This is a genomic window from Amycolatopsis sp. NPDC047767 (genome assembly GCF_040704195.1).
Taxonomy (GTDB): domain Bacteria; phylum Actinomycetota; class Actinomycetes; order Mycobacteriales; family Pseudonocardiaceae; genus Amycolatopsis.
Window position 1 is genome coordinate 277,525 of sequence record NZ_JBEYSJ010000008.1, and the last position, 50,278, is coordinate 327,802.

The 50,278-nt window shown below is 70.7% G+C and carries 42 protein-coding genes, 1 tRNA gene and 1 pseudogene (1 of these 44 cut by a window edge); 21 read left to right on the plus strand and 23 right to left on the minus strand.

The features are described from left to right. Positions 1 to 298 carry the 3' portion of an ABC transporter permease gene (locus AB0878_RS17750; RefSeq protein ID WP_366581037.1) on the plus strand. It extends 710 nt beyond the left edge of the window, so only the last 298 of its 1,008 coding nucleotides appear in the window; the start codon falls outside the window, past its left edge; the stop codon is at positions 296 to 298. Positions 299 to 304: 6 nt separating this feature from the next. On the opposite strand, the gene AB0878_RS17755 is transcribed toward AB0878_RS17750, so the two are convergent. The 6 genes and pseudogenes from AB0878_RS17755 to AB0878_RS17780 all read right to left on the minus strand — a co-directional run bounded on the left by AB0878_RS17755 (position 305) and on the right by AB0878_RS17780 (position 5,262). Then, positions 305 to 715 (minus strand): secondary thiamine-phosphate synthase enzyme YjbQ, encoded by a 411-nt coding sequence (locus tag AB0878_RS17755; RefSeq protein WP_366581039.1) that lies wholly within the window; start codon positions 713 to 715, stop codon positions 305 to 307. A gap of 18 nt (positions 716 to 733) precedes the next feature. Then, on the minus strand, positions 734 to 1,378 hold the full coding sequence (locus tag AB0878_RS17760; RefSeq protein WP_366581041.1) for a response regulator transcription factor: 645 nt from the start codon (positions 1,376 to 1,378) through the stop codon (positions 734 to 736). 21 nt (positions 1,379 to 1,399) lie between these two features. Next, a complete protein-coding gene (locus AB0878_RS17765; RefSeq protein ID WP_366581042.1) occupies positions 1,400 to 2,671 on the minus strand; it encodes a sensor domain-containing protein in 1,272 nt (423 codons plus the stop codon). A gap of 186 nt (positions 2,672 to 2,857) precedes the next feature. Further along, positions 2,858 to 3,040 (minus strand): annotated as a pseudogene (locus AB0878_RS17770) (hypothetical protein); the annotation flags it as partial. 10 nt (positions 3,041 to 3,050) lie between these two features. Beyond that, complete coding sequence (locus AB0878_RS17775; RefSeq protein WP_366581043.1) at positions 3,051 to 4,166, minus strand: acyl-CoA desaturase; 1,116 nt, start codon at positions 4,164 to 4,166, stop codon at positions 3,051 to 3,053. Between the two features lie 10 nt (positions 4,167 to 4,176). Then, positions 4,177 to 5,262, minus strand: coding sequence for a ferredoxin reductase (locus AB0878_RS17780; RefSeq protein WP_366581044.1), 1,086 nt, complete (start codon positions 5,260 to 5,262; stop codon positions 4,177 to 4,179). A gap of 143 nt (positions 5,263 to 5,405) precedes the next feature. Between AB0878_RS17780 and AB0878_RS17785 the strand changes: the two genes are divergently transcribed. Continuing rightward, positions 5,406 to 6,035 (plus strand): TetR family transcriptional regulator, encoded by a 630-nt coding sequence (locus AB0878_RS17785; protein WP_366581122.1) that lies wholly within the window; start codon positions 5,406 to 5,408, stop codon positions 6,033 to 6,035. Between the two features lie 26 nt (positions 6,036 to 6,061). Here AB0878_RS17785 and AB0878_RS17790 read toward each other — a convergent pair whose 3' ends face one another. After that, positions 6,062 to 7,201 (minus strand): oxygenase MpaB family protein, encoded by a 1,140-nt coding sequence (locus tag AB0878_RS17790; protein ID WP_366581046.1) that lies wholly within the window; start codon positions 7,199 to 7,201, stop codon positions 6,062 to 6,064. Between the two features lie 82 nt (positions 7,202 to 7,283). Between AB0878_RS17790 and AB0878_RS17795 the strand changes: the two genes are divergently transcribed. Next, a complete protein-coding gene (locus AB0878_RS17795) occupies positions 7,284 to 7,919 on the plus strand; it encodes a TetR/AcrR family transcriptional regulator (RefSeq protein ID WP_366581048.1) in 636 nt (211 codons plus the stop codon). Positions 7,920 to 7,982: 63 nt separating this feature from the next. Further along, the gene (locus AB0878_RS17800; RefSeq protein ID WP_366581049.1) at positions 7,983 to 8,711 is read left to right on the plus strand and encodes a lipoate--protein ligase family protein; all 729 of its coding nucleotides are present in this window, start codon (positions 7,983 to 7,985) and stop codon (positions 8,709 to 8,711) included. A 494-nt stretch (positions 8,712 to 9,205) separates the two neighbouring features. On the opposite strand, the gene AB0878_RS17805 is transcribed toward AB0878_RS17800, so the two are convergent. Continuing rightward, the gene (locus tag AB0878_RS17805) at positions 9,206 to 9,667 is read right to left on the minus strand and encodes a histone-like nucleoid-structuring protein Lsr2 (RefSeq protein WP_366581051.1); all 462 of its coding nucleotides are present in this window, start codon (positions 9,665 to 9,667) and stop codon (positions 9,206 to 9,208) included. 146 nt (positions 9,668 to 9,813) lie between these two features. On the opposite strand from AB0878_RS17805, the gene AB0878_RS17810 reads away from it, so the two are divergent. After that, positions 9,814 to 11,223 carry an NAD(P)/FAD-dependent oxidoreductase gene (locus tag AB0878_RS17810; protein WP_366581053.1) on the plus strand — a complete coding sequence of 470 codons (1,410 nt, stop codon included), beginning with the start codon at positions 9,814 to 9,816 and terminating at the stop codon, positions 11,221 to 11,223. 61 nt (positions 11,224 to 11,284) lie between these two features. Here AB0878_RS17810 and AB0878_RS17815 read toward each other — a convergent pair whose 3' ends face one another. Next, positions 11,285 to 13,846: a hypothetical protein gene (locus AB0878_RS17815; protein WP_366581055.1), complete on the minus strand. Its 2,562-nt coding sequence runs from the start codon at positions 13,844 to 13,846 to the stop codon at positions 11,285 to 11,287. 277 nt (positions 13,847 to 14,123) lie between these two features. Between AB0878_RS17815 and AB0878_RS17820 the strand changes: the two genes are divergently transcribed. Further along, the gene (locus AB0878_RS17820) at positions 14,124 to 14,627 is read left to right on the plus strand and encodes a DUF3145 domain-containing protein (protein ID WP_366581057.1); all 504 of its coding nucleotides are present in this window, start codon (positions 14,124 to 14,126) and stop codon (positions 14,625 to 14,627) included. Between the two features lie 31 nt (positions 14,628 to 14,658). After that, on the plus strand, positions 14,659 to 15,252 hold the full coding sequence (locus AB0878_RS17825) for a hypothetical protein (RefSeq protein WP_366581059.1): 594 nt from the start codon (positions 14,659 to 14,661) through the stop codon (positions 15,250 to 15,252). Between the two features lie 75 nt (positions 15,253 to 15,327). Here the strand turns inward: AB0878_RS17825 and AB0878_RS17830 are convergent, their stop codons facing one another. The 5 genes from AB0878_RS17830 to AB0878_RS17850 form a co-directional block, all read right to left on the minus strand. Next, a complete protein-coding gene (locus tag AB0878_RS17830) occupies positions 15,328 to 16,578 on the minus strand; it encodes a beta-ketoacyl-[acyl-carrier-protein] synthase family protein (protein WP_366581060.1) in 1,251 nt (416 codons plus the stop codon). 64 nt (positions 16,579 to 16,642) lie between these two features. Beyond that, positions 16,643 to 16,888: an acyl carrier protein gene (locus AB0878_RS17835; protein WP_004559006.1), complete on the minus strand. Its 246-nt coding sequence runs from the start codon at positions 16,886 to 16,888 to the stop codon at positions 16,643 to 16,645. A 71-nt stretch (positions 16,889 to 16,959) separates the two neighbouring features. Then, positions 16,960 to 17,943 (minus strand): beta-ketoacyl-ACP synthase III, encoded by a 984-nt coding sequence (locus AB0878_RS17840; protein ID WP_366581061.1) that lies wholly within the window; start codon positions 17,941 to 17,943, stop codon positions 16,960 to 16,962. After that, positions 17,940 to 18,863 (minus strand): ACP S-malonyltransferase, encoded by a 924-nt coding sequence (locus AB0878_RS17845; RefSeq protein WP_354884121.1) that lies wholly within the window; start codon positions 18,861 to 18,863, stop codon positions 17,940 to 17,942. The genes AB0878_RS17840 and AB0878_RS17845 overlap by 4 nt, the downstream gene beginning before the upstream one ends. Positions 18,864 to 19,073: 210 nt before the next feature. Next, the gene (locus tag AB0878_RS17850; protein ID WP_366581063.1) at positions 19,074 to 20,285 is read right to left on the minus strand and encodes a helix-turn-helix domain-containing protein; all 1,212 of its coding nucleotides are present in this window, start codon (positions 20,283 to 20,285) and stop codon (positions 19,074 to 19,076) included. 160 nt (positions 20,286 to 20,445) lie between these two features. Between AB0878_RS17850 and AB0878_RS17855 the strand changes: the two genes are divergently transcribed. The 4 genes from AB0878_RS17855 (at position 20,446) to AB0878_RS17870 (ending at position 24,613) form a co-directional block, all read left to right on the plus strand. Continuing rightward, positions 20,446 to 21,369, plus strand: coding sequence for an ATP-binding cassette domain-containing protein (locus tag AB0878_RS17855; protein WP_366581065.1), 924 nt, complete (start codon positions 20,446 to 20,448; stop codon positions 21,367 to 21,369). After that, entirely contained in the window at positions 21,366 to 22,580 is a 1,215-nt protein-coding gene (locus tag AB0878_RS17860; RefSeq protein ID WP_366581067.1) for an ABC transporter permease, read from the plus strand. Before AB0878_RS17855 ends, AB0878_RS17860 begins: the two co-directional genes overlap by 4 nt. A 374-nt stretch (positions 22,581 to 22,954) precedes the next feature. Continuing rightward, positions 22,955 to 23,821: a hypothetical protein gene (locus AB0878_RS17865; RefSeq protein ID WP_366581069.1), complete on the plus strand. Its 867-nt coding sequence runs from the start codon at positions 22,955 to 22,957 to the stop codon at positions 23,819 to 23,821. A gap of 153 nt (positions 23,822 to 23,974) precedes the next feature. Then, positions 23,975 to 24,613 (plus strand): nicotinamide mononucleotide transporter family protein, encoded by a 639-nt coding sequence (locus tag AB0878_RS17870; protein ID WP_366581071.1) that lies wholly within the window; start codon positions 23,975 to 23,977, stop codon positions 24,611 to 24,613. Here the strand turns inward: AB0878_RS17870 and AB0878_RS17875 are convergent. The 3 genes from AB0878_RS17875 to aceE form a co-directional block, all read right to left on the minus strand. Continuing rightward, positions 24,594 to 26,207 (minus strand): L-lactate permease, encoded by a 1,614-nt coding sequence (locus AB0878_RS17875; protein ID WP_366581073.1) that lies wholly within the window; start codon positions 26,205 to 26,207, stop codon positions 24,594 to 24,596. The two genes, AB0878_RS17870 and AB0878_RS17875, sit on opposite strands and share 20 nt — an antisense overlap. 209 nt (positions 26,208 to 26,416) lie before the next feature. Continuing rightward, a complete protein-coding gene (locus tag AB0878_RS17880; protein WP_366581075.1) occupies positions 26,417 to 27,628 on the minus strand; it encodes an alpha-hydroxy acid oxidase in 1,212 nt (403 codons plus the stop codon). Positions 27,629 to 27,766: 138 nt separating this feature from the next. Continuing rightward, positions 27,767 to 30,562 (minus strand): pyruvate dehydrogenase (acetyl-transferring), homodimeric type, encoded by a 2,796-nt coding sequence (aceE, locus tag AB0878_RS17885; protein ID WP_366581077.1) that lies wholly within the window; start codon positions 30,560 to 30,562, stop codon positions 27,767 to 27,769. A gap of 431 nt (positions 30,563 to 30,993) precedes the next feature. On the opposite strand from aceE, the gene AB0878_RS17890 reads away from it, so the two are divergent. The 4 genes from AB0878_RS17890 to AB0878_RS17905 all read left to right on the plus strand — a co-directional run bounded on the left by AB0878_RS17890 (position 30,994) and on the right by AB0878_RS17905 (position 34,134). After that, the gene (locus AB0878_RS17890; RefSeq protein WP_285969388.1) at positions 30,994 to 31,428 is read left to right on the plus strand and encodes a DUF3052 domain-containing protein; all 435 of its coding nucleotides are present in this window, start codon (positions 30,994 to 30,996) and stop codon (positions 31,426 to 31,428) included. A gap of 75 nt (positions 31,429 to 31,503) precedes the next feature. Next, a complete protein-coding gene (locus AB0878_RS17895) occupies positions 31,504 to 31,965 on the plus strand; it encodes a peroxiredoxin (protein ID WP_366581079.1) in 462 nt (153 codons plus the stop codon). Between the two features lie 49 nt (positions 31,966 to 32,014). Next, a tRNA-Val gene (locus AB0878_RS17900) sits at positions 32,015 to 32,086 on the plus strand. A gap of 956 nt (positions 32,087 to 33,042) precedes the next feature. Beyond that, positions 33,043 to 34,134: a hypothetical protein gene (locus tag AB0878_RS17905; protein ID WP_366581081.1), complete on the plus strand. Its 1,092-nt coding sequence runs from the start codon at positions 33,043 to 33,045 to the stop codon at positions 34,132 to 34,134. Positions 34,135 to 34,266: 132 nt separating this feature from the next. On the opposite strand, the gene AB0878_RS17910 is transcribed toward AB0878_RS17905, so the two are convergent. Then, positions 34,267 to 34,818 (minus strand): carboxymuconolactone decarboxylase family protein, encoded by a 552-nt coding sequence (locus AB0878_RS17910; protein ID WP_366581083.1) that lies wholly within the window; start codon positions 34,816 to 34,818, stop codon positions 34,267 to 34,269. A gap of 80 nt (positions 34,819 to 34,898) precedes the next feature. On the opposite strand from AB0878_RS17910, the gene AB0878_RS17915 reads away from it, so the two are divergent. Continuing rightward, positions 34,899 to 35,360 carry a MarR family transcriptional regulator gene (locus AB0878_RS17915; protein WP_366581085.1) on the plus strand — a complete coding sequence of 154 codons (462 nt, stop codon included), beginning with the start codon at positions 34,899 to 34,901 and terminating at the stop codon, positions 35,358 to 35,360. Here the strand turns inward: AB0878_RS17915 and AB0878_RS17920 are convergent. Continuing rightward, on the minus strand, positions 35,357 to 36,553 hold the full coding sequence (locus AB0878_RS17920; protein WP_366581087.1) for an aminotransferase class V-fold PLP-dependent enzyme: 1,197 nt from the start codon (positions 36,551 to 36,553) through the stop codon (positions 35,357 to 35,359). The genes AB0878_RS17915 and AB0878_RS17920 overlap by 4 nt on opposite strands. 45 nt (positions 36,554 to 36,598) lie before the next feature. Here AB0878_RS17920 and AB0878_RS17925 point away from each other — a divergent pair, with 45 nt between their 5' ends. Beyond that, positions 36,599 to 37,216, plus strand: coding sequence for a GntR family transcriptional regulator (locus AB0878_RS17925; RefSeq protein ID WP_366581089.1), 618 nt, complete (start codon positions 36,599 to 36,601; stop codon positions 37,214 to 37,216). 4 nt (positions 37,217 to 37,220) lie between these two features. Next, positions 37,221 to 37,982: a metallophosphoesterase gene (locus AB0878_RS17930; protein ID WP_366581091.1), complete on the plus strand. Its 762-nt coding sequence runs from the start codon at positions 37,221 to 37,223 to the stop codon at positions 37,980 to 37,982. On the opposite strand, the gene AB0878_RS17935 is transcribed toward AB0878_RS17930, so the two are convergent. The 4 genes from AB0878_RS17935 to AB0878_RS17950 are packed head-to-tail and all read right to left on the minus strand — an operon-like array spanning position 37,972 to position 42,729. Then, a complete protein-coding gene (locus AB0878_RS17935; protein WP_366581093.1) occupies positions 37,972 to 39,597 on the minus strand; it encodes a CocE/NonD family hydrolase in 1,626 nt (541 codons plus the stop codon). The genes AB0878_RS17930 and AB0878_RS17935 overlap by 11 nt on opposite strands. Before the next feature lie 60 nt (positions 39,598 to 39,657). Continuing rightward, positions 39,658 to 40,620 (minus strand): asparaginase, encoded by a 963-nt coding sequence (locus tag AB0878_RS17940; protein ID WP_366581095.1) that lies wholly within the window; start codon positions 40,618 to 40,620, stop codon positions 39,658 to 39,660. Continuing rightward, positions 40,617 to 42,053 carry an amino acid permease gene (locus AB0878_RS17945; RefSeq protein ID WP_366581097.1) on the minus strand — a complete coding sequence of 479 codons (1,437 nt, stop codon included), beginning with the start codon at positions 42,051 to 42,053 and terminating at the stop codon, positions 40,617 to 40,619. The genes AB0878_RS17940 and AB0878_RS17945 overlap by 4 nt, the downstream gene beginning before the upstream one ends. A 4-nt stretch (positions 42,054 to 42,057) precedes the next feature. Further along, on the minus strand, positions 42,058 to 42,729 hold the full coding sequence (locus AB0878_RS17950) for a FadR/GntR family transcriptional regulator (RefSeq protein ID WP_366581124.1): 672 nt from the start codon (positions 42,727 to 42,729) through the stop codon (positions 42,058 to 42,060). Positions 42,730 to 43,102: 373 nt separating this feature from the next. Here AB0878_RS17950 and dnaE point away from each other — a divergent pair, with 373 nt between their 5' ends. The 3 genes from dnaE to AB0878_RS17965 all read left to right on the plus strand — a co-directional run bounded on the left by dnaE (position 43,103) and on the right by AB0878_RS17965 (position 49,845). Further along, positions 43,103 to 46,690 (plus strand): DNA polymerase III subunit alpha, encoded by a 3,588-nt coding sequence (gene dnaE / locus AB0878_RS17955; protein WP_366581099.1) that lies wholly within the window; start codon positions 43,103 to 43,105, stop codon positions 46,688 to 46,690. Next, positions 46,690 to 48,165, plus strand: a complete 1,476-nt coding sequence (locus AB0878_RS17960; RefSeq protein ID WP_366581101.1) for an MFS transporter — start codon at positions 46,690 to 46,692, stop codon at positions 48,163 to 48,165. Before dnaE ends, AB0878_RS17960 begins: the two co-directional genes overlap by 1 nt. Before the next feature lie 483 nt (positions 48,166 to 48,648). Beyond that, complete coding sequence (locus tag AB0878_RS17965; protein WP_366581103.1) at positions 48,649 to 49,845, plus strand: low temperature requirement protein A; 1,197 nt, start codon at positions 48,649 to 48,651, stop codon at positions 49,843 to 49,845. Positions 49,846 to 50,278 lie beyond the last annotated feature (433 nt).

Consider the following 50,278-nt stretch of genomic DNA (forward strand, 5'->3'; position numbering starts at 1 on the left):
GGCCATCCTGGCGCCGCTGTACCTCGTGGCGCCCGCGGTGGCCGGGCAGGTGCCCGAACTGCTCAACCCGGCTTACCGCACGCTCCTGTGGTCGTGGACGCCGTTCCGCTTCTCGACCGAAGGCCTGCGCAGCCTTCTCCAGGGCGTACCGGGCGCCCCGGACGTGACCACGGGCGTCTGGGTGCTGACCGGCCTGCTCGCGGTGGGCCTGGTGTTGACCCTGTGGCCGGGCCGGCCACGGCGCGAGCTGCCCGAAGCGCGGCCTGCGGAACGGCCGGTCGAGGTCGCGGCCGGTTGAGGCAGCTCAGCTGCAGAGAAAACTGAAGCGGATTTTGCGCACGGGGTTGTCGACGTTGGTGTCGACCAGGCAGATCGACTGCCAGGTGCCCAGCGCGAGCACGCCGCCCAGCACAGGGATCGTCGCGTACGGCGGCACCAGCGCGGGCAGCACGTGGTCACGGCCGTGGCCCGGGCTGCCGTGGCGGTGCCGCCAGCGCCCGTCGCGGGGGAGGAGGTCCTCCAACGCGGCGAGGAGGTCGTCGTCGCTGCCGGCGCCGGTTTCGAGGATCGCGAGGCCGGCCGTGGCGTGCGGGACCCAGACGTGCAGCAGGCCGTCGGTGGCGTCGGCGTCGCGCAGGAACTTCTCGGCCTCGTGGGTGAGGTCGTGGACCACGGCGGTGCTGCCGGTGTGCACCTCTAGCTCGGTGGAGTACATGTTCGCCAGCGTAGGTGCTCAAACACCCAGGTAGCGCAGCACCGCGAGCACCCGCCGGTTGTGGCCTTCCGACGGCGGCAGGCCGAGCTTGGCGAAGATGCTCGTCACGTACTTCTCGACGGATCCGGCCGACAGGAACAGATCGCCGGCGATCGCGGAGTTGGACCGGCCCTGCGCCATCAGGTCGAGCACCTCGCGTTCGCGGGTCGTCAGCTCCGCGAGCGGCCCCGTCCCGCCCGTGGCCGCGAAGAGCTGACGCACGACCTCGGGGTCCAGCACCGTCTCGCCGGCCGCGACCCGGCGCAGTGCGTCGAGGAAGTCGGAGACCTCGGCGACGCGGTCCTTGAGCAGGTAACCGACCGCGCCGGCCTGGTCGGCGAGCAGTTGCTTGGCGTACTTCGTCTCCACGTACTGCGAGAACAGCAGGATCGCGCAGCCTGCCAGCTCCTCGCGCAGCTCGATCGCCGCGCGCAGGCCCTCGTCGGTGTGCGAAGGCGGCATGCGGATGTCGACCACGGACACGTCGGGCCGGTGCGCGCGCACGGCCGACCGCAGCTCCTCCGCGTCCTTCACCGCCGCGACGACGTCGTGGCCCCGCAGCCCCAGCAGCTCGACCAGGCCCTGGCGCAGGATGGTCGAGTCCTCGGCGATCACGATCCGCATGCGTCCCCCCTTGCGGCCAGCCTAGCGAGGCAGCGGAACCTCGGCCGTGACCACGGTCGGGCCGCCGGGCGGGCTCACCACCGTCAGCTCGCCGTCCACCGGCCGCAGCCGCTCCGCGATCCCGGCCAGCCCGCCGCCGGGCACGACCGCCGCGCCGCCCGGCCCGGGGTCGGCCACGGTCAGGCGCAGGACGCCGTCGTGCTCGTCGATCGTGACGGTGCAAGGTTTTCCGGAGTGTTTCGCCACGTTCGTCATCAGCTCCGCGGCGGCGAAGTACACCACCGCTTCCAGCGACGGCGGCGGCCGACGGTCCAGCCGCACGGACACCGTCGCGGCCATCCCGGCTGAAGTGGCCACAGTGGACAGTGCCACGTCGAGTCCCTTGTCCAAGGCCGCCGGGTGGATGCCGCGGGCGAGGTCGCGCAGCTCGACCAGCGCCTGCTTGGCGTTGCCGTGCGCGGCCTCGACGAGCGTGCGCACCTGGTCGAGGTCGACGGTGTCCGTGGCCAGCTCTTCCTTGGCCAGCCCCAGTTTCATCGCCATCGCGACGAGCTGCGCCTGGGCCCCGTCGTGCAGGTCGCGTTCGATGCGCCGCAGCCGCTGCGCCGCGTCTTCGAGCGCCGTCGCCCGCGTCTCCTCCAGGAACCGCAGGCGCTGCAACAGCCCGGGCCCCGACAGCAGCAGCCGCCCGAGCCACCGGTCGAGGACCGCCAGTGCGTGCACGACCCACGGCACCGCGGCCAGCGCGAGCACGCCGCCGACCGCCCAGAGCACCGTGCCCGGCCACGTGCGGCTCACGATGTTGTAGACCGGCAGCACGTCGCGCGTGAAGAACCACAGCACCGGGTAGCTCGCCCCCGCGACACCGAACACCAGCAGCGACCCGGCCACGGCGAACCCCGCGAACGAGATCGGGACCCGGAGCACGAGGTACGCGCCCGCGCGCCACGCGTGCCGGTCGCCGAGCCGCGCGACCAGCCAGTGCCACAGCCCGGGCCGCAGCGCCACCGGCGCCGGCGCGCGCAGCGGAGCGTCGAGCAGGACTCCCGCCAGCCGCCGGTGCAGGCCGCCGGACAGCCGCATCCCGCGGACGACCGCCGCGAGCACCAGCAGCCCCAGCCCCAGTGGGCTCAACGCGACGCCGATCGCGAGCCCGGCGAGCACGACGACGAGCGCGCTCGGCGACAGCACGCCGGCCACCACCAGCCACGCCGCTTCCGCCCGGGTCTGCCGCAGCGGCCCGGGCCACCACCCGCGCCGCGGTGCGCGTGCGTCCGCGGCCCGAGAAGTCATGCCCCGGAGTCTGCCCGCCGCACGGCCGGCCGACCACCGGGTTCGCCCTGGACCGGGTGGGGGATTTCCCCCGCCCGGCCCGGAGCGTCAGTATTCTTCGGGGCGCTGCCCGGGCTCAGGAGCGCGGTACTCGCGGGCGCTGGTCTCGTGGGCCGTGGTCTCTCGGGCACCGGTCTCCCGGGCACTGTCCTCCCGAGCGCGCTGCGACGCTTCCCGCATCTCGATCACGTCGGTGAGCCAGCTGCCGGTTTCGCGCGCGATGTCGCGCACGGCGCCGGTGATGATCGTCGCGATCGCCCCGATGTGGGTGGCCGCGGATTCCGTGAGCTCCTGCACCGTGTCCTTGCCGCTTTCGAACTGACCCACCATGTGAGGTTCCTCAGGCTGCTCGGAGTTGCCGGTCGGGATCCACCGTAACCTCCGGACCGCCCGAAGGCGTTCCGGGAAGCGCCAGCTTCACGATCTTCTTGGCCACCGACCACAGCTGTTTGCGCAGCGGCCCGGTGTTGTAGGGCAGGCCGTAGCGCTCGCAGATCTCGCGCACCTCGGCGGCGATCTGGGGGTAGCGCCGCGCCGGGAGGTCCGGGAACAGGTGGTGCTCGATCTGGTGCGAGAGGTTGCCCGAAAGGATGTGGAACAGCGGGCCGCCGGTGATGTTGGCCGAGCCGAGGATCTGGCGCAGGTACCACTGGCCGCGGGACTCGAAGTCGGTCTCTTCCTGGGTGAAGCTCTCCACGTCAGCGGGGAAGTGGCCGCAGAAGATGATCGCGAACGCCCACAGGTTGCGCACGAGGTTCGCGCTCGCGTTGCCTGCCAGCGTCAGCGGCGCGAGCGGACCGGTCAGCAGCGGGAAGAGCACGTAGTCCTTGCCGATCTGGCGCGCGGCCTTGCGCACGATCTTGCGCAGCACCGGCACGTTTTCCGCCCACGTGCGCTCGCCCTTGAAAACTCGCTCGATTTCGAGGTCGTGCAGCATCACACCCCACTGGAACATCAGGGCCAGCAGCGTCGCGTACACGGGGTTGCCGAGGTAGTACGGGTGCCACTTCTGGGCCGCGTCCATCCGCAGGATCCCGTAACCGATGTCACGGTCCTTGTCGAGGATGTTCGTGAACGTGTGGTGCAGGTAGTTGTGGGAGTGCCGCCAGTTCTCGGCGGGCGCGACGTTGTCCCACTCGAACCGCTGCGAGCTCAGCTCGGGGATGCGCGTCCAGTCGTACTGGCCGTGCATCACGTTGTGGCCGATCTCCATGTTGTCCAGGATCTTGGCCAGCGACAGCGCCGCGACGCCGGCGACCCACGCCGGCGGCAGGAAACCCGCGAACAGCAGCCCGCGCCCCGCGACCTCCAGCCCGCGCTGGGTCTTGATGATCGTGCGGATGTACTCGACGTCGGCCTCGCCGAGGTCGTCGACGACGCGCTGGCGCAGTGCGTCGAGCTCGCGGCCGAACTCCTCGATCTGTTCGGGCGTGAGGCGGTCCTGAAGTCCTGTCATGGCGTCCCTCCTAGGCGTTGATCTCGACGTCCCCGACCGGGACGCTGATGCAGAGCTGGATCTCTTCGTCCTCTTCGCCGGAGACCTCGCCGGTGCGGGCGTTGCGCACGCGCCCGGCGGTCTTCACCTGCGTGCAGGAGAAGCAGATGCCCATGCGGCACCCGTGCTCCGGTGATAGGCCGGCGTCCTCGGCCTGTTCCAGCAGCGGCTTGCCCGAGTTGGCGCATTCGCGGCCGCTGCGGGCGAACCGCACGGTCCCTTCGGCTGCCTCCGTGTCGAACGTCAGCGGTGGCGCGGTGAACTCTTCGGTGTGCAGTCGTTCACCGAGTCCTTCGGTCTCGAACAGTTCGCGCGCCGAGTCCATGAGCGGTTTCGGGCCGCAGACGAACGTCTCGGCGTCGCGGAACCACGGCGCGGCGTGGGCGAGGTGCTGTTTGGAGAAGAACCCGCGCAGGTCGCCGCCCCGGCCGTGGGTGTGCGCGTGGACGACCCGGAACCCGGGGTGGCGCTCGGAGAGCTCGGCCAGTTCGGCGCGGTAGAGCACGTCGTCGGCGGTGGTGGAGTAGTGCAGGAACACGACCTCGCCGCGGTGGCCTTCGGCGACGAGCCGGCGTGCCATCGCGAGCACCGGCGTGATGCCGCTGCCGCCGCTGACCAGCACGATCCGCTCCGGTCGCGGCGAAGGCAGCGTGAACTCGCCGTCCGCTGCCGACAGCCCGAAAACCGTGCCGACGCGGGTGGTCGCGTGCAGGTGCCGCGACACCAGGCCCTGCGGGTCGGCCTTCACGGTGAACTCGAGGTCGCCGCCGCCCGGCCCGCACGGCGAGTAGCAGCGGGTGCGCCGGACGCCGTCGATCTCCACGGTCAGGCGCACGTACTGCCCGGCCTCGAAACCCCGCCACGCGCGGCTCGGCCGGACGGTGAACGTGACCGTGTCCGGCGTCTGGTGCCGGACGGCGACGACGCGGCCGCGGATCTCGCGGCGGACCAGCATCGGGTCGAGCAGTTCCAGGTAGCGGTCGGCACCGTGCGGGGTGAGCAGGGCCTCGGCGAGCGAGGCGAGCCCGCGCAGGCGCTGCGGGAGCAGTGCGGTCATCACGCCCTCCGGATTTGAGTGCACATCTGTACACTCACCAGTGTGGGGGCACGGCCCGGGTGGCTGTCAACGCGGGAGCGAGGTGATGTGACGTGGACCATGCCGAAGGCGTCAGTACGCTGCCGGACGTGTCCGAAGCGGAGATGCCGGCGTCGGTGAGCCGGCAGGAGCGCAAGCAGCGCACCCGCCAGGCATTGCTCGACGCGGCTCTGGAGCTGCTCGCCGACCGCGGGTTCGGCAGCCTGTCGCTGCGTGAGGTCACCAAGCGCGCGGGCATCGTGCCCACCGCGTTCTACCGGCACTTCGCCTCGATGGACGAGCTCGGCGTCGCCCTGGTCGAGGAGACCACGCGCACGCTGCGCGGCATGATCCGCTCGGCGCGCACCGAGCCGGTGAGCCAACGCGGCATGATCGACGCGTCCGTGCGCACGCTGTACGAACACGTGCGCGCGCACGAGGACCACTTCCGCTTCGTCACGCGCGAGCGCTACGCCGGCACCGGCCCGGTGTCGCGCGCCATCGGCGTGGAACTGCGGCTGTTCTCCAGTGACCTGGCCATCGACCTCGCCCGGTTCGACCACCTGCGCGAGTGGCCCACCGAAGACCTCCACGCGCTGGCCGACCTGATCGTCACCGCCATGCTTGCCACGGTCGTCGACCTGCTCGAAGTCCGCCACGGCGACCGCGAAGCCGACGAACGCACGTTGGAGCTGGCCCGCAAGCGCCTGCGGATGATTCTCGTGGGCGTGCCCCACTGGCGCCCGTCCGCCTAGGCGCGCTTGAGTGCGGCAGGGCGGTGCTAAGCGGCGGCGTCGGTGCCCTCCGCCGCCGATTTCGCCCTCGCGACGCCCTTCTCGATCTCCCGGCGCCACGCCGCGAGGTCGCGCCGCAGCTTCGCCCGGCGCAGGCGGATCGCGCTGATCGCCGGGGTCAGCAGGCGGTCGGCCGCGAAAGCGTGGGGCAGGCCCAGCTCGTCGGCGACCGCGTGGCCGTGGAAGCGGCGCGTCAACGCGTACATCGCCTGCAAACCCATGCCTCGGGGCAGGGACAAGACGTCGTTCAGCTGTCCGGCGATCGCCCGGCAGGTGGCGAACGCCAGCTCCGACGACTCGGGGATCGCCGGGCCGGTGACGGCCTGCAGCAGATCGGCGACGCGCCGGGCGTCGTCGTGGGACGAGATGCCTTCGACGAGCCGCGGGCTCACCCCGAGCAGGTGACCGACGTACCACCAGTACCGGTAGAGCGAGGCCAGCTCGTTCGACGTGCAGCCGAACCCCATGGCCTGCTCGGCGGTGTAGGAGGTCAGCGTGAAGTCCATCCACGTCCTCGCCAGGTCGATCTGGTTGATCGGCACACCGTCGGCGGCCTCGTCGTACCCGCGGTTTCGCGCGAGGCGGCGCATGTGGGCGTGCAGCATCCGGACCTGGATCGTCGCGACGTATCCGGGGTTTCCCCGCCGCAACGCGCCGGGAAGCAGTGCGGTGGCGATCCATTTCCCCGTCTCGGCGAGCCGGCGCGGAGCGCCCTCGATCAGCTTGCCCGTCGTCGCGAGAACCTTCGAGATCGACGGCGACTCGTACACGTGCACGAGCGAGCCCGCGCTCAGCGACAGGATGTGGACGGGCGCCGGTGAGCTGAAGTGGGGCAGCGACGCCTCGTCCAGCAGCGCGTCGTCCACGTAGTCGGGCAGGGTCTCGGTCTCGCGCAGCAGTGCCGCGACGGCCGGCGGCGGATCGGTCAACGACGCGAGGCCGTGGCCGAGCCCTTCGGTGAGCGCGAGGTTCACCGCGCGTCCGTGCTCGTGGATCTCGTCGACGACGGCGTCGGCCAGCGGGTCGCCGGTGGTCAGCGCCCAGCCGACCAGGTCGGCCCGGGCTTCTCCGAACTGGGCCACGATGCTCGAACGCCTGCTCCGCGTGGTCGGCCAGCTCTCCGGCATCTCCCACCCTCCCCATAAATGGACAGCTGACAATTTACGGCTAAATTGACAGCTGTCAAGGCCCGGCCGTACGGTCGTCGGCGTGAGATCGCCGGGACGTCCGAAGGCGGGCACCGAACCCGCGACCGATGACCGGGTCCTGACCGCAGCGATCAAGGCGTTCGCACGGCAGGGCTACGACGGCGTGTCCATCCGGACCCTCAGCCGTGAACTGGGCGTGAGCCACAACACGATTCCGCAGCGCTTCGGCAGCAAGGAAAAGCTCTGGTACGCCGCCGTCGACCGGGCGTTCGGCCGGATCGTCGACGATCTCGCCGAGGTGACCGGCGACGAAGCCGCCGACCCGATGGAGCTGATCCACGCGGGCATCGTGCGCTTCATCCAGGTGGCCGCGAGAGCACCCGAACTGCACGGGCTGATCACCGTCGAGTCGGCCAACAACAGCGAGCGCCTCGACTACATCTTCGACACCTACATCAGCCCGGCCGTGGCACCGCTGGCCCGCGCGCTCGAGACGCTCGCCGCGGCCGGCCGGATCCGCCCGACGCCGTTGCGGACGTTCTACTTCCTCATCGCCACCGGCGGCGCCGGTCCGTTCGCGCTGGCTCCGCTGGCCGGCCGGTTCGCCGGCGAGGCAGGCCCGGTCGACGAGCACGCCCGGCTGGTCGCGGACATCCTCACGGCCGGCATCCGGTCGCCGTCCCCGCTCACGTCGTAGGTCGAGAGCTACGATTCCGTTGACCCGCCTGCTCTTCGGCGGGCGAGGTCGTGGAGGAATGCTGTGGACACCGGGTCGGACGTGCGTGCGGAGTTCAGCGACCCGGCGGAGAACCTGGCATTCGACGAGGCGCTGCTGCGGGAAGGCCCGGCCGCGCCGGTGCTGTGGCTGTGGCGCAACCCGGTGAGCGTGGTCGTCGGCCGCGGGCAGAAGGTGGCGCGCGAGGTGCGCGTGGCCGAGTGCGAGCGCGACGGCGTGCCGGTGCTGCGCCGCGCCAGCGGTGGCGGCACCGTGTTCCACGACCCGGGCAACCTCAACGTCACGCTCGTGCTCCCCGGCCCGGCCGACCGGCCGCTGGAAATGCTCGGGCTCGTGATGTCGGCGGCCGTCGAGAAGCTCGGCCTGCCACCGCGCCTCGGCGAGCGCGGCCTGTTCATCGGCGACGCGAAGCTGTGCGGGTTCGCGGTGTTCCGGACCAAGAACGGACTGCTGGCCCACTCGACGCTGCTGATCGACACCGACGCCGCGCGCGTCGGCGCCTACCTCACGGGCCCCCCGCCGGACCCGAAGCCACTCGACTCGCACCGCAGCAAAGTCGCATCACTGGCCGACCACGGCGTGCACCCGTCGGACGGCGAGGCGGAGTCAGTGGTGCGCGCCGCCGCCGCGGGCCTGCTCGGCCCCCTCGTGCCGCGCCCGCCCTCGGCCGCGGAACTCGACCGCCAGCGCGCACTGCTGGACACGCGCTACCACTACGACGGCTGGCACACCGACGGAAAACAGCGCCGCTGAGCGGTACTCGCCTGCGGAAAACCGCGCGGATGAGGGCTAGTTGCCGGCGAAATCAGTGCTGGTGAGCCTACTCGCCCGCGGAGAACAACGCCGTCGCGCGCCGCTCGCCCGCGGAGAACAACGCAGGTGACCAGTACTTCGCATGCGGAGAACAGCGCCGCTGAGCGCTTTTTGCCCGCGGGCATCAGCGTAGGTGAGTGCTACGCGCCGGCGGCGAACAGCGGCGGTGAAGGCCGGCATGCCGGCTAAAGCTGTACCGGTGAGCGCTACTCGCCTGCGGGGAACCGCACTGGTGAGGGCTAGTTGCCGGCGAAACAGTGCCAGCGAGCGCTGCTTGCCCGCGGAGAACCACGCGGGTGAGCGCTACTTAGTCCGCGAAGAGCAATGCGGGGGAGTGCTGCTTGCCCGCGGAGAACAGGGCGGATGAGCACTGTTTCGCCGGCGGAGAACAGTGGCGGGGGACGCCTGCTGCCGGCTGAAGCAGTGCCGGTGAGCTACTCGCCTGCGGAGAAGGTGACGGCGGGGATCTTCTTCACCGGACGTCGGGCCGGCTTCGGTTCAGTGGTCTTCACCACGGTTTTCGGTTCCGCGGCCGCGTTTTTCACCGGTTTCTTGGCCTGCGCGGTCTTCGGCGCCGGTTCGGCCTGCGTGGCCGGCCGGGCGGTCGTCTTGGCTGCTGCCGCGGTGCGCTTGGCGGGCTTGGCGGGTTGGGGCTTCGCCGGAACTTCCTGTGGTGCCACGGCTTTCGCGCCCGCGACCAACCGCGGCCGTTGCTTGCGGCCGCCCGTGCGGCGGCCGTTCGCGACGTACGGGTCGAAGATTTCCCGCAGTGCGGCGGCGTTGGGGGCGGAGAGGTCGATCTCGTAGTCGAGCCCGTCGAGGCCGAAGCCCACCGTCTCGGCGGCGGGTTCGCCGGTGAGGTCGTCCAACACGTGGACGGCGGTGTTCTTGGCCATGCGAAAGCCCTCCGTGCTCGATCGTGGTCGTGCGTGCAATCGGCACGGCGACGACCCGGTCACCCGGTGTCGCCGATTTCTTGCAGCTCGCGGAAGAGACTAGCGGCTGGCTTGCGTGAAGCCGCGCGGTGGTGTGCGCTGAACCCATGTCAGGACAGACTTTCGACGTCGTGGTGATCGGGGCCGGCCCGGTCGGTGAGGTCGCCGCGGAACGAGCCGCCATGGGCGGGTTCAAGGTGGCGCTCATCGAGCACGAGTTGTTCGGCGGTGAGTGTTCGTATTGGGCGTGCGTGCCGAGCAAGGCGTTGCTGCGCCCGGGGAACCTGCTCGCCGCGGCCAAGCGCATGCCGGGGGTGGTGGTCGGCGACGCGCTCGACCCGGCGCAGGTGCTCGCCCGCCGGGACTCGTTCATCGGCCGCGGTGACCCGCAGGGGCAGGATCACGGCCAGGTGGACTGGGCGCGCGGGGTCGGCGTCGAGCCGATCCGCGGCCACGCACGGATTTCCGGTGAACGGGAGGTGACGCTGTCCGACGGGCAGGTGCTCACCGCGCGCCACGGCGTGATCGTCTGCACCGGCAGCGTGCCGAACACTCCGCCGATCCCCGGCCTCGACACGATCAAGCCGTGGGGTTCGCGTGAAGCGACTTCGTCGTCGGCCGTGCCCGCGCGGCTCGGCGTGCTGGGTGGTGGCGTCGTCGGCGTGGAGATGGCGCAGGCGTGGGCGCGCCTGGGGGCGCAGGTGCACTTGATCATCACGAGCAAGCGCCCGCTGCCGCGGCTGCCGGAGTTCGCGGGCGACCTGGTGCTCGCGGGCCTGCGCGCCGACGGTGTGATCGTGCACACCGGCTCGGGCATCGACGAGGTGTCCGCTGTGGACGGCGGCGGCGCCTCGCTCAAGCTCACCGGCGGTGAAGACCTGGTGGTCGACGAGCTGCTGGTGGCCACGGGCCGTGTGCCGGCGACCGGCAGCGTCGGGCTCGAGGTCCTCGGCCTGCCCACGCACGGCCCGCTCGAGGTCGACGAGAGCGGCCGCGTGTCCGCCGTGGACGGTGGCTGGCTCTACGCGGCGGGCGACGTCACCGGCCGCGCGCTGCTGACCCACCAGGGCAAGTACGGCGCCCGAGTGACCGGCGACAGCGTCGCCGCGCGCGGACGCGGTGAGGACATCTCCACCGCGCCGTGGAGCCGCTTCAGCGCGACCGCCGACCACCACGCCGTGCCGCAGGTCATCTTCACCGACCCGGAGGTGGCGTCCGTCGGCCTCACCGAGGCCCGCGAGGGCTCGGCCGACCGCGTCGTCGACATCGACATCGCGGTCGCCGGCTCGGCCCTGTTCGCAGACGGCTACACCGGCAAGGCCCGCATGGTCGTCGACACCGATCGCGGCGTGATCCTCGGCCTCACCTTCGTCGGCCCGGACGTCGCGGAGATGCTGCACTCCGCCACGATCGCCGTGGTGGGCGAAGTGCCCCTCGACCGCCTGTGGCACGCGGTCCCCGCGTTCCCGACCATCAGCGAAGTCTGGCTGCGGCTGCTGGAGGCTTACGGCCTGTAGGAAGCTCCGGAAGACGGCGGGTCCCCGGTGGTTGCCGGGGACCCGCCGTTTTTTCGAGCCGTCAGGCGGGCATGGTGAGCGCGAGGGCACCCTGGGCGGCGCGGGTGAGGCCGGGGTCGTCCGGAGTGGACGGACCGGACTGCCACACGACCTGCACCAGCCGCACGCCGGTGCCGTCGAGTTTGCTGGCGTAGGCGGCACTGTCGAACTGCGGGGGCGGGCCCGGCCATTTGCCGGTCTCGGTGGCGACGTCGAGGATGCCGCCGCCGCCCGGGGTGTCGGCGACCTGTTTGAAGTGCGTGGCCTGCGCGGCGTCGGGGAACCGGACCACGGCCATCGTCACCGCGGCGGCGCGCCCGTCCACGAGAGCCGTGTAGCTGGCGCGGCTGACGGCGGAGCAGCTCGTCTGCTGCAGGCTGGCCTGCACGTCGCCGAACGCGTGCGACGCGCACCGCTGGTCGGAACTGCTCGCCCGCGGCTCGAACGACAGGCTCGGCGCCGCACTGCTCGCCGGCGCACTGCTCACGACCGCCGGCGGCGGCGCCGGACGCGCGCTCGAACTCGGTGCCGGCGCGGCCTCGCCACCCCCACCACCGCCGGTCGCCGCCACGACGATCGCCGTCACCAGCAGGATCGCCAGCAACCCGATCGCGGCCACCGGCACCCACCGCACGGTCCGCGACTGCTCCTTCTCCCGCGGCGGCGCACCGCCCCCCGCCGGCACCTCCACCGACCCAGCCGCCGACGCCGCCGACGACACCGCCCGCGGCACCGTCCCTCCGCCCGCGGCCGCCGCCGCACCCTGCCGACCCGCCGACGCGGGCGCCTTGCCATTGGGCCCGGCATTGGCGCCGGCAACGGGCGGCTTGCCATTGGGCCCGGCATTGATGCCGGCAACGGGCGACTTGCCACCAGGTGTGGCATTGACACCGGCGGGGGACTTGCCACCGGCGCTGGCGTTGGCGCCGAGCACGGGCGACTTGCCGGCCGGCCCGGCATTGGCACCGGCAGCAGGCAACTTGCCACCAGGTCCGGCATTGGCGCCGAAGACGGCAGGTTTGCCACCAGGACCGCCCGCGGGCTTTCCACCAGTGACGACAGGAGGTTGTCCAGCCGAAGCGTCAAGCGGATTGCCACCAGCCGAGGAAGAAGGCGTTCCACCGGAAGCGAGGGGCAGGTTTCCGGCAGGAGCGACAGTCGGCTTTCCACCGCGCGTGGGCGTGCCACCCGGCCCGCCGTTGCCATTCCCCGGCGCAACCGGGCTCGGTGCAGGCATCGCCCGCTGCTCGCGCTGCTTGGGCCCACCCTGCTTCGGAGAAGTCATCTTCTCCGTCACCGCCGACTCCAGCGAACCACCCCGGCCACCGCCCGAAGTGGACGGACCGTTGTCCTCCGCGCCGGGGAAGTTCGGCGCGGCAGTCGACTCGGTCGGCCCGTCGGCGAGGGGAAGCGCCTGCTCAGGCTCGGTGGTCGAGTCCACGGTCGCCGAAACAGCCGCACTGGGGAAGCGTGGGTCGGCCGGCGAAGCAGCCGTACCGGGGACGATCGGGCTGCCAGCCGAACCGCCCGCCGGGTCAGCCGCACCCGCCGCACCGGGGAAGCTCGGCGCGGCCGTCGACTCCGTCGGAGCATCGGCAAGGTGGATCGCAGGCTCGCCGCCGGTGGTTTCCCCGGCGGCCGGGGGAACGGCCGCCGGGGAAGACTGAGCGGGGAAAGGCGAAGTGGACGAACCCGGTGCCGCCGTCGATTCGGTGGGTGCGGTGGCGAGGTGGCCGGCCTGCTCGGGAACCGCGGCCGGGGAAGTGGCCGAAGTGGACGAACCCGGGAAAGCCGGCGCCTCGGCCGGCACGCCGGCGAGGGAAGGCGCCGCGACGTGCGGCACAGGCCGGGTGGTCGGGATGACCGGCGGGGGCGGCGGCACTGACGTGATGCGCGCCCGCTGCGCAGGCTTCGAGGCACCAGAAGGGGAAACACGGGTAGCAGGAGCAGGAACGACCGGAACCGGCGGATCATCCGTGTACCGGACGAACCCCTCGCCCAGCAGCACCTCGTCCGACATCTCCGGCGCGTCCGGCGCCAGCGCGCCGATCAGCGCCCGCGCCTGGTCCAGCGACCGCGGGCTCCGCGCCGTCGCCAGGGAGACGGTCGCAGCCAGCATGGTCGTCGGCGTCGGGTGGAGTACGCGCACGGGCCCGGCGAGGTCCGCGGGTGGCTGGTCGACCGTCTCGACGTACGGCCCCACCGCCACGATCGTGCCCACCGGGCCGGAACCCGGCGCCAGCTCGGCGATGCGGCGTTCGCACTCGGCCGAGAGGTCCAGGGCTTCCGTGGCGGGGTTGACGGCGTCGTCACCGTGGACCAGCGGCCAGCCGTCGGCCTTCCACGGGCCGCCGAGTGGCGCTTCGAGGCGCAGCGCGGGGTCGGGGAGGTCGACGCCGATCACGATGAGCACACCCTTCGGCAGCACCACCACGGCCTCGACGGCACGCTCGCCGCCGGCCGGGCGGGCGCCGATCAGGGCCACGCCACCGATCACGGTGCTGCCGCGGCCGAGGGAGGCCAGCGCCGCCCGCACATCCTCGGCGACGCGCGACGGCTGCTGCCCGAGGCGGACCAGTCGCACCGAAACCCTCCTCACCTCGTCCGTTTCGCGGCCCACGCTAGCGTGCCGACCCCGCAGATCCGTGCTGGACGCGGACGCGTCGGCGAGCCTCCCTCCTCAAGGGGGATTCCCGCGCGACTTGTGGTGTTCGTGTGGCCAAACGGCACGGTTGGGGTGCAGAATGTGCTACACAGATCGGGAATGACACAGCGGGGAGTGATACGGAGCCCACAAGCCGAAGTGAAGCTCGAGAGGCCGTAGGGGAAGACGTCCCTCGTCGAGCAAGCGGAGGTCAGCAGTGAGCACCCGTGGCAACACCCGAGGTGTGGTGTACGTCCACTCGTCGCCGTCTGCGGTGTGTCCGCACGTCGAGTGGGCTATTTCGGGCACCCTCGGAGCCCGAGTCGAGCTGAAGTGGACGGCGCAGCCCGCCAGTCCCGGACAGCTGCGTGCCGAGTGCGGCTGGCGCGCGCCTTCCGGTACCGCGGCCAAGCTGGCCTCGGCGCTCAAGGCGTGGCCGATGCTGCGCTTCGAGGTCACCGAGGAACCCAGCGCCGGCGTCGACGGTGAACGGTTCTGTTTCGCGCCCGGACTGGGCCTGTGGCACGGCCGGACCAGCGCCAACGGCGACATCGTCGTGGGCGAGGACCAGCTGCGCGCCCTCGTGAGCATGACCCGTGGCGGGGAGTCGCTGGCGCACAAGCTGGACGAGCTGCTCGCGGCGAGCTGGGACGAGGCGCTCGAGCCCTACCGCCACGCCGGCGACGGCGCTCCCGTCACGTGGCTGCACCAGGTCGGGTGACACCCGGGGGCGGGTGGGTACCCTCTCGGGGGTGACCGCCCGTCCGCCCGCACCCGCCCGCCAGCGGTGGCTGGTACCCGTCCTCGTCGTGGTGTTGTCGATCACCGTCGGCGGTGGCCTGCTCGCGCGCGAGCTGTACCGCCGCCCGGTCGTCGACACCGGCGACTCCATCGCCCCGACGACGCCGACGTCGGTGGACAAGGAGGACCAGCCCGGCCCCGGTGACGTCAAGGTCACCGAGGACGCCGCCCGGCACCCGGACGACAACGCCGTGCGCGCCGTGCTGCAGGAGTACTTCGACGGCATCAACCACCACGACTACGACCAGTGGGCGCGCTCGGCCAGCAAGGGCCGGATCGAGCAGACCTCCCGCGCGCAGTGGACCAAGGACTACAAGTCCACGAAGGACGGCAGCATCCTGCTGTACCGCATCGAACCCGGCGCCGGTTCGTCGCTGCGGGTACTCGTGGGCTTCACCAGCACGCAGTCGTCCAACGAGGCACCGGAAGCGCTCAGGGAGGGCTGCATCCACTGGCGCCTCGTGCTGCCGATGGTCCTCGAAGGCGGCGACTACAAGATCGACACCGTCACCCCCGGGACCTTGCCCGAACAGGAAAAGTGCTGAACCACCCCGGTCCGGACAACGAATCAGGGCCCCTCCCACGACGGGAGGGGCCCTGATTCGTTGCGGTGGAACCGATCAGGCGGCCGGCGTGAACAGCAGGGCGGTGTTGTGGCCGCCGAAGCCGAACGAGTTGCTGAGCGCCGCGGTGAGCTCGACCTTGCGGTTCTCGCCCGACACGACGTCGAGCTGCACCTTCGGGTCGAGGTCGGTGAGGTTCAGCGTGGCGGGCACCACGCCTTCGTAGATCGCGAGGATCGTGGCGATGCCCTCGACCGCGCCGGCACCGCCGACGAGGTGGCCGAGCGCGCCCTTCGGGGCGGTGACCACGGCGTGGTCGCCCACGGCCTTGAGGATCGCCGCCGCCTCGCCGATGTCACCGACCACAGTGGACGTCGCGTGCGCGTTCACGTGACCGATGTCGGCCGGGGACAGGCCGGCCATGCTCATGGCCGCCCGCATCGCCGCGATCTGCCCGATGCCTTCCGGGTGGTTGCCCGTGATGTGGTAGGCGTCGGACGTGATGCCGTAGCCGGCGAGCTTCGCGTAGACCCGCGCGCCGCGCTCCCGGGCGAGGTCGGCCCGCTCCAGCACGACCACCCCGGCGCCTTCGCCGAGCACGAAGCCGTCGCGGCTGGCGTCGAACGGCCGGGACGCGGCCGCCGGGTCGTCGTTGCGGGTCGACACCGTGCGCGCCTGGGCGAAGCCCGCGAGGGTGATCGGGTGGATGCACGCCTCGGTGCCGCCGGCGACGACGACGTCGGCCCGGCCGGACCGGATCATCTCGTAGCCGGTGGCGATGCCCTCGGCGCCGGAGGCACAGGCCGAGGCGGGGGAGTGGACCCCCGCCCGCGCCTTGAGGTCGATGCTCACGTGCGCCGCCGGCCCGTTGGGCATCAGCATCGGCACGGTGAGCGGCGACACCTTGCGGAGCCCCTGCTGGTGCAACAGGTCGTTCTGGCTCAGCAGCGTCATCGGGCCACCGACACCGGTGCCGATCGACACGCCGAGGCGTTCCGGCTCGACGTCGGTGTGCTCGTCGGTCTGCTCGGCGAATCCCGCGTCGGCCCAGGCCTGGCGGGCGGCGATGATCGCCACCTGCTCGCACCGGTCCAGCCGGCGGGCCTGGACCCGCGGCAGGACCTCGGACGGATCGACGGCCAGCGTCGCCCCGATCTTCACGGGCAGGCCGAGTTCCTCGACCCAGTCCGCGGTCAGCGGGCGGATGCCGCTGCGGCCGGACAGCAGGCCGTCCCAGGTGGACGCGACGTCCCCGCCGAGGGGCGTCGTCGCCCCCATACCGGTGATCACGACGTCGATGTTGCTCATGGGAGTCTCCCCAAGGTCTCGGCTCCGGACCGGGGGGCTTCCCCGGCCCGGGTACGAAGAGGACTTACTTCGAGTTGGCGGACACGTAGTTCACCGCGTCGCCCACGGTCTTCAGGTTGGCGAGCTCGTCGTCCGGGATCTTGACGCCGAACTTGTCCTCGGCCTGCACGGCGATCTCGACCATCGACAGCGAGTCGATGTCCAGGTCGTCCACGAACGACTTCTCGGCGGTGACGTCGTCCTGAGCCACACCGGCCACCTCTTCGACGATCTCGGCGAGGCCGGCGAGGATCTCAGCGTTGTCAGCCATTGGAGTTGTTCCCTTCTCGGTTCTTCTACAGGTCCACCTCGCGGGCACAGCGCCCGCGAGGGAAGTATCCATCAGGGGCAGACGAAGGCCTGCCCGGCATACGAGAGCCCGGCGCCGAAACCGATCGCCAGCACGACGTCGCCCGGCTTCGCGGTGCCCGCCTTGCGCATGTGGTCCAGCGCCAGCGGGATCGACGCGGACGACGTGTTGCCGGAGTACTTGATGTCGTCGGCCACGACCATGTCCTCGCGCGCACCGGCGGCGCGCAGCTTCTTCGCGATCGACTCGACGATGCGCAGGTTGGCCTGGTGCGGGATCAGCACGTCCACATCGGACGGCTGAAGGCCCGCGGCCTCCAGCGCGCGCATCGCGATCGGCGCGATCTTCGTGGTCGCCCAGCGGAAGACCGACTGGCCCTCCTGGTAGATCCACTTCTCGTCGCGCATGTAGATCAGGTCCACGAGGTCGCCCGCGCTGCCCCACACGACCGGGCCGATGCCCGGCTCGTCGGAGCCGCCGACCACCGCGGCGCCCGCGCCGTCGGCGAAGATGATCGCGTTGGCGCGGTCGGTCGGGTCCACCACGTCGGTGAGCTTCTCGGAGCCGATCACGAGCACCTTCTTCGCGGAGCCGGCGCGGATCAGGTCCGAGGCCACGCCGAGGCCGTAGCAGAAGCCGGCGCACGCGGCGTTGAGGTCGAAGGCGCCAGGGCTCGGGATGCCGAGCCGCGCGGCGACCTGGCCGGCCGCGTTCGGGATCGGCGTGGGCATCGTGCAGTTCGGCAGGATGACCGTGTCCACTTCGGACGGATCGACGCCCGCGTCTTCCAGCGCGGCGGTGCCGGCGGCGACGGCGAAGTCGACGAGCAACTCGTCCTTGTTCCCGAAGCGGCGCTCGATGATGCCCACGCGCTCACGGATCCACTGGTCGTTGGTGTCCATGAGCTGCGAGAGGTCGTCGTTGGTCACGACCCTCTCCGGCTGGTGGCTGCCGACGCCGAGGATCCGGGTGCTGGCAGGGCCCGTGCTCTGGCGCAGGCTGGGACGGTCGGTCACTGGGCGTCCTCCTCGCGCAGCTTCGCCAGCTCGGCCGGCGTCTTCAGCGCGGTGGTTGTGGTGACGACGCCCTTGAGCTGGCGCTTGACCAGGCCGGTCAGCGTGCCCGCGGGCGCGAGTTCGACGGTGCTGCTCACGCCGAGCGACACGAGGCCGTCCATCGTGAGGTCCCAGCGCACGGGCCGGGTGACCTGCGCGAGGAGCCGCTCCAGGTACTCGGTGCCGCTGGTGACCACGGTGCCGTCGGCGTTCGACAGCAGCGGGCGCGTGGGGTCGGCCGGGGTGAGGCCGGCGGCGTGCTCGCGAAGGGCGTCTTCCGCCGGCGCCATGTACGGCGTGTGGAAGGCTCCCGCGACCTTGAGCGCACGGATCTTCGTGCCCTCCAGGGGTTCGGCGACGATCCGCTCGATCGCGTCGGCGGCGCCCGAGGCGACGATCTGGCCGGCGCCGTTGCGGTTGGCCGCGGCCAGCCCGCGCTCTTCGAGCCACGCGACGACCTGCTCGGGGTCACCGAGCATCACGGCCGCCATCGACGTCGGCTCCAGCGCGCAGGCCTTGGCCATCTCGGCGCCGCGCACCGCGGCCAGCGCCACGGCGTCGGCCGGGGTCAGCACCCCGGCGATCGCGGCGGCGGCGAGCTCGCCCACGGAGTGGCCGGCCACCGGCGCGTCGTCGGCGACCGGTGCCACCTGCTGCAGGCGCTCGAACGAGAGCAGCGAGAGCGCGACGATCAGCGGCTGCGCGACCGCGGTGTCCTGGATCTCCTCGGCGTCGCCTTCCGTGCCGAGCCGGACGAGGTCGAGCCCGGCGCGGGCCGACCACTCCTCGACGCGCGCGCGGGCGCCGTCGGTCTCGAGCCACGGGGAGAGCATGCCGGGGGCCTGTGAGCCCTGGCCTGGGGAGAGGACTGCTGCTGTCACGTCGTCTATGACACCACGGGCGGGGGTGCGCACCCAGATGCGGGCGGTCACCAAGTCCGTGCGGGGTTATTGGAGGAAACCTCCAAAGACCCGCGGTGGAACCTTGCCCTTAACCCAGATGCCTTGTGGGATTCAACCATCGCTTGCCGTGAAGTCTGTCACGGGACCGGTGCCGTGCGCCAGAGGGTCACACCGTGTGACCGACCGGGGTCACCACAGGCCGCGGGCGCGGGCCAGCCTGCCGACGGTGAGCGCCGCCCGGAGCACGAACGCGTCCCGCGGCTCGGTGGGGTTGCGGCCGGTGAGCTCGGCCGCCTTGCGCAGCCGGTACCGCACGGTGTTGGGGTGCACGAACAACGTCTGCGCGCAGCGTTCGAGCACGCCACCGCTCTCGAGGTAGGTCTCCACCGTGCGCTGCAACGCCGGGCCCGCCTCCTCCAGCGGCCGCGCCACGAGGTCCACCAGCAGGCGCTCGGCCTCGGGGTCACCCGACAGCGCGCGTTCGGGCAGCAGGTCGTCGGAGCGGACGGGCCGCGGCGCGCCCGGCCAGCCGACCACCGCGCGCAGGCCCGAAAGCGCCTCGGCCGCGCTGTGGTGCGCCTCGGCGAGCGACGGCACGGTCGGGCCGGCGACCACGGGACCCTCGGCGAACACCGCCGACATCCGCGAGAGCGTCTCGCGTTCCTTCACACCGCCTTCGGTCGGGCCGCCGATCACGATCACCAGCCGTGAGCCCTGCACCGACAGCAGCACGGGCCGGCCGACCCGTGCGGCGCGGCTGCGGACCTCGAACACCACCGTCGGCGGGTCCTCCGAAGGCGGGTTGCCCACGATCACCGTCGCGGCCGACGCGGGGTCCCAGCCGAGCGCGGCCGCGCGCGAAAGCACGGCCTCCTCGGCGTCGCCGCGCACGATGCCGTCGACGACGAGGGCCTCCAGCCGCGCGTCCCACGCGCCGCGCGCCTCGGCCGCCGCCGCGTAGGAGTTGGCCGCGGCGAACGCGATCTCCCTGCCGTAGCGCAGGATTCCCTCGATCAGAGCCGCGCGTTCGGTCTCGTTCGCGGCGAACTCCGGCAGCTGTTCCTCGAACTGCTCGATCGCGAGCCGCACCATGCTCACGGCCTGGCGCAGCGAGATGTAGCGCGACAGCTCGGCCGGCGCGTCGCGGAACGCCTCGGTGGTGAGCTTGAGCGCTTCCTTCGAGTCGCGCAGCCAGTCGACGAACCCCGCCGCGCCCGCCTGCGTGATCAGCAGCACGCTGGCGCGCTGGTCGGCGGGCAGCCGCCCGAACCACACCAGCCGGCGTTCCATCACCGCGACGCTCGCGCTCGCGAGCCGCCCCGAGGCGTGGTCGAGCGAGCGCAGCGTCTTCGCCGACAGCCCGTGGTGCTTGGGGACCCGGCGCCCCGTCGTCTCTGCCATTCGTTCCGATCCTCCGCTGGAAGCCTAGTTGGACATTCGATCGGCAACTTTCGGCGGCGGACACGCAACCCGGGGCGCTAGGCACCGTCCGGCGGGATCTCTACGATCCGTAACCGGTGATGCACGTCACCGAGATCCGACGACAAGGGGGAAAGGGCCGATGCCAGAGCCCGGACTGGAGATCGATGCGATCTCCAAACGCTACGGCACCGTCGTGGCACTGGAGAAGATGACTTTCGACGTGCGGCCTGGCGAGCTGTTCGGCTTCGTCGGCAGCAACGGCGCGGGCAAGACCACCACGATGCGCATCGCGCTGGGGGTGCTGAGCGCGGACGCGGGCGAAGTCCGCTTCGCGGGTTCGCCCATCACGCACGAAACCCGGCGCCACATCGGGTACATGCCGGAAGAGCGTGGTTTGTACCCCAAGATGAAGGTGGGTGAGCAGCTGACGTACCTCGCGCGGCTGCACGGCATGTCGGCGGCCGAAGCGAAGGCGTCGACCGAGCGCTGGACCGAACGCCTGGGTGTGGCCGCGCGCCTCGGCGACGAGGTCGAGAAGCTCAGCCTCGGCAACCAGCAGCGCGTGCAGCTCGCGGCCGCGCTGGTGCACGAGCCGCGCATCCTTGTGCTGGACGAACCGTTCTCGGGCCTGGACCCGGTCGCGGTCGACGTGATGAGCAAGGTGCTCAAGGAGAAGGCGGCCGACGGCGTGCCCGTCGTGTTCTCCAGCCACCAGCTGGATCTGGTGGAGCGCCTCTGCGACCGCATCGGGATCGTCCGGAGTGGACGGATGGAGGCGATGGGCACCGTCTCGCAGCTGCGGGCCGGCGGCGCCGTGCGGCTGCTCGTCGACGCGCCGCAGGCGGCCGACGGCTGGGCCGCGAACCTGCCCGGCGTCACGGTGCTGGGCCGCGACGGCTCGGTGACCGAGCTCGAACTGGCCGACGGTGCCGACGACCAGGTCGTGCTGCGCGCGGCCCTGGCGACCGGGCCGGTGCGCGAGTTCGCGCGCAAGCTCCCGTCGCTGACCGATCTGTTCCGTTCCGTCGTCACCGAGCACCACCACGAGGAGGCGGCGGCATGAGCACGCCCGACGTCCGCATGAGCCCGCTGGCCGGGGTCGGCCTGGTCGCCTCGCGCGAGATCAGCACGCGGCTGAAGTCCAAGGCCTACCGGATCAGCACACTCGTGCTGCTCATCCTCATCGTCGCCGCGGTCGTGGTGCTGAAGCTCGTGGGCGGCAGCAGCGGTCCCGACGCGACCGTCGGTTACGTACCGGCCGCGGCACCGCTGTCGGCGCCGCTCACGGCGATCGGGAAGTCGGTGGGGCAGGACATCGCCACGCAGCCCGTCTCCGATGCGCAGGCCGGGATCGCGAAGCTGAAGGACGGCTCGCTCGACGCGCTGCTGGTCCAGGGCGCGGACCGGGTGCACGTGCAGGTCGAGAAGGACCTCGACGGCAATCTCAAGAACGTGCTCACGGTGCTCGCGGGCCGCGTCGCGCAGAACACGGAGATCCTCGCGCAACACGGTGATCCGGCGAAGGTGGACGCCGCCGTCGCGAGCGCGAGCGTCGACGAGCTGCCGCCGCTGGAGAAGCCGTACGACTACGACAGCCAGCAGCTCGTGCTCGGCATCATCGCGGGCATCCTCATCTACATGTCGCTCCTGCTCAACGGCCAGAGCGTGGCGCAGGGCGTGGTCGAGGAGAAGACGTCTCGCGTGGTCGAGCTGCTGCTGTCCACCATCCGGCCGTGGCAGCTGATGGCGGGCAAGGTGCTCGGCATCGGCACGGTCGGGTTGATCCAGATGCTCGTGATCGGGGTGGTCGGCATCGCCGCGGGCCTGGGGACGGGGGTGCTCACCATCTCGGCGTCGGCGGCGATCGGCACCGTCGTCTGGCTGGTGGTGTGGTACCTGCTCGGGTTCTTCATGTATTCGATCGTGTTCGCGGCGCTCGGCGCGCTCGTGTCGCGGCAGGAGGACGTGAGCGGCGCCGTGTCGCCGGCCCTGATGCTGGTGATCGCCGGCTACGTGGTGGGCATCTCGGTGCTGCCCTCGGACCCGTCGAACAAGTTCGCCGAAATCCTGTCCGTGATTCCGGTCTTCGCGCCGACGCTGATGCCGATGCGGCTCGCCATGGGTGGCGTGCCCGTGTGGGAAGCCGTGGTGTCGGTGGGACTCGTGGTGCTGCTGATTCCGCTTTTGATCTGGCTGGCCGCGCGGATCTACCGCAACGCCGTGATGCGCACCGGTGCGAAGGTGAAACTGCGCGACGCGCTGCGCGCGGCCTGAGTGTCCGTTCGGTGAACGCGTGTCGTCGCCCTGTGAAACCCGAAGGACGCCGAAACCTCGAAGGGCGCTGAAAGCCCTGAAGGGTCCGGCGAAACCTGAAGCGTATTCGCAGGGCGACGACGCGAACACCCGCTGAATACGCCCGGCGGTAATACCCGCAAATGCTCGAGGCCGCCCGGCGCTTGCGGTTTACGCTGCGCCGGACGGCCTCGTCTCCCCGGTCCCCACCGGTAGTACAAGTATGGCCGCGATTGATCTTCCGGCGCCAGTCGTCTCACTCGATCGTGGTGCAACGCACTCCCGCTGGCTGGGTACCTGATCATCGACCCGCTGCAACGGCCCGCAGCCGGGAATCCACGACGAAGGGAGCCAGCGTGGGTGAGCAACTCAAGGACGGACTCGGACAGGCCTGGAATCTGGTGGCCACGTTCGTCCCGAAACTCGTCGGTTTTCTGATCATCCTGCTGATCGGCTGGCTGATCGCGAAAGCGGTGTCCAAAGCGCTGTCACTGGTGCTCGGAAAACTCGGATTCTCCCGGCTCGTCGAGAAGACGGGGCTGACCGGAATGATGAAGCAGGCGAATGTCGACGCCACCGGCATCCTCGTGAAACTGGTCTACTACTTCATTCTGCTGATCGCGCTCCAGCTGGCGTTCGGCGTGTTCGGAGAGTCGAATCCGGTCAGCCAGCTGCTCAACGACATCATCGCGTTCCTGCCGCGGATCGTGGTGGCGCTCGTGCTCATCGTCGTGGCGGCCGCCATCGCGAAGGTCGTGCGTGACGTCGTGAACTCGGCGATGTCCACGCGGCCCGCGGGCCGGCTGCTCGGCACCGTCGCCTACTGGCTGATCATGGCGTTCGGCATCATCGCCGCGCTGGGCCAGGTCAACGTCGCCACCGCCATCACCGGCCCGGTGCTCATCACGGTGCTGGCGACCATCGGCGGCGTGATCGTGGTCGGCTTCGGTGGTGGTCTCATCAAGCCCGCGCAGGACCGCTGGGGTGGCTGGCTCGCCAACCTGCAGGGGCAGCTGAGCCCGGGCAACGGCGGTGGTCAGCGCCAGGTCGGTGGCCGGCCGCAGGCCCAGACCACGCCGGCCCAGACCACCCAGGCCCAGGCCCAGACCACCCAGGCTCAGACCACGCAGACCCGCACGCAGCCGGTTCAGCCGGGAAACGGCCACCAGGCCGCGAACGACACCCCGACCCCGCCGGTCGGGTTCAACCGCGTCGATCGCTGATCCCGGCGCGGTTCGGCAGGCCGGGTGCATCGGGAGGGCACCGGGCCTGTCCGCGTGCTGGGACGGTGTCGCCCGCCTCACACCCCGGGGAATCCCGCGCCCGCGCCCGGTGTTGGCGCCAGAGTTACCTGGGGGCCGAGAAAGGGTGCGGACGTGGACTTCCTGCTGCAGCACGGTGTCACGGTGTTCGGCCAGTGGATCTCGATCGCGGAGCTCGCGGGGCAGGTGCTCGCGCTCGCGGTCGTGTTCCTCGCCGACCGGCGGACGCTGTGGACCTGGCCCGTGCAGGTCGGCGCGACGATCCTGCTGTTCTCCGTCTACGTTTCCGCGCACCTCGGCGGCCTGGCCAGCCGGCAGATCGCCATCCTCGCGATCTCGCTCTACGGCTGGTGGGCGTGGCGCCGCCGCACCGACCCGGTCAACGGCGTGGTCGTGCGCACGGGCCGGCCCGCCGAGCGCTGGGCGATGGCCGGTGCGTTCGCCGTCGGCACCGTCGCGATGGCGCTGGTGCTGCAGGCGCTGAACGCGTCGTGGGCGCCGTGGCCGGACGCCGCGATCTTCATCGGCACGCTCGTCGCCTTCGGTGCGCAGGGCGCGGGGCTGGTCGAGTTCTGGGGTGTGTGGCTGGTGGTCGACGCGATCGGCGTGCCGCTGCAGATCTCCTCGGGCCTGTACTTCTCGGCCGCGATTTACCTCGTCTTCGCGGTGCTCGTCGTGCACGGCTGGTGGAACTGGAACCGCTCGGCCAAGCGCGTGGCCGCGCACCGGGCGGTCACGGCAGCATCCAGCTGAGCACCGGGGTGCTCTGCCCGAACACGATCAGGCACATCACCAGCAGCAACCCCACGCTCCACGGCAGCACCTTGCGCAGCAGCTTGCCCTCTTCGCCCGGCAGGTTGGCCGCGACGCACGCGATGGTCAGGTTCTGCGGCGAGATCATCTTGCCCAGCACGCCGCCCGAGCTGTTCGCCGCGGCCAGCAGGTCCGCGCGCAAGCCCGTCTGGTGCGCGGCCGTGACCTGCAGGGCGCCGAACAACGCGTTGGCCGAGGTGTCCGAACCCGAGACGGCGACGCCGAACCAGCCGAGCACGGGGGAGAGGAACGCGAGCCCTGCTCCGGCCGCGGCGATGAACGTGCCGATGGTGGTCGTCTGGCCGGACAGGTTCATCACGTAGGCCAGCGCGAGCACCCCGGTCACGGTGACGATGGCGAACCGCAGCTCCTTCACCGTCGCCAGCCACTCCCGCCCGGCCGTGCCCGCGGCGACCTTGAGCGCCACGAGCGTGAGCAGCCCCGCGATCAGCACGAGCGTGCCGCCGGTGTTGAGGAACGGCAGTGAGAACGTGTTGCCGGACACGGCTTTGCCGTCCGGGCCGTGCACGTCGAGGCCGGGCCAGTGGAACTTCCAGGTGGCCGCGTCGAGCAGCTTCTTGATCGGCGGCACCTGCGCGAGCGAGAAGATCACGATGATCAACGCGTACGGCAGGTAGGCGCGCACGACCTCGCCCCGCTCGTCGGGGCGGTCGAGCGTCGCGGTGCGGGGGCCGGTGAGCACCTGCGCGCGGACCTCGGCGGGCACCGCGCGGCGCGTCATCGGCAGCGCCACGAGCGCGGCCGCACCGGCCAGGGCCGCGCCGATGTCGGCCAGCTGCGGCGAGACGAAGTTCGAGGCGAGGAACTGCACCACGCCGAACGCGACGCCGCACACCAGCGCCGGCACCCACGTCTCGCGCAGGCCGCGCTTCCCGTCGACGATGATCACCAGCAGCAGAGGTACGAACAACGCCAGCAACGGCGTCTGCCGCCCGACGATCGACGACACCTGCTCCAGCGGCAGCCCCGTCACCTGCGCCAGCGTGACCACCGGCGTGCCCATCGCACCGAACGCCACCGGCGCGGTGTTCGCCACCAGTGCCACCACGGCGGCCTTGCCCGGCCCGAACCCGACGGCCACGAGCATCACCGCGCTGATCGCCACGGGCGCGCCGAAGCCGGCCAGCGCCTCCATCAGCGCGCCGAAGCAGAAGGCGATGATCAGCGCCTGCAGCCGCGGGTCGTCGGAGATCCGGCCGAACGAACGGCGCAGCACGTCGAAGTGACCCGTGTGCACGGTGATCCGGTAGACCCACAGCGCGTTGACCACGATCCACAGGATCGGGAACAGCCCGAACGCCGCCCCTTGCAGCGCCCCGGAAATCGCTTGCCCGACGGGCATTCCGTACACGGCGATGCCGACCACCAGCGCCACGACCAGCCCGATCAACGCGGCGTGGTGCGCCTTGGTCCGGACCACCCCCAGCAGCACCAGCACCACGGCCAGCGGCACCACCGCGACGAGCGCCGAAAGCCCGAGACCACCGAGGGGAGCCACGTCCTGCACGAACACGCCGACCTCCGGGGGGACCGCTGTTTCCGGATCGCGGAAACAGCCTTTCACGAGGTGGCTGAGATACTCGTCACAGACCCACCGGTACGTCAACCCGGTGTCGCACGTCTGGACCAATGCCGCAAAGCGACATTGGGTGTGTTGGGCGCACCGAACGCGGCATTCGGTGCAGCAGGGCACCGAATGCCGCGTTCAGGCTCGGCAGAAGATCAGCGCAGGGTCACGTGCGAAGGCCGCAGGTCCTCGACGCGGCGCACGCCCAGCAGCTGCATGGTCCGGATCATTTCCGTGCGCAGGATGTCCACGCAGCGCTGCACGCCGCGCTCGCCGCCGGCCATCAGGCCGTAGAGGAACGCGCGGCCCACGAGCACGAAGTCGGCGCCGCGCGCGATCGCGGCCACGATGTCGCCGCCGGAGAGGATGCCGGTGTCGACCCACACCTCGGCGGTGCCCTGGATCTCGTCGAGCACCGCGGGCAGCAGCTCCAGCGGCGTCGGCGCGCGGTCGAGCTGGCGGCCGCCGTGGTTGGACAGGACCACGCCGTCGGCGCCGTGCTTCACCACGTCTCGCGCGTCGGCCACGTTCTGCACGCCCTTGACCACGAGCTTGCCGGGCCAGGTGCGGCGCACCCAGTCGAGGTCGTCGAAGTCGAGCGTCGGGTCGAAGAGCTGGGCCAGCAGCTCGGCCACGGTGCCGTCGAAGTGGTTCAGCGAAGCGAAGTTCAGCGGCTCGGTGGTGAGCAGGTTGAACCACCACGCGGGGTGCATCGCGCCGTCGGCGAACGTCTTGAGCGTGAGCGCCGGCGGGATGGTGAGCCCGTTGCGCACGTCGCGCATCCGCGCGCCGGCCACCGGGGTGTCGACGGTGAGCAGGAGGGTGTCGTAGCCGTTCTCCCACGCGCGATTCATCAGATCTTCGCCGGCGCCGTGGTCGCGCCACACGTAGAGCTGGAACCACTTGCGCGCCTCCGGGGCCGCCGCGGCGAGGTCCTCGATGGAGGTGGTCGCCATCGTCGAGAGGCTCATCGGGATGCCGTTGCGCTGCGCCACGCGGGCCACGGCGCTCTCGCCCTCGTGCTGCATCATGCGCGTGAACCCGGTGGGCGCGAAGCCGAACGGCAGCGCCGAGGTCTTGCCGAGCACGGTCCGCGTGGTGTCCACATCGGACACTCCGCGCAGCACGTTGGGGTGGAACTCCACGCGCCGGTACGCCTGCCGGGCACGCAAGAGGCTGTCTTCGAGCTCGGCCGCGCCGTCGGTGTAGTCGAACGCGGCGCGGGGCGTGCGCTTGCGCCCGATCATCCGCAGGTCGGCGATCGTGTGCGCGCTCGACAGGCGCCGCTCGGTCGGGTTCAGCACGATCGGCTTCGGCCGCAGGATCTGCTTCAGTTCGCTCGGCCGCGGCAGACGACGCTGGGTCACGCTCGATCACCCTTCCTCAGACGCTGGGTACCTCAAGGCTTGGATACATCCGATGTCTAGCTTAGTGGGCTCGGGCCTCGAAACAGCAAGACCCTCCAGGCCATTGTCCGGCCCGGAGGGTCTTGCGGCGACTACTGCTTACGCGTTGCCGGAGTCCGACGTCTGCGGGCCGGCGGCCGAGACGTCGTCGAGCCGGTAGCGGCGCACCGCTTCGGTCACCTTGTCCTGCGCGACCTCGCCGCGCTTGGCGAGCGCCGTGAGGGCGCCGACCACGATCGACTGCGCGTCCACGAGGAACTTGCGCCGGGCGGCCGGGCGGGTGTCGGAGAAACCGAACCCGTCGGTGCCGAGCGTGAGCATGTCGGTGGGCACCCACGGGCGGATCAGGTCCGGCACCGCGCGCATCCAGTCCGACACCGCGACGACCGGCCCGTTGACGCCCGAGAGCGCCTGCGTCACGTACGGCACGCGAGGGCTGTCGGCTGGGTGGAGCAGGTTGTCGTGGTCGATCTCCACGGCCTCGCGGCGCAGCTCGGTCCACGACGTGGCCGACCACACCGCCGCGCGCACGCCCCACTCGTCGGCCAGCAGCTGCTGGGCCTTGAGCGCGTCCGGCATCGTGACGCCGGAGACCAGGATGTGCGCCTCCGGGCCGTCGCCCGCCGGGGCGTCGGCGTACTTGTAGAGCCCCTTGAGCAGGCCGTCGACGTCGAGGTTCTCCGGCTCGGCGGGCTGCTGGTAGGGCTCGTTGTAGATCGTCAGGTAGTAGAAGATGTTCTCGCCGTTGCCGTGCGGCCCGGTCTCGCCGTACATGCGCCGCAGGCCGTCGCGGACGATGTGGGCGATCTCGAACGAGTAGGCCGGGTCGTAGGCCACGACCGCCGGGTTGGTCGCCGACAGCAGCAGCGAGTGCCCGTCGGCGTGCTGCAGGCCCTCACCGGTCAGCGTGGTGCGGCCCGCGGTGGCGCCGAGCACGAAACCGCGCGCCATCTGGTCCGCCGCCGCGTACAGGCCGTCGCCGGTGCGCTGGAACCCGAACATCGAGTAGAAGATGTAGATCGGGATCATCGGCTCGCCGTGCGTGGCGTACGAGGTGCCGACGGCCGTGAACGACGCGGTGGAACCCGCCTCGTTGATGCCCTCGTGCAGCAGCTGGCCCTTCTCGGACTCCTTGTAGGCCAGCATCAGGCTCGCGTCGACCGACGTGTACGTCTGGCCGTGCGGGTTGTAGATCTTGGCCGTCGGGAACATCGAGTCGAGACCGAACGTGCGGGCCTCGTCCGGGATGATCGGCACGACGCGCTTGCCGATCTCCGAGTCCTTCGCGAGCTCGCGCACGAGCCGGACGAACGCCATCGTCGTGGCGACCTCCTGCTTGCCCGAGCCCTTCCGGATGCCCTCGTAGACCTTGTCGCCCGGCAGCACGAGCGCCTTGGCGTGCTTCGGCCGGCGCTCGGGCAGGTAGCCGCCCAGCGCCTTGCGGCGGCCGATCATGTACTCGATCTCGGGCGAGTCCGGGCCCGGGTGGAAGTACGGCGGCAGCTTCGGGTCGCGCTCGAGCTCGGCGTCGCTGATCGGGATGCGCTGGGCGTCGCGGAACAGCTTCAGGTCGTCGAGCGTGAGCTTTTTCATCTGGTGCGTGGCGTTGCGGCCCTCGAACGCCGGGCCGAGGCCGTAGCCCTTGATGGTGTGGGCGAGGATCACCGTCGGCTGGCCGTGGTGCTCCATGGCCGCCTTGTACGCGGCGTACACCTTGCGGTAGTCGTGGCCACCGCGCTTGAGGTTCCAGATGTCGGCGTCGGAGAGGTCCTTGACCAGGTCCTTCGTCCGCGGGTCGCGGCCGAAGAAGTGCTCGCGCACGTACGCGCCGTCATTGGCCTTGTACGTCTGGTAGTCGCCGTCCGGCGTCACGTTCATCAGGTTGACCAGGGCGCCGTCGCGGTCGGCGTGCAGCAGCGAGTCCCACTCGCGGCCCCAGATGACCTTGATCACGTTCCAGCCCGCGCCGCGGAAGTACGACTCGAGCTCCTGGATGATCTTGCCGTTGCCGCGCACCGGACCGTCGAGCCGCTGCAGGTTGCAGTTGATCACGAAGGTCAGGTTGTCGAGGCCCTCGCCCGCGGCCACGTGGATGAGGCCGCGCGACTCCGGCTCGTCCATCTCGCCGTCGCCGAGGAACGCCCAGACGTGCTGGTCGTTGGTGTCCTTGATGCCGCGGTCGCGCAGGTAGCGGTTGAACCGGGCCTGGTAGATGGCGTTCATCGGGCCGAGGCCCATCGACACCGTGGGGTTCTCCCAGAAGTCCGGCATCAGCCGCGGGTGCGGGTACGACGGCAGGCCGCCGCCCTCGCCGGCGTGGCTGTACTCCTGGCGGAAGCCGTCGAGCTGCTGCTCGGACAGGCGACCCTCGAGGTAGGCCCGCGCGTACATGCCCGGGGAGGCGTGGCCCTGGAAGAAGACCTGGTCACCGCCGCCGGAGTGGTCCTTGCCGCGGAAGAAGTGGTTGAAGCCCACCTCGTACAGCGCCGCGGACGAGGCGTAGGTCGAGATGTGGCCGCCGACGCCGACGCCCGGCCGCTGCGCGCGGTGCACCATGATCGCGGCGTTCCAGCGGATGTAACGGCGGTAGCGGCGCTCGATCTCCTCGTCGCCGGGGAACCACGGCTCGTTCTCCGTGGGGATGGTGTTCACGTAGTCCGTGGACGTGAGCGCGGGCACGCCGACGTTGCGCTCGCGGGCGCGCTCCAGGATGCGCAGCATCAGGTAACGGGCGCGCTGCTGGCCACCCCTGGCCAGCGCCTCGTCGAAGGAGTCGAGCCACTCGGCGGTCTCCTCCGGGTCGATGTCGGGCAGGTGCGCCGCGAGTCCGTCACGGATGACGCGTACTCGTGCCGGGGTCTCCTTGCCGGAGGCGCCGTCGTTCTGCGGGGCCAAGGGGTCTCCTTGTAGCTGGTTGTAGCCGTTGTAGCTGCTGGGCGGGAGTGCACGCCGATTCCCATCGTCGTCCCCGGCCCGGCTCCCGTCACCTTTACTGTCCGGTAACAAGGGTCGCCCCGAGTGCACCACTCCCCGCGTGCGGTGTATCGCGCGCGCGTTTTCTTCTCCACAACACTAGAGGAGAGGTTTCCGGGGGTTGCCGGAGCGGTCGTGCGACACTGCCCACAGACACCTGTCCCGGGGTCACCGAAGACCCCGGGGGCCTCCACGCTGCGACACGACTTGTCAAAGATCCGGTGTGGACGGTTGCGCGCAGCGCCGCGCCAGTGTTCGCTATCGAACAACCGTGTACCCGAGTGTGGTGGCCGGCGCAGCTTCACCTGCGTCACCGACCACCGCGCTCCGTCGTAGTTGGAGGAGTGGAAGCAGTGGTCGCCGCGGGAGACGCAGGCACTGCCGGCGTCGCCGAGAGCCTTGGCATCAAGCCGGACATGGTGGTCCAGGAGATCGGCTGGGACGAGGACGTCGACGACGACGTCCGCGCGGCGATCGAGGAGGCGATCGGCGCCGAACTCCTCGACGAGGACGCCGACGAAGTCATCGACGTCGTGCTGCTCTGGTGGCGCGAAGACGACGGCGACCTGGGCGACGCCCTGGTCGACGCCCGTGGTCCGCTGGACGAGAACGGCGTGATCTGGGTGCTGACGCCCAAGACGGGTCAGCCCGGGCACGTCGAGCCCAGTGAGATCGCCGAAGCCGTGCCCCAGGTCGGTCTGTCGCAGACCGCCAACATCAGCGTGGGAGCCGACTGGCTCGGGACCCGCCTGGTGTCGCCGAAGTCCTCGAAGGCGAAACAGCGGTGAACCCGGGCCTGCGCGGCTGACACGATAGGGTTGTCGGCGCAGGTTTCGTGATCGCTTTCGGAGAGGATTCGCCGCATGGCCGTCGAGGTCGGTACGCCAGCCCCGGACTTCACGCTCAACGACTACAACAAGCAGCCCGTCACGCTGTCGTCGTTCAAGGGCGACAAGCCGGTTCTGCTGGTCTTCTTCCCGTTCGCGTTCAGCGGGACCTGCACCGGCGAGCTCTGCCAGCTGCGCGACGAGTTCGCCGACTACGACACCCGGGGCGTCCAGATCCTGGGCGTCTCCGTCGACGCGGTCTTCTCGCTGAAGGTGTGGGCCGAGCAGCAGAACTACCAGTTCCCGCTGCTCTCGGACTTCTGGCCCCACGGCGCGGTCGCCCAGACCTACGGCGTCTTCAACGACAAGGCCGGCATGGCCCTGCGCGGCACGTTCCTCATCGACACCGACGGCATCGTCCGCTTCGCCGAGGTCAACCAGCCCGGCGAAGCCCGCGACCAGTCGGCGTGGAAGAAGGCCGTCGCCGAACTGGCCTGACTTTTCCGGCGGAACCCCGCATCGGCCTTCGACGCGGGGCTCCGCCGCCGGGCGCATAGCTCAGCGGAAGAGCACTCGGTTTACACCCGAGCGGTCGCAGGTTCGAACCCTGCTGCGCCCACGCCGGGGCTTGGGGCGAACTGTGTTCGCGGAATGCGCGAACCGGGGGCGCCCCGGCGTCGTCTTTGGGGGTGCAACCCCCAAACCCCGCCCGGAGGGCTTCGCCCCCGGACCCCCGGCTGGGGTCACCTTGGGTGGGTTCCCCCAGCCCCAGCGTGGTCACCTTGGGTTGGTTCCGTCCGTGTTCGCGGAGCGCGCGGGCGGGGGCGTCACGCGGTTCTTTTTGGGGTGCAACCCGCAAACTCCGCCTGATGGGCTGCGCTTCCGGACCCCCGCGGTGGTCGTCTCGGGTGGGTTCCGTCCGAGTTCGCGGAGTGCGCGGGCGGGGCGTCACGCGGTTCTTTTCGGGGTGCAACCCGCAAGCCCCGCCTGATGGGCTGCGCTTCCGGACCCCCGCGGTGGTCGTCTCGGGTGGGTTCCGTCGGTGTTCGCGGAAGGCGCAGATCGGGTCGTCCCGCGGTGTTTTGGGGTGCAACCCCAAGCCCCGCCTGGTGGACTTCGCTTCCGGTGGTCGTCTTAGGTGGGTTCCAGGCGCAGCGGTGGTCGCCTCGCGTGGGCTCCGTCGGTGTTTGCGGGGCGCGCGGATCGGGTCGTTCCGCGGTGTCTTTGGGGTGCACCCCCCAAGTTCTGCCCGGGTGGCCCCGGGCCCCGGCCGTGGTCGCCTTGGGTGGTTTGGCGCCGGCAGTGGGCGACTTCGGTGGTCCCGGCGCTGGATGCTCGGTTCTCTGGGTGAGTCGTGTTCGCGGAGCGGGCGGGCGGGGCGTCTCGCGGTGACTTGTGGCGGTGCAAGCCGAGGATTCCTCCTGGTGGGCTTCGCCCCGGACGCCCACGGTGGGTCGTATTTGTCCGATCGGTAACGGTTGGCGATCGGTTGGCCACAAGGCGCTTCGCGGTGAGGGGGCGGCCCTACGCTGGTCCGGGCGTGATCGGGCGGCGCCGGGCCGTGATGGGGGACGTGTGGACGCGCAGCGTGCGTATCGGCGGGTCAGCTGGACGTTCGGGTTCTTCGCCCTGCTGTTCTGCACCTCCGCGGGCACCGCGGTGGTCGCGGAGGGGGCGTTGCGGGGGCCGGGCGTGTCGTGGCCGCCGGTGCTGGTGCTGGCGGTCGTCGCAGTCGTCGGGGTGGTCGTGCTCCGGGGCGGGCGGAAGGTGGCGTCGCGGCGGTACGTCGAGAGCGCGCTGCGGCGGGGGCGGGCCGGGTTTTCGCCGGCGTTCCCGTTCACGCTGGCCGCGTGGGTGCTGGCCGGCGCGGGCTTCGGTGGGCTCGCCGGCACCGCGGTCGTGGCCGCCGACCTCGGCGACGCCTCCTCGCGCGCGCACCTGCAAGCCCTCGTGGACTTCTCGCGGCCGATCCTGCTGCTCTTCACGAGCCTCGTCGTCCTCGCCGCCGCGGGCTACTATTCGTGGCGCTTCCGGGAACGCCACGAACTCCTGACGCTGCAGGCGGCGGGGATCGCGGTCGTGGTCGAGCCCGAGGCGCCGCGGCCGATGAAGGTCACCCGGATGTGGCTCGTCGGCACGCTCGTCGACGCACTGCTCTTCGCGGGCGCGATCGTGCCCCGGCTGCTGTCCGACGACGACCGCCCGACCTCGGACGAGCTCACCACGGGCGGCTTCAACGTCGTCGCCGGACCGGCGGTCGTGAGCTTCTCGATCCTGCTGCTCATGCTCGCCAACTGGTCGACGCGCCGGCCCGCGCTGCGGGCTCTGCTGCACCCGGCGTCCCTGGCCGCGATCGGCCTCGTGCTGCTCGGCTACGGGCTCGACAGCGGGGCCGGCCTGACCGTCGTGGGCACCGTCCTCGGCATCGCCGGAATCCTGCTCGGCTCGGCCACCTGCCTGAACATCATGACCCGCGGCGCCCAGCCCTGGATGGGCCTGCTGTACCTCGCCGGCAACTACGTCTACGGCTACCTCATCGCCCCGAACGGCGACTACGTCCTCCCGCAGGGCGTCACCGGCTGGATCATCGCCCTCCTGGCCGCGGCCTACGCGATCCGCGAAGCGGTCAAGCACTACCGGGAGTGGACCACGGTGGAGCCGATCTGACGCCGGCGCCCGGAGCCGGGCCTGCCCCCTCGGCAGGCCCGGCCGCGCGGTGCGCGTCGCGGGCGAACGTGGAGTAGGAGGCCCGGCGGGAGCCGGTGGATACGTCGAGCACTGCGGCAAACGGGTGAACCTTCAGGCGGCGGTCCACGCGTGTTCGGTCAGGCTCGGGTGCAGGGGAGCGGCCACGAGCCGGTTGGCGAACGTCGAAAGCGTGTACGCGCCGATCCCCAGCACGACCTCGAGCGCCTGTCGCGGGGTGTAGCCGGCGGCGAGGAACGCGTCGAGGTCGGCGGCAGGCACGTCACCGGTCGTCGCGAACGTCGTCAACGCGAACCGGCGCAGCGCCTCCAGTCTCGGAATCGGCAGGGGCTCCGCCGCGCGCAACGCCGCGATCAGCGAAGCCGGCGCGTCGAGCTGCACCAGCTTCGCGGTGTGCAGCGCGACGCAGAAGTGGCAACCGTTGCGCGTGGACACCACGAGGATCAGCGTCTCGCGCTCCAGCGGCGACAGCGTGGTGGTCTCGAACAGGACGCTCAGCTTGAGGAACCCGTTCAGCAGCTCCGGCGACGTCGCCAGCCGGGCGACGGCGGCGGGCAGCGAGCCGAACTGGGCTTCGGTCGCCGCCAGGGCGCGGCGGGCGGCCGGCGGGGCGGTCTCGGCGGTGTGCTCGGGGAAGTGCGGCACGAAACCCTCCTGGGGTAAAGTCGTCAACGTGGTTGTCGAATTCCAGAAGGTAAACCTGGTTGTCGAATTTGGCAAGCGGCATGGCTGACGCGCCCGGCTTCGAGCTGCCGTTGCTGCTGTTCTCGGGCTTCCGCGCACTGATCGACGACCTGCACGCCGAGCTCGCTCGCCAGGGTCACCCCGACGTGCGCCCCGCGTTCGGCTTCGCGATGCAGGCCATCGGGCCGCGCGGGGCCACCGCGTCGGAGCTGGGCAAGCGGCTCGGCGTCTCGAAACAGGCCGCGGGCAAGACCGTCGACCGCCTGGAGCAGCTCGGGTACGCCGAGCGCGCCGACGACCCCGAAGACGCCCGCCGCAAGCTCGTGCGGCTCACCCCGCGCGGCCTCGACTCCCTCGCCCGCTCCGCCGCCATCTTCGAAACGCTGCGCGCGAACTGGGTCGCTCAGCTCGGCGCCGACCGCGTCCGCGCCCTCGAAGCCGACCTGCGCACCATGACCGGCGGCGGCTTCCGGCTCGACGTCGCGGGCTGGTTCGCAGGCTAGCGCGACTCCTGCGCCAGCTTCGCCACCTCGCTCGTCAGCAGGTCGATCTCGCCCTCGGTGTTGTAGTAGTGCACCGACGCGCGGACGAGGTCGGGCAGGTCGCGGGCGGTGAAGTCGTACTGCGCCGAGGTCGCGTGGATCACGCTCGTGTTGATCTTCGCGGCCGAAAGCCGCACCTTCACCTGTTCCGCGCCCAGGCCGTCGAGGCTGAACGCGACGAGCCCGCACTTGCGCGCGCCGACGTCGTGCAGGCGCACGCCGTCGAGCTCGCCGAGGCGGCCGCGCAGTGTCGCGCCCAGCTCGGCCACGCGGTGCTCGATCGCCGGCAGGCCCCATTCGAGCGCGTAGTCGACGGCCGCGCCGAGCCCGAGCACGGCCGCGTAGTCGCGTTCCCACACCTCGAACTGCTTCGCTGTCGGGTCCACCACGAACTCGCCGGGCGACTCCCAGCTGGCCGAGTGCAGGTCGAGCATCGCCGGCTCGAGCCGCTCGCGCAGCCGCGGGTGCACGTAGAGGAACCCGGTGCCGCGCGGCCCGCGCAGGTACTTGCGGCCGGTGGCCGAGAGCGCGTCGCACTGCAGCAGCTCGACGTCGAGGTCGATCTGCCCGGCCGACTGGCACGCGTCGAGCAGGAAGGGGATCCCGGCCTCGCGCGCGACCTTGCCGATCTCCTCGGCCGGGTTCACCAGGCCGCACTGCGTCGGTACGTGGCTCACGGCGATCAGCTTCACGTCGTCGTCGATCAGGCGGCGCAGGTCGGCCACGTCGAGCTGGCCGGTCTCGTCGTCGGCGACCACCTCCACGCGCGCGCCGGTGCGGCGCGCCACCTGGAGGTAGGCGATCGCGTTGCTCGCGTACTCGGCGCGAGAGGTCAGAATCTTCTCGCCCGGGCCGAAGTGCAGCGCGTAGAAGACCGCCTGCCACGAGCGTGTCGCGTTGTCGGTGATCGCGATGTCCTCGGGTGCGGCGTTGATCAGCCGCGCCACGGACGTGTACACGGCTTCGGTGCGCTCGGCCGCCGCCGCGGCGGCCTCGTAGCCGCCGACCAGCGCTTCGGCTCGCAGGTAGTCGACCATCGTGTCGGTGACGCGGGCCGGCGGGAGCGCCGAACCGGCGTTGTTGAAGTGGACGACGCCGGTGCAGCCGGGCGTCTCGGCGCGGGCGCGGGCCACGTCGGCGGGCTGGATGACCATGTGAACTGAATACAGTAGGGCCAGTCTGTATGCAATACTGCGCGGATGACCAAGCGACTCCTGCGAGGTGAGCTCATCGAGGAGATCACCACGCGCGTGCTCGACGGCCGGCTGGACGCCCGGATCAACGAGGTGCACCTCGCGCGCGAGCTCGGCGTGAGCCGCACGCCGCTGCGGGAAGCGCTGATCGGGCTCGCCGACCGCGGGCTGCTCGTAGCCGCGCCCGGCCGCGGGTTCCTCGTCGCACCGCTCGACCCGGAGGAGGCCAAGCGGCTCTACCCGCTGGTCGCCGAACTGGAGTCGCTCGCCCTGCGCTGGACCTCGCCGCTGGATCTGACGCTGCTGCCGGACGCGCTCGACGCGATCGCGGACGAGATGACGGCCCTGCCCGCCGGCGCCGATCTGTCCGCTGTGGACGATCGCTGGCACGAGCTGCTGCTCTCCCGCTGCGGCAACCCGCACCTGCTGCGCTTGATCGAGCAGACGAAACCCTTGCTGAAACGCTACGAATCCGTGTACTTCGGCGGCCCCGAACGAGCCGCCGAGAGCATCGCCGAGCACCGGGCGATCGCCGGCGCGCTGCGCTCCGGCGACGTGCCCGGCGCGACGACGCTGCTCGTCCGCAACTGGGTCAAAGCACTGGCGTACCTCGAACGGAGCTGAACGCATGAAGGTCTTCGCGCACCTGTCGGACATCCACCTCGACGGCGGCGACCGCGCCGACGCGCGCACCGCCGCGGTGTTCGACTACCTGCGCGAACTCGCGGTCGAGGCGGTGTTCGTCACCGGCGACGTCGCCGACCACGGCCTGCCCGAGGAGTACCGGCGCGCGGCCGAGCTGCTCAAGCACTCCGCGCCCGTGCTCACGTGCCCCGGCAACCACGACGTGCGTGAGGCCTTCCGCGAGGTCCTGCTCGGCGAGCCGGCGGGCGCCGGCCCGGTGAACGTCGCCACCGACGTGAACGGCGTCCTCGTGGCCATGTGCGATTCCACGATCCCCGGCAAGGGCGCGGGTCACCTCGAAGACGCGACGCTCGCGTGGCTCGACGAAGCGCTCTCCGCCCACGACGGACCCGCGTTCGTCGCCTTCCACCACCCGCCGGTCGAGATCGGCATCCCGCTCGTGGACGCCATCCGCCAGACCGGCGAAGACCGCCTCGCCGAGGTCCTGCGCCGGCACCCGGACGTGCTCGCACTGCTGTGCGGCCACGTCCACACCGGCGCCGCCACGACGTTCGCGGACGTGCCCGTGCGCATCGCCCCCGGCGTGGTCTCCGGGTCACTGCTGCCGGTCGAGCCCGGTGCCGGCCGCGGCTGGGACGAAGGCGGCCCGCTCGATTTCGACCGGCCGCCGTCGCTGCTGCTGCACGTGCTGCACGACGACGGCCGGCTCACCACCCACCAGCGGGTGGTGCCGTTCAGCGGCTGAAGACGGGCAGCGTGACCCGCGACGGGTGGGCCGCGTCGTGGAAGATCTCGAACCGGTTCGCCTTGCCGTCGACGGCACTGGCCACCGGTTCGCCCGTGCCGTGGTTGCGGGCGAAGCGCGGGAACGCGCCGCCCGCCACCTGCACGCGAAGCCGGTGGCCGCGGCGGAACCGGTAGGCCGTGGGGTCGAGCCGCAGCTGCGCGGTCACGATCCCGTCGGCGTCCGCCTCGGGCGCGCCGGGCCGCAGCCGCAGGATGCCGTCGGTGACGTTGCGGGAGCGGCCGTCCTGGTCGACGTCGCAGATCCGCGCGTACACGTCGGCGTGGCCCAGTTCGGTGCGCACGAACACGGTGGCGCTCACCTCGCCGATCACGTCGAGGTCGGCGATCAGCGGTTCGCCGGTGAACACGAGCACGTCGTCCCGGGCCTCGACCTCGTTGTTGTCCTGCTGCTTGTTGGTGCCCGTCAGCAGCGGACCGCCGACCGCGGGAGTCGGGTCGGCGGGGTCGTAGGTGAACGCGGTGGGCCGGGCCTCGCCGTCGACCACCTCACCGAGGCCGCCGATCGGGCGCAGGTGCGAGTCGGTGGCCGTGGACTCGGGCGGCCACGCGTCGAAGTCGAGCCAGGTCGCCGCCTGCTGCAGGTACAGCCGCACGGGGGAGCGCTGCAGCTGCACGCGGTCGTCGAGCAGGTGCGCGCGCAGGAACCCGACCTGGTCCTGCACGGAGATCCGCAGGCTGGCCGGGTCGCCGTGGGCCCACGGCCCGATGGTGATCCGCGGCGCGCGCCCCGCGTCCTGCAGCGTCCGGAAGTCCCGCAGCTGGCCCTGGATGAACAGGTCGTACCACCCGGTGACCATGCTGACGGGCACGGTGAGCCCGGCGACTTCCGCGCTGTGGTCGGACATGGCCCAGTAGCCGTCGTCCGGTTCGGCGTGGGTGGTCACGTCGCGCAGGAACAGCACCTGCTTGCCGATCGCGGCCACGTCGGCGGCGTTCAGCGGCAGGTGCGCCATCGCGCGGCGCGTCTTGCGCTTCTGCACGGGGTTCGGCAGGCCCGCGAACCGTTCCTCCTGCCGGCCGATCATGGCCGACCACGACACCATGTTGTCGGCCGCGAGCACCCCGCCCGGGTAGAACGTGCTCACGAACTCCGAAGCCGTCACGCCCAGTGCCATGGCCTCGAGCGGCGGGTCGAGGTAGGGCCCGATCGCCCACTGCGTGTGCCCGAGGTAGCTCAGGCCCGCCGTCGCCAGCCGCCCGTCGCACCACGGCTGCGCGCGCAGCCACTCGGCGGTGGCGAGGCCGTCTTCGCGTTCGAGGTGGAACGGGCGGAACTCGCCTTCGGAACCGAACGTGCCCCGCGTGCTCTGGACCACCGTCTGCAGGCCGTGGCGCGCGAAGACGCTGCCGAAGAGCGCCGCGATCGGCCCGGTGCGCCCGTACGGCGTGCGCACGAGCACCACCGGGCCGGAGCGCTGGCCGGCCGGTGTGTACCGGTCGGCCACGAGGTGGACCCCGTCGGGCATGGGTATCCGCAGGCCCTTGGTGGCGACGGGGGCCGGGCCCTCCGCCTTCGGGAGACCGAGCAGGAGGTCGGCAATGCGCTGCAGCACAGGTTTACCCCTTTCACCGAGCCGGACGCGTCCGACGCTACCCGTCTCGCGTGAGGAGGGTCACGCAGCGCGCGGGCGCCCTTCGAGTTCCGCGGTCACGCGCAGCGCCGGGCTCGTGAAGGGTTCGAGCACGCCGGCGTCGACCCCGCACAGCTGCAGCGCGGCCGCGAGCACGGCAGGCCGCGCGCGGTCGCCGCCGTCGGCGATCTTCAGCGCCACGGCCGTGCCGTCGGGCAGCGCGGCGAGCTGCACGGCCTCGAACCCGTCCTTCGCGAGGAGCCCCGGCACCGCGCGCATCAGCGCGGTGACGTCACGCCGGGTGCCGCCCACGAGGTCCGGGTGCTGCCGGATCCCTTGGGCCACCAGGCTTTCCGGGGTGCCGGCCGCCGCGGTCGCCAGCCGTGAGGCCGCCCGGGCGAGCCCGCGCAGCGACAGCGCGAACAGCGGCGCGCCGCACCCGTCCACGGCCACGCGCGGCACGGTCTGCCCGGTGAGGTCCTCGACGGTCTTCCGGATCGCGAGCTGCAACGGGTGCCCGGGATCGAGGTACGTGCGCGGGTCCCAGCCCCGCTCCCGGCAGGTGGCGAGCATCGCGGCGTGCTTGCCGGAGCAGTTGTGCGCCAGCCGCGCGGGCGGCCGGCCCTCGGCGACCCACGCGTCACGCTCGATCGGGTCGAACGGGTAGTCGGCCGGGTTGCCGAGGTCTTCTGCGGTGAAGCCGTGGCCCGTCAGCACAACGGCCGCGGCGTCGAGGTGCCGGCGCTCGCCCGAGTGGCTGGCCGCGGCGATAGCGAACCCCGCCGGCGGCAGCCGCAGGCCCAGCCGGGCCATCGCCGTGGCCTGAAGCGGCTTCGCCGTGGAGCGCGGGTATATCGCGACGTCCGGGTCGCCGGCGGAGAAGAGCGTGGAGCCGTCCGGCGCGAGCGCGATCACCGAACCGTGGTGCACGCCTTCGACCATGCCGTCGCGCAAGAGGTGGACCAGGGGGACGTGCTGCGGCACGCGCTGCTCGGGCGCGCTCACTGCTCGGCCCTCTCGAACGCGCTCATGTCGATGCGCTTGCGCACGCAGAACCAGCCGATCACCAGCGCCACGACGATTGCCGGCAGCGCGAGCAGCGTGATCCGGCCGGTCTTGTCGAACGCCATCAGCACCACCACGGCGGCGAGGAACACCAGCGTCGTGATCTCCGTCCACGGCGAGCCCGGCAGCCGGAACGACGGGCGCGTCAGCTCACCGCGGTCGGCCTTGCGCACGAACAGCAGGTGGCACAGCACGATGATCGCCCACGTGGCGAGGATGCCGATCGCCGCGAAGTTCAGCACGATCTCGAACGCGTCCTTCGGTACCACGTAGTTGAGCGCCACGCCGAGCACGCAGACCGACGCGGTGAGCAGGATGCCGCCGTAGGGCACCTGGTTGCGGTTCATCACGCCGGTGAACCTCGGCGCCGAACCGGCGACCGACATCGACCGCAGGATGCGGCCGGTGGAGTACAGGCCCGAGTTGAGGCTCGACATCGCGGCGGTGAGCACCACGAGGTTCATCACGCTGCCCGCCGCCGGCACACCCAGGTGCGAGAGCACCGTCACGAACGGGCTCTCGTCGCCGGTGTAGGAGTTCCACGGCATGAGCATCGCCAGCAGCACCACGGAACCGACGTAGAACACCGCGATCCGCCACATGATCGAGTTGATCGCCTTGGGCATGATCTTCTGCGGGTTCTCCGTCTCACCCGCCGCGACGCCGACCAGCTCCACCGACGCGTACGCGAACACCACGCCCTGCACGATGAGGATCATCGGCAGCAGGCCGGCCGGGAAGATCCCGCCGTGGTCGGCGATCAGCTGCGGGCCGGGCGCGAGGCCGTCGACCGGGTGCTGGGTGACCAGCAGCACGATGCCGATGATCATGAACAGCACGAGCGCCGCGACCTTGACGATCGCGAACCAGAACTCCATCTCGCCGAACAGCTTCACCGAGACGAGGTTCAGCGTCAGCACCACGGCCAGCGCGATCAGCGCCAGCACCCACTGCGGGATCGGCGCGAAGAACGACCAGAAGTGCGCGTACAGCGCGATCGCGGTGATGTCGGCGATGCCGGTCGTGGACCAGTTGAGGAAGTGCATCCAGCCCGCGACGTACGCGCCCTTCTCGCCCATGAACTCCCGGGCGTAGGACACGAAGGCGCCCGAGGACGGGCGGTGCAGGATCAGCTCGCCCAGCGAGCGCACCACGAAGAACGCGAAGAGCCCGCACACGGCGTACACGATCGCCAGCGCCGGCCCGGCTTGCGCGAGCCGTCCGCCCGCGCCGAGGAACAGGCCGGTGCCGATGGCGCCGCCGATCGCGATCATGGAGATGTGGCGGGACTTCAGCGCCTTGTTGTAGCCGGCGTCACCGGCGTCGGCGTGCTTCTCCGTTTCGCCCGACGACGGAAGGGTCTGTTCACTCACGTTTTCAGTCGTTCCTGTTCTGCTTCGCCGTGCGGCCGGGCCACACGATGGTGGTCAGCGCCTGCTCGACGTGCGCGAGGTGCGCCGTCATCGCGGCCACGGCCGCCTCTTCGGAGCCATCGGCGATCGCCGTGACGATCCGCCGGTGCTCCACGTTCGACTCCGCGCGCCGGTCGCCCAGCTGGTTGAGGAACGCCGACTGGCGCGCGAGCGCGTCGCGGATCTCCTCGATGACCTTGGCGAACACCGGGTTGCCCGAGGCCTGGGCGATGGTGATGTGAAACAGCGAGTCGAGCGCCACCCACGCCGTGTTGTCGGTCTCCAGCTCCATCCGCTCGGCGAGGTGGCCGAGCAGGTCGAGGTGGCCGTCGTCCCGGCGCAGAGCCGCGTACCCCGCGACAGGGATTTCGACGTGACGGCGCACCTCGATGAGGTCGCGGGCCGAATAGTCACCGAAAGTGGGGTTCTCGGCCGGGCCGGTCGCGGTGACGAACGTGCCCTTGCCGGTGCGGGAAACGGTCAGCCCGAGCGCCTGCAGCCCGCGCAGCGCCTCGCGGATCACCGAGCGGCTGACCTCGAACTCCTTGCTCAGCGCGGCTTCGGACGGCAGCTTGTCGCCCACGGCGTACTCGCCGCGTTCGATGGCGCGGCGCAGGTAGGCCAGCACGGCCTCCATGGCGCTCACGCGACGGGGGCCTTGTCCGGCTGTCTGGCTGTCAGACAGGTTCATGGAACGAGATCGTGAAGTTCCACCGAACCGGTGTCAAGTCAGGTGGAGGTCTCCCACATCCGGACTGGGGAAATCACCGGAATCGTGTGGGCCGGTTCACGCGCGCCCGTTCTGTCGGTGGGGCGTGCGAGGGTGTCGCCGTGGCGTCACCCGCGAAGGTTTCGTCGGGCCCCGGGCGGCATGTCGGCGGGCGCGGCGGGCGGGTGAGGAGAGAGGATCCCTACGAGCCGCACAGCGCGAGCGCGGACTAGGGTGGAGGACCCCGGGCCGCGCCGCAGCAACAACCGGGAAGCCGTCTGCCTAGGGGAGGTTTTCGCTGGTGTCGAACGATTCCTTCGTCCACCTGCACGTCCACACCGAGTACTCGATGCTCGACGGTGCGGCGAAGATCGGACCCCTCTTCGCCGAAGCGGCGCGGCTGGGCATGCCCGCGGTGGGCATGACCGACCACGGCAACATGTACGGCGGCGACGAGTTCTACCAGACCTCGAAGAAGCACGGCCTGAAGCCGATCATCGGCATCGAGGCCTACATCGCGCCGGAGAGCCGCTTCCACAAGAAGCCGGTGTTCTGGGGCCAGGCCAGCCAGCGCGGCTCCGACGAGTTCGGTGAGGGCGGCGACGTCTCCGGTGGCGGTGCCTACACGCACATGACGATGCTGGCGGAGAACGCCACCGGGCTGCGGAACCTGTTCAAGCTCTCGTCGATCGCCTCGATCCAGGGCTACTACCGCAAGCCGCGCATGGACCGCGAGCTGATCGCGGAGAACCACCACGGCATCATCGCCACCACCGGCTGCCCGTCGGGCGAGGTGCAGACCCGCCTGCGGCTGGGCCAGCGCGAGGCCGCGATCCAGGCCGCGTCGGACTACAAGGACATCTTCGGCGCCGACAACTTCTTCCTCGAGCTGATGGACCACGGCCTGCCGATCGAGCGGTCCGTGCGCGAGGGCCTGCTGGAGATCGGCAAGCTGCTCGACCTCAGGCCGCTGGCCACCAACGACTCGCACTACGTCACCAAGGACCAGGCCGACACGCACTCGGCGCTGCTGTGCGTGCAGGCGGGCAAGACGCTCAACGACCCGACCCGGTTCAAGTTCGACGGCGACGGCTACTTCCTCAAGTCGGCCGAGGAGATGCGGCAGTACTGGGACAAGGAGGTCCCGGGCGCGGCCGACAGCACGCTGCTGATCGCCGAGCGCGTGCAGTCCTACGAGGACGTCTACTCCCACAAGGACCGCATGCCGGTGTTCGAGGTGCCCGAGGGGCACACCGAGGCGACGTGGCTGCGGCACCAGGTGGCCGAGGGCCTCAAGTGGCGCTTCCCGGACGGCGTGCCCGACGGCTACGAGGAGCGCTGCGACTACGAGCTCGGAGTCATCGAGCAGAAGGGCTTCCCGGCCTACTTCCTCATCGTCGCCGACCTCATCCAGCACGCGCGCGAGGTCGGCATCCTGGTCGGCCCCGGCCGTGGTTCCGCCGCCGGCGCGCTCGTCGCGTACGCGCTGGGCATCACGAACCTCGACCCGATCCCGCAGAAGCTGCTGTTCGAGCGGTTCCTCAACCCCGAGCGCATGTCGATGCCCGACATCGACATCGACTTCGACGACCGCCGCCGCGGTGAGATGATCCGCTACGCCACGGACAAGTACGGCGCCGACCGCGTGGCCCAGGTGATCACCTTCGGCACCATTAAGACCAAGGCCGCGATCAAGGACTCGGCCCGCGTGCACTTCGGCCAGCCGGGCTACTCGATCGCGGACAAGATCTCCAAGGCCCTGCCGCCGCCGATCATGGCCAAGGACATCCCGCTGTCCGGCATCGTCGACTCGAAGCACGAGCGCTACGCCGAAGCAGCGGAGGTCCGCGCCCTCGTCGAGACCGACGAGGAGTGCAAGACGATCTTCGACACCGCGCGCGGGCTCGAAGGCCTGATCCGCAACGCCGGCGTCCACGCCTGCGCGGTGATCATGTCGAGCGAGCCGCTCACCGACGCGATCCCGGTGTGGCAGCGCGACGACGGCTCGATCATCACCGGCTGGGACTACCCGTCGTGTGAAAACATCGGCCTGCTGAAGATGGACTTCCTGGGCCTGCGCAACCTCACGGTGATCGGCGACGCGCTGGCCAACATCAAGGCCAACCGCGGTGAGGAGATCGACCTCGACCGCCTCGGCTTCGACGACCCCGAGGCCTACAAGCTCCTGGGCCGCGGTGACACGCTCGGCGTGTTCCAGCTCGACGGTGGCGCGATGCGCGACCTGCTGCGCCGCATGCTGCCGACCGGGTTCGAGGACATCGTCGCGGTGCTGGCGCTGTACCGGCCCGGCCCGATGGGCATGAACGCGCACAACGACTACGCCGACCGCAAGAACAACCGGCAGAAGGTCACGCCGATCCACCCGCAGCTCGAAGAGCCGCTGCGCGAGATCCTGTCCGAGACCTACGGCCTGATCGTGTACCAAGAGCAGATCATGCAGATCGCGCAGAAGGTCGCGGGCTACACGATGGGCCGAGCGGACACGCTGCGGCGAGCCATGGGCAAGAAGAAGAAGGAAGTCCTCGAGAAGGAGTACGAGGGCTTCGAAGAGGGCATGAAGGCCAGCCCGCTGCTGCCCGGCGGCTTCTCGCCCGAAGCGGTCAAGGCGCTGTGGGACACGATCCTCCCGTTCGCCGGCTACGCGTTCAACAAGAGCCACGCGGCCGCGTACGGCCTGATCGCGTACTGGACGGCCTACCTCAAGGCGAACTACACGCCGGAGTACATGGCCGCGCTGCTCACGTCCGTGGGTGACAACAAGGACAAGTCGGCCATCTACCTGTCGGAGTGCCGTCGCCTCGGCATCAAGGTGCTGCCGCCGGACGTCAACGAGTCGGCCCTGCGGTTCGCGGCCGTCGGGAACGACATCCGCTTCGGCCTGGGCGCCGTGCGCAACGTCGGCGCCAACGTGGTGGAGTCGGTCATCAAGACGCGCGAGGAGAAGGGCAAGTACTCCTCGTTCACCGACTTCCTCGACAAGTCCGAGCTGGTGGCCTGCAACAAGCGGGTCATGGAGTCGCTGATCAAGGCCGGCGGGTTCGACACGATGGGCCACACCCGCCTGTCGATGATCCAGGTGCACGAGGACGCGGTGGAAGCCGTCGTGCCGCTCAAGCGCCAGGAGGCCATGGGCCAGTTCGACCTGTTCGGCTCGTTCGGCGGGGACGACGACTCGGCCGAGGCCACGCCGTCCTCGTCGCCGCTCGCACACCTGAAGTTCGGTGAGGAGGAGTACCCGCGCAAGCAGCTGCTCGCCTACGAGCGGGAGATGCTGGGCCTGTACGTGTCCGCGCACCCGCTCGACGGTGCCGAGCGCATCCTGCGCAAGCACGCGCCCAAGCCGATCGCCGGCCTGCTCGCCGATCCGCCGAAGGAGGGCGAGGTCGTGATCTCGGGCCTGCTCACCTCGCTGGAGCGGCGCGTGAACAAAAAGGGCGAGCCCTGGGCGATCTGCACGGTCGAGGACATGGACGCCGCGATCGAGGTGCTGTTCTTCGCCAAGGCGTACTCGATGTTCGCCGCGGACCTCATCGAGGACAACGCGGTGCTGGTCAAGGGCCGGGTCAACTGGCGCGAGGACAAGATGTCGGTGTTCGGCGGCGGGCTCGTGCCGCTGGACCTGTCCGAGATCGGCAACGGCGACGAGGAACCACCGCTGATGCTGCTGGCCGCAGCCGAGAAGATCGACCAGTCGGTGGTGAGCGAGCTCAAGTCGACGCTGCTGGCGCACAAGGGCGAGACCCCGGTGCACCTGAAACTCGTCGGCAAGAACCAGACCGTGTTCGCGCTCTACGATTACCCCGTGAAGGTCAGTTCGATGCTCATCGGTGAGCTCAAGGGCATCCCCGGGATCACCGCCAACACCTGATGACCGAGTACGTTCCGGACCCGCTCCGGTGGCGTGCCCTCGCTGTCACGTTGACGGCCGGGTTCATGACCCTGCTCGACGTGAGCATCGTCAACACGGCCCTGCCCGCGATGCAGCGTGGCCTGAACACCGGCAGCGGCACGATCCAGTGGGTCGTGTCCGGATACGCGCTCACGTTCGGCCTGGTGCTCGTCACCGGCGGGCGGCTCGGCGACGCGCTCGGCCGGCGGCGGGTGTTCCTCTTCGCGCTGGCCGCGTTCGTCGCCACGAGCGCGCTGGCCGGCGCGGCCCAGGACCCGAGCACGCTGGTGATCGCGCGGCTCGCGCAGGGCTGCGCCGCGGGTTTCCTGACCCCGCAGAACACCGGCCTGATCCAGGACCTGTTCCGCGGCGCCGAACGCGCCCGTGCGTTCGGCATGTTCGGCGCGGTGGTCGGCATCTCCACGGCCGTCGGGCCGGTGCTCGGCGGCGTGATCCTCGCGGTGTTCGGTGATCCGGGCGGCTGGCGCTGGGTGTTCTACGTGAACGTGCCCGTGGGCGCGCTGGCGTTCGGGCTCGCGATGCGGCTCCTGCCGAAGACCGAGCGGCGCCGGGTCCGGCTGCGGTCGGAGATCGACGTCGCGGGCATTCTGCTGCTGGCGGTCGCGGTGCTGGGGGTGCTGCTTCCGCTCGTCGAATCGCAGCAGGACGGCCTGCGGCGCCTGTGGTGGCTCTTCCCGATCGCGGCGGTGTGCTTCACCGCGTTCGTGCTGTGGGAGCGCCGGGTGGTGGCACGCGGCCGGCAGCCGTTGCTCGATATCCGGTTGTTCACGAGCACACCGGGGTACGCGCCCGGCGCCGCGGTGGGGGCGCTGTACTTCTGCGGGTTCGCCGGCGTCTGGCTGGTCTTCGCGCTGTTCTTCCAGCAGGGGCTCGGGTACACGCCGTTGCAGTCCGGGCTGTCGGTCACGCCGTTCGCGATCGGCTCGGCAGTGTCGGCCGCCGTCGCGGGACGGCTGGTGCCCCGGTTCGGGCGGCGGCTGTCCGTCACGGGCCTGAGTCTCGTGGCCTTCGCGCTGCTGGTCGTCGCGGCGGTGGTGGAGTTCGTGCCACCGTCGGTCGCGGGGTGGGCGGTCGCGCTTCCGTTGCTGCTCGGCGGAATCGGTGGCGGCATGGTGATCTCGCCGAACACCACGCTGACGCTGGAGTGCGTGCCCACGAACATGGCGGGCGTCGCCGGCGGTGCGTTGCAGACGGGGCAGCGCATCGGCACGGCGATCGGCACGGCGGTGCTGGCTTCGGTGTTCGAATCGGCGGTGGTCGCGTCGGGGCGGAACTACCCTCGCGCGCTCACCATCGCATTGTGCTGCTCCGCGGCGTTGACCTGTGTGGCGCTGCTGCTGGCGGTCCTGGAGCTGCGCGCGCGGCGCGTCCGGGCGGCTCGCAGTGAGGAGCACGAGGCGGCCGAGCGGGCCGCGGCCGTTCACCGACTGTGAGATGGTCACGCTCACTCAGCAGTATTGGTGAACTACTTTCAGCTATTCGGTGATGCTCCATCCGAGTGACACGCTACGATTGACCCTGGTGCTACTCAGAGCAACCGGGTAGACCTTATGGAGCCTTCAGCACGACACTTTGGCTACCTACAGTGGCATTTCGATCGATCGACCGGGGATGGGTCGATCGGCCGAGCGGCTGAGAGTTCCGGAGTTCCATGGAATGGACACTCTTGGTCACCTCCCAGGCAACGGATCGTCGGCGTCCGCGGGGGACCGTACGGCGACCGCCGGGAGCAATGCCCGGGGTGGCGAGGGAGTGCGGCGAAGGCATTCGGGCGGGCCCGGGAGAGGGGGAACCGGGCCCGCCCTTTTTCACCTCGGTATTCCTCCCCTTTCACCCTCCGGTGGGGGTCGTACTCGCCTGAGCGCTTTGACCGTGTTGGGATGACGGCGTTCGTCGGGTGAGTGCGGGGAGCGTCGATGTCCCAGGGGATTTTTCCGGTCCAGCGGATCCGGGTGTGGTACCGGCCGATGCGGTCACGCGACAGCGGCGAGAACCACCGCGTGTCCACCCCGCTGGAACTGCTCTTCGACCTGTGTTTCGTCGTCGCCGTGGGCGCCGCGAGCGCCGATCTCCATCACGAGCTGGTCGAAGGGCACATCGGCCACGGGATCCTGAGCTACGCGATGGTGTTCTTCGCGATCTGGTGGGGCTGGCTGAACTTCAGCTGGTTCGCCTCCGCGTTCGACACCGACGACGTGCCCTACCGGCTGGCCACCCTCGTGCAGATCGCCGGCGGCCTCACCGTCGCGGCCGGCGTGGACCGCGCGTTCAACGGCGACTTCCGCGTGGTGATGGTCGGCTACGTGCTGATGCGGCTCGCGATGGTGACGCAGTGGCTGCGTGCCGCGAAGTCGGATCCGGAACGGCGCACGACAGCGCTCTGGTACGCGGGCGGGATCACGGTCGTGCAGGTGTTGTGGGTCGCCGACGCGTTGATCGCTTTTCCCCAGACGACGGCGGTGATCCTGTTCGCGGTGCTGGTGGTCTGCGAGCTCGCGGTGCCGAGCATCGCGGAATCGCGGGGCGGCACGTCGTGGCACCCGCACCACATCGCCGAGCGCTACGGCCTTTTCACGCTGATCGTGCTCGGCGAGGTGGTGCTGAGCGCGACCACCGCCGTGAAGGAGGGCGTGTCCGAGGGCGAGCACGTCGGCACCCTCATCGGGCTCGCCGCGGCCGGGCTCGTACTGGTGTTCTCGATGTGGTGGCTGTACTTCGACCAGCCGGGGCACCTGCGGCTCGTGCGCCATCCGTCGCTGCTGAGCACGTCGAGCTGGGGGTACGGGCACTACCTGATCTTCGCGTCGGCCGCGGCGGTCGGCACGGGGCTCGAGCTGGCGGTGGACTACGACACGCACCACAGCGCGATCAGCGGCCTGGCCACGGCGCTCGTGGTGACGGTGCCGGTCGCGGTGTTCCTGCTGAGCGTGTGGCTGCTGCACATCGGGCCGACGAACGAGTGCCGGGAGATCGCGATCGGGTACCCGGTCACCGCGGTGCTCGTGCTGGCGGCTTCGTTCGGGCCGGCGCCCATCCACGTCGCGGCGGTGCTCGCGGCCGCGTTGGTGGCGCTGACGGTGTTCGCGACCCACGGGCGGGTGCGGTCGGCGTGAGGGGTCGTCGGCGGTCGTGTCGGCCCGCTGCGGGTTGCGTGGGCTTGAGCGGCGGATCGATGCAGGTCAGGGAGCCGGCGCACGCTTAAGGGACCCCCCTGTTCGGGCCGGTTTTCGGCCATGTAAAGTTCTCCAAGTCGCCAGGGAAACCGAGCGGCCGCCGGGAACACGAACCAAGCTCCCACCTCTGGTGGTAGAGTGGGTGGTCCCAAACCTCCGGAGCTGAACCAGCCCCCAGCGAAGCGCGAGTTTCGCCAGGGTGTACTGTAGCTCTCCGGAACAAAAAAGCTTGAAACAACGCGGTGATCTGGTTTGCCTGCTGGGTGGGCTGGGTTGCAGTGTGTTGCTTGAGAACTCAACAGTGTGCTAGTGAACTAAGCCAGTAGAGCTTATATGAAACCCCCTCGTCGGGGTTTCCTTTGAGAAAACTAGA

What these genes read in the sequence shown, in the direction of transcription:
- AB0878_RS17755 (WP_366581039.1), bottom strand. Translation starts at nt 715, where the DNA reads ATGTACTCCACCGAGCTAGAGGTGCACACCGGCAGCACCGCCGTGGTC.
- AB0878_RS17760 (WP_366581041.1), bottom strand. Translation starts at nt 1,378, where the DNA reads ATGCGGATCGTGATCGCCGAGGACTCGACCATCCTGCGCCAGGGCCTG.
- AB0878_RS17765 (WP_366581042.1), bottom strand. Translation starts at nt 2,671, where the DNA reads ATGACTTCTCGGGCCGCGGACGCACGCGCACCGCGGCGCGGGTGGTGG.
- AB0878_RS17775 (WP_366581043.1), bottom strand. Translation starts at nt 4,166, where the DNA reads ATGACAGGACTTCAGGACCGCCTCACGCCCGAACAGATCGAGGAGTTC.
- AB0878_RS17780 (WP_366581044.1), bottom strand. Translation starts at nt 5,262, where the DNA reads ATGACCGCACTGCTCCCGCAGCGCCTGCGCGGGCTCGCCTCGCTCGCC.
- AB0878_RS17785 (WP_366581122.1), top strand. Translation starts at nt 5,406, where the DNA reads ATGCCGGCGTCGGTGAGCCGGCAGGAGCGCAAGCAGCGCACCCGCCAG.
- AB0878_RS17790 (WP_366581046.1), bottom strand. Translation starts at nt 7,201, where the DNA reads ATGCCGGAGAGCTGGCCGACCACGCGGAGCAGGCGTTCGAGCATCGTG.
- AB0878_RS17805 (WP_366581051.1), bottom strand. Translation starts at nt 9,667, where the DNA reads ATGGCCAAGAACACCGCCGTCCACGTGTTGGACGACCTCACCGGCGAA.
- AB0878_RS17810 (WP_366581053.1), top strand. Translation starts at nt 9,814, where the DNA reads ATGTCAGGACAGACTTTCGACGTCGTGGTGATCGGGGCCGGCCCGGTC.
- AB0878_RS17830 (WP_366581060.1), bottom strand. Translation starts at nt 16,578, where the DNA reads ATGAGCAACATCGACGTCGTGATCACCGGTATGGGGGCGACGACGCCC.
- AB0878_RS17835 (WP_004559006.1), bottom strand. Translation starts at nt 16,888, where the DNA reads ATGGCTGACAACGCTGAGATCCTCGCCGGCCTCGCCGAGATCGTCGAA.
- AB0878_RS17850 (WP_366581063.1), bottom strand. Translation starts at nt 20,285, where the DNA reads ATGGCAGAGACGACGGGGCGCCGGGTCCCCAAGCACCACGGGCTGTCG.
- AB0878_RS17855 (WP_366581065.1), top strand. Translation starts at nt 20,446, where the DNA reads ATGCCAGAGCCCGGACTGGAGATCGATGCGATCTCCAAACGCTACGGC.
- AB0878_RS17860 (WP_366581067.1), top strand. Translation starts at nt 21,366, where the DNA reads ATGAGCACGCCCGACGTCCGCATGAGCCCGCTGGCCGGGGTCGGCCTG.
- AB0878_RS17895 (WP_366581079.1), top strand. Translation starts at nt 31,504, where the DNA reads ATGGCCGTCGAGGTCGGTACGCCAGCCCCGGACTTCACGCTCAACGAC.
- AB0878_RS17915 (WP_366581085.1), top strand. Translation starts at nt 34,899, where the DNA reads ATGGCTGACGCGCCCGGCTTCGAGCTGCCGTTGCTGCTGTTCTCGGGC.
- AB0878_RS17920 (WP_366581087.1), bottom strand. Translation starts at nt 36,553, where the DNA reads ATGGTCATCCAGCCCGCCGACGTGGCCCGCGCCCGCGCCGAGACGCCC.
- AB0878_RS17925 (WP_366581089.1), top strand. Translation starts at nt 36,599, where the DNA reads ATGACCAAGCGACTCCTGCGAGGTGAGCTCATCGAGGAGATCACCACG.
- AB0878_RS17930 (WP_366581091.1), top strand. Translation starts at nt 37,221, where the DNA reads ATGAAGGTCTTCGCGCACCTGTCGGACATCCACCTCGACGGCGGCGAC.
- AB0878_RS17950 (WP_366581124.1), bottom strand. Translation starts at nt 42,729, where the DNA reads ATGGAGGCCGTGCTGGCCTACCTGCGCCGCGCCATCGAACGCGGCGAG.
- AB0878_RS17960 (WP_366581101.1), top strand. Translation starts at nt 46,690, where the DNA reads ATGACCGAGTACGTTCCGGACCCGCTCCGGTGGCGTGCCCTCGCTGTC.
- AB0878_RS17965 (WP_366581103.1), top strand. Translation starts at nt 48,649, where the DNA reads ATGTCCCAGGGGATTTTTCCGGTCCAGCGGATCCGGGTGTGGTACCGG.